This is a genomic window from Patescibacteria group bacterium (genome assembly GCA_041661505.1).
Taxonomy (GTDB): domain Bacteria; phylum Patescibacteriota; class Patescibacteriia; order Patescibacteriales; family JBAZCA01; genus JBAZCA01.
On record JBAZUF010000005.1, the window covers coordinates 1 to 57671 of the forward strand.

50 protein-coding genes and 1 tRNA gene (1 of these 51 running past the window's edge) are annotated in these 57671 nt (G+C 46.1%); 5 read left to right on the forward strand and 46 right to left on the reverse strand.

What is annotated here, in order from left to right:
• The 9 genes from WC715_04910 to WC715_04950 all read right to left on the reverse strand — a co-directional run.
• On the reverse strand, positions 1-2140 hold a 2140-nt coding region (locus WC715_04910; GenBank protein MFA6171756.1), incomplete at its 3' end, for a hypothetical protein.
• Between the two features lie 45 nt (positions 2141-2185).
• A complete protein-coding gene (locus tag WC715_04915) occupies positions 2186-3928 on the reverse strand; it encodes a hypothetical protein (GenBank protein MFA6171757.1) in 1743 nt (580 codons plus the stop codon).
• Positions 3929-3931: 3 nt separating this feature from the next.
• On the reverse strand, positions 3932-4705 hold the full coding sequence (locus WC715_04920) for a hypothetical protein (protein MFA6171758.1): 774 nt from the start codon (positions 4703-4705) through the stop codon (positions 3932-3934).
• A gap of 97 nt (positions 4706-4802) precedes the next feature.
• A complete protein-coding gene (locus WC715_04925) occupies positions 4803-5759 on the reverse strand; it encodes a hypothetical protein (protein ID MFA6171759.1) in 957 nt (318 codons plus the stop codon).
• Between the two features lie 10 nt (positions 5760-5769).
• Positions 5770-6417 carry a hypothetical protein gene (locus WC715_04930; protein MFA6171760.1) on the reverse strand — a complete coding sequence of 216 codons (648 nt, stop codon included), beginning with the start codon at positions 6415-6417 and terminating at the stop codon, positions 5770-5772.
• A 211-nt stretch (positions 6418-6628) separates the two neighbouring features.
• Positions 6629-7978, reverse strand: a complete 1350-nt coding sequence (locus WC715_04935; GenBank protein ID MFA6171761.1) for a hypothetical protein — start codon at positions 7976-7978, stop codon at positions 6629-6631.
• Between the two features lie 344 nt (positions 7979-8322).
• Complete coding sequence (locus tag WC715_04940; GenBank protein MFA6171762.1) at positions 8323-9732, reverse strand: O-antigen ligase family protein; 1410 nt, start codon at positions 9730-9732, stop codon at positions 8323-8325.
• 29 nt (positions 9733-9761) lie between these two features.
• Entirely contained in the window at positions 9762-10739 is a 978-nt protein-coding gene (locus tag WC715_04945) for a hypothetical protein (protein MFA6171763.1), read from the reverse strand.
• 97 nt (positions 10740-10836) lie between these two features.
• A complete protein-coding gene (locus WC715_04950; GenBank protein MFA6171764.1) occupies positions 10837-11952 on the reverse strand; it encodes a DNA recombination protein RmuC in 1116 nt (371 codons plus the stop codon).
• Between the two features lie 127 nt (positions 11953-12079).
• Between WC715_04950 and uvrA the strand changes: the two genes are divergently transcribed.
• Complete coding sequence (gene uvrA, locus WC715_04955; GenBank protein MFA6171765.1) at positions 12080-14941, forward strand: excinuclease ABC subunit UvrA; 2862 nt, start codon at positions 12080-12082, stop codon at positions 14939-14941.
• 91 nt (positions 14942-15032) lie between these two features.
• Here the strand turns inward: uvrA and WC715_04960 are convergent, their stop codons facing one another.
• The 16 genes from WC715_04960 to dapA all read right to left on the reverse strand — a co-directional run bounded on the left by WC715_04960 (position 15033) and on the right by dapA (position 34447).
• Positions 15033-15527, reverse strand: coding sequence for a hypothetical protein (locus WC715_04960; protein MFA6171766.1), 495 nt, complete (start codon positions 15525-15527; stop codon positions 15033-15035).
• Between the two features lie 382 nt (positions 15528-15909).
• Entirely contained in the window at positions 15910-16437 is a 528-nt protein-coding gene (locus WC715_04965) for a metallophosphoesterase family protein (GenBank protein MFA6171767.1), read from the reverse strand.
• Between the two features lie 16 nt (positions 16438-16453).
• On the reverse strand, positions 16454-17593 hold the full coding sequence (locus WC715_04970; protein MFA6171768.1) for an aromatic amino acid transport family protein: 1140 nt from the start codon (positions 17591-17593) through the stop codon (positions 16454-16456).
• 12 nt (positions 17594-17605) lie between these two features.
• Entirely contained in the window at positions 17606-19567 is a 1962-nt protein-coding gene (gene amrB / locus WC715_04975) for an AmmeMemoRadiSam system protein B (GenBank protein MFA6171769.1), read from the reverse strand.
• Between the two features lie 30 nt (positions 19568-19597).
• Positions 19598-22111, reverse strand: a complete 2514-nt coding sequence (locus WC715_04980) for a DUF3160 domain-containing protein (protein ID MFA6171770.1) — start codon at positions 22109-22111, stop codon at positions 19598-19600.
• A 46-nt stretch (positions 22112-22157) separates the two neighbouring features.
• Positions 22158-22730: a hypothetical protein gene (locus WC715_04985; protein ID MFA6171771.1), complete on the reverse strand. Its 573-nt coding sequence runs from the start codon at positions 22728-22730 to the stop codon at positions 22158-22160.
• Positions 22731-22826: 96 nt separating this feature from the next.
• Positions 22827-24554 (reverse strand): GspE/PulE family protein, encoded by a 1728-nt coding sequence (locus tag WC715_04990; GenBank protein ID MFA6171772.1) that lies wholly within the window; start codon positions 24552-24554, stop codon positions 22827-22829.
• Positions 24555-24590: 36 nt separating this feature from the next.
• Positions 24591-25817, reverse strand: a complete 1227-nt coding sequence (locus tag WC715_04995; protein MFA6171773.1) for an acyltransferase family protein — start codon at positions 25815-25817, stop codon at positions 24591-24593.
• Positions 25798-26547, reverse strand: a complete 750-nt coding sequence (locus WC715_05000; protein ID MFA6171774.1) for an SGNH/GDSL hydrolase family protein — start codon at positions 26545-26547, stop codon at positions 25798-25800. Before WC715_05000 ends, WC715_04995 begins: the two co-directional genes overlap by 20 nt.
• Before the next feature lie 58 nt (positions 26548-26605).
• Positions 26606-26676 (reverse strand) — tRNA-Pro (locus tag WC715_05005).
• Positions 26677-26853: 177 nt separating this feature from the next.
• Positions 26854-28008 carry a FliA/WhiG family RNA polymerase sigma factor gene (locus WC715_05010; protein MFA6171775.1) on the reverse strand — a complete coding sequence of 385 codons (1155 nt, stop codon included), beginning with the start codon at positions 28006-28008 and terminating at the stop codon, positions 26854-26856.
• Between the two features lie 134 nt (positions 28009-28142).
• Positions 28143-28541, reverse strand: coding sequence for a ribonuclease HI family protein (locus WC715_05015; GenBank protein MFA6171776.1), 399 nt, complete (start codon positions 28539-28541; stop codon positions 28143-28145).
• 233 nt (positions 28542-28774) lie between these two features.
• Positions 28775-30514, reverse strand: a complete 1740-nt coding sequence (gene recJ, locus WC715_05020) for a single-stranded-DNA-specific exonuclease RecJ (GenBank protein MFA6171777.1) — start codon at positions 30512-30514, stop codon at positions 28775-28777.
• 195 nt (positions 30515-30709) lie between these two features.
• Positions 30710-32641, reverse strand: coding sequence for a translation elongation factor 4 (lepA, locus tag WC715_05025; GenBank protein MFA6171778.1), 1932 nt, complete (start codon positions 32639-32641; stop codon positions 30710-30712).
• Positions 32642-32667: 26 nt separating this feature from the next.
• The gene (gene dapB, locus WC715_05030) at positions 32668-33489 is read right to left on the reverse strand and encodes a 4-hydroxy-tetrahydrodipicolinate reductase (GenBank protein ID MFA6171779.1); all 822 of its coding nucleotides are present in this window, start codon (positions 33487-33489) and stop codon (positions 32668-32670) included.
• A gap of 43 nt (positions 33490-33532) precedes the next feature.
• Positions 33533-34447: a 4-hydroxy-tetrahydrodipicolinate synthase gene (gene dapA, locus WC715_05035; GenBank protein ID MFA6171780.1), complete on the reverse strand. Its 915-nt coding sequence runs from the start codon at positions 34445-34447 to the stop codon at positions 33533-33535.
• A gap of 243 nt (positions 34448-34690) precedes the next feature.
• Here dapA and WC715_05040 point away from each other — a divergent pair, with 243 nt between their 5' ends.
• Both WC715_05040 and WC715_05045 read left to right on the forward strand, forming a co-directional pair.
• Positions 34691-36022 (forward strand): diaminopimelate decarboxylase, encoded by a 1332-nt coding sequence (locus WC715_05040; protein ID MFA6171781.1) that lies wholly within the window; start codon positions 34691-34693, stop codon positions 36020-36022.
• A gap of 11 nt (positions 36023-36033) precedes the next feature.
• A complete protein-coding gene (locus WC715_05045) occupies positions 36034-37257 on the forward strand; it encodes an aminotransferase class I/II-fold pyridoxal phosphate-dependent enzyme (protein ID MFA6171782.1) in 1224 nt (407 codons plus the stop codon).
• Between the two features lie 104 nt (positions 37258-37361).
• Here WC715_05045 and murJ read toward each other — a convergent pair whose 3' ends face one another.
• The 5 genes from murJ to WC715_05070 all read right to left on the reverse strand — a co-directional run bounded on the left by murJ (position 37362) and on the right by WC715_05070 (position 43230).
• Positions 37362-39059: a murein biosynthesis integral membrane protein MurJ gene (gene murJ / locus WC715_05050; GenBank protein MFA6171783.1), complete on the reverse strand. Its 1698-nt coding sequence runs from the start codon at positions 39057-39059 to the stop codon at positions 37362-37364.
• A gap of 83 nt (positions 39060-39142) precedes the next feature.
• Positions 39143-40375 carry a glycosyltransferase family 4 protein gene (locus tag WC715_05055; protein ID MFA6171784.1) on the reverse strand — a complete coding sequence of 411 codons (1233 nt, stop codon included), beginning with the start codon at positions 40373-40375 and terminating at the stop codon, positions 39143-39145.
• A gap of 3 nt (positions 40376-40378) precedes the next feature.
• A complete protein-coding gene (locus WC715_05060) occupies positions 40379-41317 on the reverse strand; it encodes a UDP-glucuronic acid decarboxylase family protein (GenBank protein ID MFA6171785.1) in 939 nt (312 codons plus the stop codon).
• Between the two features lie 51 nt (positions 41318-41368).
• The gene (locus tag WC715_05065) at positions 41369-42268 is read right to left on the reverse strand and encodes an NAD-dependent epimerase/dehydratase family protein (protein ID MFA6171786.1); all 900 of its coding nucleotides are present in this window, start codon (positions 42266-42268) and stop codon (positions 41369-41371) included.
• A gap of 35 nt (positions 42269-42303) precedes the next feature.
• Positions 42304-43230, reverse strand: a complete 927-nt coding sequence (locus WC715_05070; GenBank protein MFA6171787.1) for a hypothetical protein — start codon at positions 43228-43230, stop codon at positions 42304-42306.
• A 232-nt stretch (positions 43231-43462) separates the two neighbouring features.
• Between WC715_05070 and WC715_05075 the strand changes: the two genes are divergently transcribed.
• Positions 43463-44662: a glycosyltransferase gene (locus tag WC715_05075; protein MFA6171788.1), complete on the forward strand. Its 1200-nt coding sequence runs from the start codon at positions 43463-43465 to the stop codon at positions 44660-44662.
• On the opposite strand, the gene WC715_05080 is transcribed toward WC715_05075, so the two are convergent.
• From WC715_05080 to WC715_05135, 12 genes are all read right to left on the reverse strand, one after another.
• Complete coding sequence (locus WC715_05080) at positions 44651-45877, reverse strand: replication-associated recombination protein A (protein ID MFA6171789.1); 1227 nt, start codon at positions 45875-45877, stop codon at positions 44651-44653. The genes WC715_05075 and WC715_05080 overlap by 12 nt on opposite strands.
• A gap of 42 nt (positions 45878-45919) precedes the next feature.
• Complete coding sequence (locus tag WC715_05085; protein MFA6171790.1) at positions 45920-46498, reverse strand: hypothetical protein; 579 nt, start codon at positions 46496-46498, stop codon at positions 45920-45922.
• A gap of 61 nt (positions 46499-46559) precedes the next feature.
• Positions 46560-47237, reverse strand: a complete 678-nt coding sequence (gene uppS / locus WC715_05090; protein ID MFA6171791.1) for a polyprenyl diphosphate synthase — start codon at positions 47235-47237, stop codon at positions 46560-46562.
• A 53-nt stretch (positions 47238-47290) separates the two neighbouring features.
• Positions 47291-47566, reverse strand: coding sequence for a DUF167 domain-containing protein (locus tag WC715_05095; GenBank protein MFA6171792.1), 276 nt, complete (start codon positions 47564-47566; stop codon positions 47291-47293).
• The gene (locus tag WC715_05100; protein MFA6171793.1) at positions 47566-48267 is read right to left on the reverse strand and encodes a polyphenol oxidase family protein; all 702 of its coding nucleotides are present in this window, start codon (positions 48265-48267) and stop codon (positions 47566-47568) included. The genes WC715_05095 and WC715_05100 overlap by 1 nt, the downstream gene beginning before the upstream one ends.
• 9 nt (positions 48268-48276) lie before the next feature.
• The gene (locus WC715_05105) at positions 48277-49623 is read right to left on the reverse strand and encodes a phosphodiester glycosidase family protein (protein ID MFA6171794.1); all 1347 of its coding nucleotides are present in this window, start codon (positions 49621-49623) and stop codon (positions 48277-48279) included.
• A 4-nt stretch (positions 49624-49627) separates the two neighbouring features.
• Positions 49628-50401 (reverse strand): SIMPL domain-containing protein, encoded by a 774-nt coding sequence (locus tag WC715_05110; GenBank protein MFA6171795.1) that lies wholly within the window; start codon positions 50399-50401, stop codon positions 49628-49630.
• Positions 50402-50581: 180 nt separating this feature from the next.
• Positions 50582-50983, reverse strand: coding sequence for a cupin domain-containing protein (locus WC715_05115; GenBank protein ID MFA6171796.1), 402 nt, complete (start codon positions 50981-50983; stop codon positions 50582-50584).
• Between the two features lie 59 nt (positions 50984-51042).
• Positions 51043-51228, reverse strand: a complete 186-nt coding sequence (locus WC715_05120) for a hypothetical protein (GenBank protein ID MFA6171797.1) — start codon at positions 51226-51228, stop codon at positions 51043-51045.
• A gap of 20 nt (positions 51229-51248) precedes the next feature.
• Positions 51249-52142, reverse strand: a complete 894-nt coding sequence (locus WC715_05125; GenBank protein ID MFA6171798.1) for a DMT family transporter — start codon at positions 52140-52142, stop codon at positions 51249-51251.
• 109 nt (positions 52143-52251) lie between these two features.
• Positions 52252-52998 (reverse strand): ABC transporter permease, encoded by a 747-nt coding sequence (locus WC715_05130; protein MFA6171799.1) that lies wholly within the window; start codon positions 52996-52998, stop codon positions 52252-52254.
• 153 nt (positions 52999-53151) lie between these two features.
• Positions 53152-53943, reverse strand: a complete 792-nt coding sequence (locus WC715_05135; protein MFA6171800.1) for an ATP-binding cassette domain-containing protein — start codon at positions 53941-53943, stop codon at positions 53152-53154.
• Positions 53944-54136: 193 nt separating this feature from the next.
• Here WC715_05135 and WC715_05140 point away from each other — a divergent pair, with 193 nt between their 5' ends.
• Positions 54137-54550 carry a cupredoxin domain-containing protein gene (locus WC715_05140; GenBank protein ID MFA6171801.1) on the forward strand — a complete coding sequence of 138 codons (414 nt, stop codon included), beginning with the start codon at positions 54137-54139 and terminating at the stop codon, positions 54548-54550.
• Here the strand turns inward: WC715_05140 and WC715_05145 are convergent, their stop codons facing one another.
• The 4 genes from WC715_05145 to WC715_05160 all read right to left on the reverse strand — a co-directional run.
• Positions 54551-55090, reverse strand: coding sequence for a hypothetical protein (locus tag WC715_05145; protein ID MFA6171802.1), 540 nt, complete (start codon positions 55088-55090; stop codon positions 54551-54553). It abuts the gene before it with no gap.
• 212 nt (positions 55091-55302) lie between these two features.
• On the reverse strand, positions 55303-56529 hold the full coding sequence (locus WC715_05150) for an ABC transporter permease (protein MFA6171803.1): 1227 nt from the start codon (positions 56527-56529) through the stop codon (positions 55303-55305).
• Between the two features lie 5 nt (positions 56530-56534).
• The gene (locus WC715_05155) at positions 56535-57227 is read right to left on the reverse strand and encodes an ABC transporter ATP-binding protein (GenBank protein MFA6171804.1); all 693 of its coding nucleotides are present in this window, start codon (positions 57225-57227) and stop codon (positions 56535-56537) included.
• Positions 57228-57237: 10 nt separating this feature from the next.
• Positions 57238-57671, reverse strand: the end of a protein-coding gene (locus WC715_05160) for a biotin/lipoyl-binding protein (GenBank protein MFA6171805.1). 1585 nt of this gene lie beyond the right edge of the window; 434 of the gene's 2019 nt are visible here — the last part of the coding sequence; the start codon falls outside the window, past its right edge; the stop codon is at positions 57238-57240.

Sequence of the window (57671 nt, forward strand, 5' to 3'; positions counted from 1 at the left end):
TGGTACCATCATAATACATAATGTCGCCGGTGGCGTCTGATCCCAGGGCAATGTCAGTGCCGTCTACTGAATTGTCGGCAATGGTGGCATTCAGGGTGCCGCTCGCTAAATTGGACAGAGTGACATTTCCGGAGAGATCGGTACCTAGCGTGATGACCGGGTCTTTGTCGATGGAAGTAGTAGAGTCAATGGTGCCTCCGGTAATGGTTAGGGCGTTAGCAACCGTTGAATCGGTGTGGGAATGCGAATCGTCAGTAACGGCGATGTTGGACAGGGTGCCGGTCACGTCTCCTCCGACCGGCATGGTGGAAGTCGCTACCCAGGTAGGTATTCCATTGGATGAACCAAGAATATAGCCGCCGGCGCCGATGGCGAGGCGGGTTAAATATGTAGAAGAGTTTCTGTAGTAGAGGTCGCCGGTGGCGTCCGAGCCCAGGCTCATCACATTCGAGGCGCCGGAAATGGTGCCGGCGGCAATGGTTAGGTTGTTAGCAACCGTTGAATCGGTGTGGGAATGCGAATCGTCCGTTACCGCGATGTTGGACAATGTGCCGGTCACGTCTCCGGCTACTGGCATGGTCGAGGTCGCCACCCAGTTCGGGGCTCCGTTGGATGAGGCGAGGATATATCCTGCCGTGCCGAGCGCTCTTCTTACGTAATCTGTGCCATTGTAATACATGATGTCGCCGGTGGCGTCCGAGCCCAGGGCAATCATGGCGCCGGTCACTTTGTTCGCGCCAATGGCCGTCACTCCGGTATTGGAAATGGATATGTCGCCGGTTACGGCTACTGCCGCCGCCAGGTTGGAAGAATTCCCCACCCATATATTGGCGCTCGTCAAGGCCGATCCGACCGGGGAGACGCCGGTAATGGTAGTGTTGCCGGCGGCAGTCAGCCGGCCGTCGGCATCTACCGTGAAAGTAGCGACTTGGGTAGCCGATCCGTAGCTGTTAGCCGAGACGGCCGTGGCGGCCAGTTCTGTGGGGCCGACCGCGTCAGTGCCGATCTGAATATTGGAGAGCGTGCCGGTCACGTCCCCTCCGACCGGCATGGTCGAGGTCGCCACCCAGGCCGGGGCTCCGTTAGCTGAACCCAGAATATATCCGCCGGTGCCCAGGGCTAACCGGGTTAAGTAGCCGCTTGAATTTCGGTAGTAGACATCGCCAGTGGCATCGCTTCCTAGCGACATAGTATTCAAGGCGCCGGAGATAGTGCCGGCGGCAATGGTTAAGTTGTCGGCAACATAAGCGTCAGTTAGGGCGGTTCCGTTCCAGATTCCCTCTATTACTGTACCGACGTTGGAGCGAGTGGCCGAGAGCCAGGGGAAAGTGGAAGTGGCGGCGGTGGAAGTGGCGGTAAAATAGGAGGCGCGGATGTAATCATCAAAATTGGCATTCCCGGCGACCGAAAGTTTCATAAAGGGAGATGTTGTTCCGATGCCTAAATTGCCGGTTGAATTTACAAAAGTCATGGCATCCGAACCAAAGACAACATTCCCGCCGTCTAATATCGAAAAAACCGTATTGGCCCCATCTTTAATATCTAAAATATTTCCGGCTCCGTCCTGGCGCACGGTTAATACTGTAGACACGGAAGATGTGGACATAGTGTCGGCGTCGTCCGACCTCAAAAACGAAGCCGACTCAAGGCCGTCTAATTTATCAGCTTCAAAGGCGGCCAACACCGCGCCCAATTCTTTCCGCGGAGTCATTTCGCCGTCCCAGGTCGGAGTGGTGTCTGAACCGCCGATGTTAACGCCAAGATAAAGGGCTTGATTAAAATCAACCGAAGTTAGGCTGGTAACGCTCCCCAGAAGGACGCTAAACAATCCGGAAGAGATGCTCACTCTTTGGTCAACTCCAACTCCGTCGCAAACCGCTCCGTCCGGCGAGAAGCAATGGTTTTCGACCCAGACCGGATCAGAAGGATCTGAACAATCCGAGGCAGTGCAGAGCCGGAATTGCATGTTATAGCTTCCGTCGGCAACAGCCTGATTGGAGCCGTTCGTTAACTTGCCTTGATAATTTATTTTTTTATTGAAAGCGGCGCGGGCGATTTGATTTCCAGCCAATAAAAAACCCAAAGCCAGGAGGCAGGCTATGCATAGATATAGCTTTTTGTTTTTCTTACAATTACGCATGGGGTTATAATTGCTGAAAAAATGCTTGGATTTTTTCCGGCTTTTTCAAGCGGCCGGCAATCGCCTTTTCTTATTTTTTCTTCTTACCCGGTCAGCGGCTAAGAAGAAGATTATTATGGCAATGACAATTAGCAGGTATTTTTTCGGGTTGGATTTCGGATAATATATTAAATTAATATCTTTATTGACAATATTATTTTTTACTTCGAACGGCAGGCTCTGGTAGGCGTAGTAGTTGTCTTTTCGGGCCTTGATCATATAGGTTCCGTCCGGGGCTAAAAACCCGTACTGGCCTTTTTTATTGGAATAAAGCGGGTTGAATTGGGAATATTTTTCTCCCCGCCATTTTTTAAATTCTCCGTTTTCATACTGGTAAAGGGAAATTTCCGCCGTATAGACCGGGTCGGCTTCTCCGTTTTGCGATTGGGCCAGCGCGGTACTGAAAATTTGGGGCCAGGCGCCTCGGAAAGAACCGGGCAGAAAAGAAATCGCGTCCTGGGCATCTTTCCCGGAAGAAATTACTTGGCCAAAATTTTCGATTTTGAATTCTCCTCCGGTTTCGGCCAGGCGGGAATTGTTATAGTTTAAAAAGTACAAGCGAATGTCATAATCTTTAACTTTCAGGGGCAGGGGAAAATTTGCCTGGTAGTATTTATTTTCGTTATTGATTTTTAGAAGGTAGCTTCGGGCTTCTTTTTTTCTTTCGGCTATTGTCGATGACGCTATACCCGCCTTGGGGATGAACGCCATAATTATGCTTTTCAAAACTTTCGGGTAGCGCTCGCTGGGGGTTTTGACGTCTAAAAGCGTTCCGGGCAGTAAAGTATTAGATTCTTCCAAATTGACTTCAATCGTTTCGTTAGCTACGGAAAAAATAAAATCGCTTAGCGCGATACCGAAGCGCTCTTCGGGCGGCGCGGGCGGCGCGGGCGGCATAGGGACGATCTCACCTTCTTTTCCCGGTACTTCGCCCTCTTCTCCGGCTTCACCTTCTTCGCCGGGGCGGACTATTGGTTCGCCGGGCTTTGGTACTCTAGCCGAGGCAATGGCGCCGGACGAATAATTAAAGTTATTGTCGTAGGCAAAAATCGTATAATAATATCTTTTGCCCGGGATGACATTTCTATCAATCGCGCTTTCACCCGAGTCGTTATAGACATCCGCGCCTTCGTTAATCGCCTGGGGATAGAATTCATCCGAGCGCGTAATTTTTACGGCGCGGAAATCCGGATCCTCGGGATTTTTCCAATTAAGCCTTATAGCACCGCTTTCATAAATAGCGGTAAAATCGCTTGGGTTGGCCGGCGCTTTTTCGTCTTTTAATCCCAAAGTCGTAAAGCCGTAAATTTGGGTGCTTTTTTTCCGGTTAAAGCTGTCCTTGCATTCGATTTGGTAATAGTAATCGGCTCCGGGATTTAAGCCGGACAAAAGGGCGCGATGGGCATTTTTTAGTTCCGGATTTTCGATTACGCCGTTTTTTAATTCCTGGTCGTCTCCCCATTTTAAGGCGCATCTTACCGGCTTGTTGGCGCTCCAATTTATCACCGCTTCATCGGTTCCGGTCCGGACATAAGGCGCGCTTAATTCTATATCGCCAAAAAATTCCGGGAGGATTATCGGCTGGGGAGTTGGCGTCGGTTCTGGTTCTTCCGTCTCTTCATGTTCTTCTACCGTCAAAAATACGCTCGACTCGCCCTGCGACTGGGCCGACAAAGCCACCTCGGCCGGTCCGGCCAATAAAACGGCCAGTAAAATTATAATTGCGATTTTGGCGGTTCTTCTTTGCATACTTTAATTTGTTGCCGCGGTAACAACTACTTTGGCGCTATAAGTTCCGGACGGCTGGAGAGTTTTTATCTCGGCCTTGAAATTAATTTTGGTATCTTCCCCGGCTATATCGGTCATGCTGGTCTTATAGGCGATAGTCTCGGGAGTAAGCGACAGGTTATACCAGCAAGCGCCGTCGGTTATGGTTTGGCCGGCACTGCAGGCCGAGGTATCGTTTTTAAACTTGGCCGCCTGGCTCAAAGCATTGTAGGGCGAATAGCCGAATTCATTTGAAAGGCCAACAACGCTCCAGGCATAATCAGGCTTGTTATCTGCCGCCGGCGTATAGTTGGCAATTGAGGCGGTGGCCGAGTTCATCGCCGGATTGAGATTAGTCTTAACGGTAAGCGTGTAGCCGGAAGCCGAGTCGGTTTTTACTTTCCAGGTTCCGCTGCCGGCCGCTGTTCCGCCGGTTAAACCGCCTAAAGACGGGCTCAAAGAGATGTCGGTGGAAACCGTGAGAGACAAATAAGTCTCATCCATCTGCCTATACCCGGCTTTGATATTAAATTGGGCGCTTTGCGATTCTCCGGTGCCGGCTTCCCCGACCGTATCCATAAGGCCGTAATTATCGGACGAGCTTTGGTCCAATCCGCCGGAATTTATTGAGTCTTTTTCCAGGCGGTAGTTGGAGCTGGACATGACAAAAGCATTGGCCTTAAACGCAAAAAGTATTGGGGTGATTGCCAATACCGCGATTAATAAGCTGGTGCGCTTAACTCCTTTTTTTAATTTCATAGATAATCACTTCCATTTCTAATTTTCTCTTTAAACTTTTTTTCCTCCTCGCTTCTAATGATTTTTCTGGCATTTTTTTACCCTTCTTCCCTCTTGCCTATTTTTTTCTTTTAAGCTCAAACCGGCTGGCAAACCACCAGATAACAAAGGCCAAAAACGCGATGGCTAAAAGGCCGGCGGCTATAACCTTAACCGGAATGACCCAGAAGCTAGTCTTTTGTTCGTCCACTAAATTTCCGTATCCGCGGTTTAAGCTTAAGACGGCGGTATATCTTCCAAAGGCCAAGCCCTTATCCCAGGAAATAACTTTTTCGCGGGTAAAGCCGGGCATAACGAACCAAGGCTGGATTTCGATGGCGTCGACCTTTTTTCCCAAAATGTTTTTTATCTCGATTTGAGCGTAAGGGTTTAGATGGACACTGCCTTTATTTTCGTAAACTACGGAAAAGTTAACCGGCGATTTCTGGTAGATGCTTTTCCCGGCCGTAAAAGATTTCAGGGCGCCTTCTTCTTTTACCGGGCCTTTAATGCGGACAAAAAACAAAGTAGCCAGGCGGGAAACTAGAGAAACGCTTCCCTGGGCTTCGTTCTTTGTTTCATCGGCACCCAGATTTTCCGGCTCAACCCGGAAGATCATAGCGCCGTAGCGGCCGCCCGGCTCCATGTCCGAAGGGACGCTGATTGTAACCGGAAGGGATGCCTTTTCCCCGTGGGCTAAAACGAATTCTTCTTTTTCCGGAACCAAAAGATCTTTAAGGCTATAGGGTCCGGCCTCATCTCCCAAAAGGCGGGTCGAATTTTGCGCGTCGCCGGTAAAGTCTTCCTTCTCAACGATGACTTTTAAAGCTTTTCCGCTTCGGTTGGTAACGTTTAGCGTCCGTATAGCCGTTTCGCCGGGGTCTAAAAACAATTCAACTTTTCCCGGCCCTAAAACAAAGTCGCCTTCAACCGGCATGTTTGCCAGCTGGGTGATTTCCATAGCCTGTACTCCCGCGACCGGACCGGACAAGAACACTGCTCCAAAGATTGCGCCGACAATTAATTTTTTAATCATAATTTTTTTATTACTGTGTGGAGGCAGTGCCGACAATCGTGGCATTATAGGTTCCTGAAGGGGCGGAAACGCTGTCGCCCTGCTCGGCCGCGACGCAAATTTCGGTATTTGATCCGGTCGGCGCGGTCGGGGTGCTTTTTGTAGCGACTCCGGCCACCGGAGTGGTTCCGTTAAACCCCATCCATTTCATGGTGCTGGAAAGCGTATCGGCTCCGGCGGTTCCGCAGGCTCCGGCCGCGCCCCAAGTTCCGGTATTAACGTCATCGCCGTAAGCGGTAAAGCCGAATTCATAAGCGGCCGCGCCCACGCTCCAGCTTTCCGGCGTCCCTTCAACTCCTTCGCCGTAGTCGGCAAAGCTGTCAACGCCGTTCCGCATAGCGGGAGTAGTTGAAGCCTTGAAGGAAAGCGTGTAGCCGTTAGCGTCCGAAGTGTTCACGTTAAAAGTTCCGCTGCCGACGGAAGAATCCTGGGACAAGGTAACGTTCGGGGCCATAGTAATCGTCGCGTCCGGCGTTACGGCGATTTCCGACTCGACTACCAGGGTAACCGTCGTTGTTCCGATGGAGGAAGCGGCGCTGGTTATGCTTGGCTCAAGGCTCAAGTAGGAAGCGAGCGCCAGGGCGGTTAACCCAAAAAATGTTAGTAAAAATATTCTCATATGCGTTTTGCATTTATCTTGCCGAAATCGATCGTATTCCGGCAAAACAGGTTAGTTAATTTTTCTCGACCTTTTTTCTAAAATTTAATATATAAATTATTTATTTTTTATCTTTTCAATTTTCCTCCGCGCGTCCAGTTTCTTCTTTGCATCCTTCCTTCATGCGTGCGTCCGGCATCTGCCGTCTTTGCCTTTCCGCCCTTTTGCCTAATCACTTCTTGGGCTCATCTTCAGCCACCGGAACCATCATGTACAAATAGCTGTCCCTTCCCGGCTCACCGCCAAAAACCGGCTTGATAATGCCTGACCGCCCGGAAGGGTCGGGCGATACTTCGACCGGATCGGAAAACATGGTGTCTACTTTTTGCTTTATCTCGTCCGCCTGCTCTTTGCTTTTATAGGGAACCACTACGGCGCCAGACTCCTCTTTTTTTTCTGATAATTTTTCCGGCGCCAGACTTTCTTTGAACTCAACCGGATTGATTAGTTCGAGAAAAGAAAGATAAATATTCTTTCCGCCGTTAAACGCCCAGCCGGCCAGGCGCCGATATTCGCTCCTGAAATAATCTCCGGCCTGGCAGGCTTCTTCTTCGATTTCATTTTCTTTGGCAATAAAAATTTCCGGATTCCAGAATGATTTTTTTTCGGCGAATATTTTTTCGCCGGCTACCGCTTGGCGGGCTTCTATTCCAACTGGCGGATTTTCCGGCTGGCCGAAGACTCCGTATTTAATAATTTTAGAAATTTTTATATAGGGGTAAAGGTAAGCCGGGGCCATGGCTTTTGCCAGATGGCCGGACAAAACCGGCGCCGAAGTGGCCAGGATGTAAGCCGCGTAAACCGCCAGAACGGACGCAAGGCTTAAGCGGCCGGCAAGGCTCTTAGGTAAAATTTTCAGTAAAACCGATTTTCTTTTTTTCCTGGCTTTAGACTTTACCGCCGCCTGCGCCTCCGCGCCGCCGGTTAAAATTTTTGAGGCGATCTTGTCCGACAAATCATCTAGATCAATCGCTCCGGCCGAAGCTTGTCCCGAGCCGCGAATTCCGGAAACTCCGGGCTGGTTTCCCGGAGCGCTGGCGATAGCGGACGGGACATTAAAACCAGGGGCCAATTCCCCGCCGATTCCGGCTTGAGGAAAAAGAGCTATGGCAGTTGATTTTAATACCCGGTCCTGGGAGTGGTTTTTTAAATATTCGCCAAACCATTCGCGGGTGGAAAAATAATTTCTACCGATCTTTTTAGCCTTCAGTTTTTTCCTTTGAACCAGGTTGGATAAATAAGCCAGGTTATAGGGGCCCTCTTTGGCAAACTGGCGCAAAGGCAGAAGCTCGCGGTTAATCGGTTCGACTTCCGCTTTCTCGGAAGGATCCATTCTTCCGTGCTTTTCCAGGTACTCGGAAAACCACTGGCGCGAAGAAAAATAATTCCGGCCAATCTTCTTGGCTTTGAGCTTCTTTCGCTGAACCAGGTTCGACAAATAGGCGAGCGTATAAGGCCCGTCTTTAGCGAAGCTTCTTAGGGGTAAAAGTTTTCGATTTTCGGACAATTGGCCGGCGTTCATAATCTCTTATTTTGCTGGAGCTAAAATTAAAACCAAGACATAACCATAATCAAACCATTCTATTACCATTTCATATCGGTATTATACCATATTTTTATAAGCTCTAGAATATATTTTATGATTTATTTTTTATTCGCTCCCAGGCTTGTTTAAATCTTTCCAAAACAAACAAAATCCCTTTAAACATAAGGGATTTTATTAACATTTTATTAAGAAGATTTTCTCCAGAGCGGCCAAAAAACAATAACCAGGATTTGTATTAAGGCCGTATATTGAAAGTTATGCACAGTTATGCCCAGCTTATGAACACCATCTCACCAAAATCAAGAGCCAAACCTAAATATTTATGCCTTTGTTTCAGGTAAACTTTCAGCGGCTGAAAGTTTAACCGCGAAGCCCAGGATAACCCAGGTAAAAAACATCCCAAAATGCAGGCTCCATAGCCAATGGTCAAATAGCGTTAATATTAAAAAGCAGGCAAGAATTGCCAGAATTGGTTTGGATTTTCCCCGCGCCAGGTAAAGTAGATATATCCCGATCGCAAGAGCGACAACCAGGCCGATGAGGCCGATTTCCGCCCCTAAAAGTAAAAATGCATTATGGGCCGGCTGCCATTCGGCGCTTATGGCTAGGTCTTTACCCTTTGCCGCGCTTTTTTCGGCCGTTTTAAAGCTATAATTCACGTAATTGCCTATCCCGACTCCCAATACTGGATTATGGCGGATAATGCCCAGAGCCTCCTGATCTGAAGCCATCCGCTCATCGCTAGACATAGCCTCCAGGCGGGTATTTCCTGCGGCCCTGGTTGCCACCAAATCCGGATATAGCCGGTAGAAGCAAAAAACCAGCACGCCCGAGACAAGTAAAATTTTAAGCAATTCCCTTTGGCGGACAAGATTCTTTGACAACACGGCTATTAACAGAAATCCGGCCAGGCCAATGCCAAAACCCAGCCAGGCGGCGCGGGAAAAGCTAAAAAACAGCCCGGAAATTATTACGAGGTATAGGGCGAGAAATATGTTTTTTAAGTACATGCCAGCTTTCTTTTCTGCGTTAGGATGATTGGCCATCCAATAGACGGCCAAAAGCCCCGCGATAGCCAGCGCTCCGCCTAAGATATTGGGGTGGTCCAGTCCGCCATAGGCTCTTAGCCAGCGCTCTGGCAGTTCCCCGGGAATATAAACTTCAATTACCGACGTACCGAGTTCTGAAGCGTTGTGCAGAGCCATTCCCAGCCATTTGCTCTGGAAGCTGGACTGGGTGACAAATTGCCACATTCCTAACCCGGCTTCAAAGGCTAACCCGGTTAAAAAGGCAGCCAAAAACTTCAGCTTATTGTAAGGGAAAAATGCCGTAACCCAAAATAAGGCCAAGCCTCCAAACAGCCAGGCTAATTTAAATAATGCCAGCCCCTTATCTTGGGCAGGAATAACCGACAAAGACGCGAATAAAAGAAGGCCGGCAATCAGGAATAAAAGAAGCTTGTTTATAACTGCCGGACGTTCATTTTTTTGAGTATCATTGCGTTTCAAAAAACCAACAACCGCAAGGAATATGGCGAATAAAATTACTACTGCCAGGACTATATCAGAGGCATACAAAGACACAGTGCCGTATTCGGAATAACCCGTGCCGAGCACTCCCGATTTGATAATATAGCGCGTCTGGAGAGGCAAAATAAGAAGAAAAAAATAAAAAGAAAAATTTAACCCTTTTTCAAGAAAAAAAACAATATTTTTTTTATTGTTAGCCATATATTTAGTATTGTATTATCATCCTATTATCAAATTCTATAGCCATTATTCAGCCTTTCAACCGTCCTTTTCCATTCCATCTGATAAATCCTCCGCCGGTCGTTAACGTGGAGCTTAATAAGGCTGTCGTTAGCCACCACTTCACTCCCCATATTGAGCTTCTCCCTAATTCCTAAAGGAAACATTTTTCTTTGTATTCCCCTTGAGAAGGGCTCTGCCCAAAACAGCATGCCCCCGATCAATTTTCCGATAACCATCCCGGCTAAACCAAGTTCGACTCTCCTTTCTTCGTGGAGCTCAATCGGCTGCCAATTGGGAATAGTTTTTTTTATCCAGCCGTTTGATTTTATTAATTTTAAATACGCGCCGCCCCTTTCGTAGAGCGGAACCAGTCCGGCCATCCAGTAATAAAAATACATATCGTTTTCGATAAAATATTTATTTAAGTCCAGGCAATTTTCAGCGGCGAAAAAGCTTAAGCAAATTTTATCTTTTACGTCCTCTTTTTTCGGCCGGAGATTCAAGGCCATGGTAACGAGGTTTAATAAAAGCCGGGTAGTCCAAATCTTTCCCGGCCGGACGATTACAAAAAAATCTATGTCGCCTTCCAGTTTAAGATTGTGGGATCCGATAATATTCCCCACCCCGGCCATCCTTATCCAGGGAACCAGCTTGAAAATCTTTATTACTTTTTTCGCTTTTTTTATTTTATCGCCGCTATGGCTAAACCGCCTAAGCCTTTCCTCAACTATCGCCTCCCGGCCGGATAGATAATAAAAGCCGTCCTTAAAATCCACGATTTTCCTGCTGTTCAAAATTTTTGTACAATGTAAAATAGCCGATATACTGCTATAAGTCAAAAATTCGCTGCCTGCCCGCTCGGGCCAATAGAGATATTTTTTTATCTCCATTAAAGTCAAAGGGTGGTCGAATATGTCAAAAAAAGCAATCGTTTTTAAGATTGCTCCTTTTAACTCTTCCTGGATGGCTTTTTCGATTAGGTCCATGGGTCTTATTTACGGCATAAGCTTATGCGTAATTTCCGGCTAAGTCAATACCCCCGGCTAAAATTAATCCCCGCCCGAACGCGTCTTGTTTCGCGCTTCATTCGTCCTTGGGTTTTTCAATCTGCACCACCTGGGCCCGGGGCTTGCCTTCGATTATTTTAGCCACGTCTTTATCGATTTTACCGAACTCGCGGTAGGCGCTGTTATAGTGGCTAACAGTTACCTTCATGCTGGCGCCGAGCTTTTTCATAAACTCCTCATAAGACAGGATATGGCGGGATAGCTTCTCAACGTTGTGCCTTATCGTCTTGGCCGACTCTTCAATCTGCAAAGCCCGGAGCCCCTGCAATACAGTCTGCAAATAAGCCAGAAACGAGGTCGGCGATACTATTATTACCTTCTTATCGCAAAACGCGTATTCGATCAAATCCCGGGTATTAATCTTGATCGCCCCGACTTTATTGACCAAAAGGTCGTAAAATATGGCTTCAGACGGTATGAACATGAAAGCGAAGTCGAGCGTTTTCTCTCCCGGCTTTACGTACTTGGAGGTTTCGTCAATCCGGTCTTTTAAATCCTGCTTGAATAATTTTTCGAGCTTTTCCTTTTCTGCCGGATCACTGCAGTTTAATATTCGCTCGTAATTTTCCAAAGAAAATTTCGAATCAACCGGAATAATCTTATCGCCGACAAAAACTACCGCGTCAACAATCGACCCGTCTTTGAATTTATATTGCATTTCGTAGGAGTTGGGCGGAAGGACGTTTTTCAATGTTTCTTCCAGAAAATACTCGCCTAGCACTCCCCGCTGTTTCGGATTCTTTAGTATGTCCTGGAGGCTTTGCAATTGGGCGGAAAAATTAATTACCTGCTTATTGGTCTCATCAAGCTTGGTAAGCTTTTCCGTTACATCGGAAATCAGCTTGGCTGAATGATTGGCCATTGCCTGGGCGGTGCGCATGGTTTGGCCGAGCTGGTCCTGGGTGGAGCGGAATTGGGACTGGGTAACGCGGTGGGTTTCGGCGAGCTTGTCGTCCAAAGCCCGGCGCATATCCTTGTTCTGGTCGTTTAGCATGTTGAGGCGCTCCATCATGGCAATCATCTTCTCGTCCATCAAACCGCCCGCCCTGTCTTTCTTTCTCATTAAAAGAAAAATTACTCCGATGATGCCGAAGCACAATAATGCCAGTAATAAAATTATAATCCCCTCCATAGAAAATAAGTAATAATAACAAAGGTATAATATCACAACTTTCCCGCTCCGCACAACCCTTGCCAGGGGCGTTTTTTTAGGTTATAATTACTTCTATTAGTTTTAGTTTACTATCAGCAAAATTTACATGAAAAACTCCATCACTATAAAAGGCGCGCGCGTCCATAATTTAAAAAACGTCTCGCTGGAAATTCCCCGCGATAAGCTAGTGGTCATAACCGGCCTTTCCGGCTCCGGCAAATCCTCTTTGGCTTTTGATACAATTTACGCCGAGGGCCAGCGCCGGTATGTTGAATCGCTTTCGGCTTACGCCCGGCAGTTTATTGGACTCATGGACAAACCGGACGTTGATCTGATTGAAGGGCTTTCGCCGGCTATTTCCATTGACCAAAAATCCGCCTCCTCCAATCCGCGTTCCACCGTCGGAACAGTAACGGAAATTTACGATTATCTCCGCTTGCTTTACGCCCGGATCGGCGACCCCCATTGCCCCAAATGCGGAAATAAAATAAAGACCTATACGGTTGATGAAATCGTAGAAAATATTTTAAAAAACTATTCGGGCGAAGATGTTTATGTCCTGGCCCCGCTAATTAAAGACAAAAAGGGCGAACATAAAGGCATTCTCATTAACATTAAAAAAGCCGGATTCACCCGGATTAGGTATGACAAAGGCGTAATCAGCCTGGAAGAGGCCGAAGATTTAAGCGTGGATAAAAATAAGCGCCATACGGTAGAAATAGTAATCGACCGGCTGGCGGTCGGCGCAGGAAAGGAAGACCGGGCGCGCCTGGCTGAAGCGGTAGAAAAAGCCCTGGATCTAGCCAATGGACTGATAACTATCTATAAGGTAAAACAAGCTCCGGGCAATGGTTTGGCTGACAAGACTTATTCCCGGCTTTTCGCCTGCCCGGATTGCGGTTTAAGCCTTCCGGAGATTGAACCCCGGCTCTTTTCGTTTAATAACCCGCACGGCGCCTGCCCGGAATGCGGGGGTATCGGGACTAAGCTGGAAGTGGATCCTAGCCTTGTCCTAAACCAAAATTTAACTATTGCCCAGGGCGCCATCCGCCCCTGGTCGCATGGCACCGCCGGCTCCCAATCCTGGCTTTTGCGCATATTAGGCACTGTGGCTCTAAAAAACGGCTTTGACTTGAATACGCCGATAAAAAACCTTTCTCCCAAACAGCTCCATATCGTTTTGTACGGCACCGGCGAAAAAAACTATAATGTCGAATATCAGTCAGACCGCTTTTCCGGCCAGCTTACGACGGAATTCGAAGGCGTCATCCCAAACCTGGAGCGCCGCTACAAGCAAACCGAATCCGATTATATAAGAAAAGAAATTGAAGGCTATATGCGCGTCCTTCCCTGCCCCGCCTGCGAAGGCCGGCGCTTAAAACCCGAAGCTTTGGCCGTAAAAATCGACAGCCAATCGATCCACGAAGTTGCTTCTTTATCGATAGACGAGGTGTTCAAATTTTTTGTACAGCTCGAAGCCGGGGATAAATTAACCGCCAAAAAGAGAAAAATTTCCAATCAGGTTGTCAAGGAAATAAAATCCCGCCTGCAGTTCCTCTTAAACGTCGGCCTTTCTTATCTTACTTTGAGCCGGGCGGCCAATACCTTGTCCGGCGGCGAGGCCCAAAGGATACGCCTCGCTACCCAAATCGGCTCCCAGCTGATGGGGGTTTTGTATATTCTAGACGAGCCGTCAATCGGACTGCACCAAAGGGATAATACCAAGTTAATAAGCACGCTTATGAACCTGCGCGATTTAGGCAATACTGTAATTGTTGTCGAGCATGACGAGCAAACTATCGAAGCGGCCGATTATGTCGTTGATGTCGGACCGGGCGCTGGAGAACACGGCGGGGAAATCGTCGCCGCCGGCACCTTGAAGCAAATTATTAAATCTCCAAAATCCATAACCGGCCATTATCTTTCGGGAAAGAAATCTATTTCCGCGCCGAAAAATTACCGGCCGGGAAACGGCCAATCGATAAAAATATTCGGCGCGTCGGAAAATAACTTAAAAAATCTCGACGTCGAAATTCCTTTGGGAAAATTTACCGCCATTACCGGAGTTTCCGGCTCGGGAAAATCTACCTTAATGGACGACATATTGTCGCGCGCCCTGGCCCAAAAATTTTACCGGGCCAAAGAACAGCCCGGCAAGCACGACCGGATTGAAGGCACCAGCCAGATTAACAAAGTCATTAATATTGACCAATCGCCTATCGGCCGGACTCCCCGCTCCAACGCGGCCACCTATACCGGCGCTTTTACGCCGATACGCGAACTCTTTGCCGCCCTGCCGGAAGCCAAGCTCCGGGGTTATAAAGCCGGCAGGTTTTCTTTTAACGTCGTCGGCGGACGGTGCGAGGCCTGCTCGGGCGACGGTTTGGTTAAAATCGAAATGCAATTTCTTCCTGACATCTATATTGAATGCGAAGTCTGCCACGGCACCCGCTATAATAAGGAGGCTTTGGAAGTCCATTACAAAGAAAAAAATATTTCTGAAATTCTCAACATGACGGTTGAAGAGGCCTCTTCTTTTTTTAAAAATATTCCGATTGTCCGGCAAAAACTGGAAACCTTGAACGAAGTCGGCTTAGGCTATATTAAGCTCGGCCAATCCGCCACTACTCTGTCCGGCGGCGAAGCCCAAAGAATCAAGCTGGCTAGCGAACTGTCCCGGCGCGACACCGGGAGTACTCTTTACATCCTGGACGAGCCGACCACCGGCTTGCATTTTGATGACATAAAAAGGCTTCTTTCCGTCCTGCAAAAATTAGTGGACAAGGGCAATACGGTTTTGATTATTGAGCATAATTTGGATGTTATTAAGTCCGTTGACTGGATTATCGACCTTGGCCCCGAAGGCGGCGACAAAGGCGGACAAATTATCGCCACCGGAACTCCAAGCCAGGTGGCCAAGGTTAAGAAATCCTATACCGGCCAGTATCTGGCCAAGATTATAAAATGAAAACTTATTTTTCCTTTAGATTAAGATTTTACGGCTAAAAGAAACAAGGGCGGGATCTCGAATAGCAAGACCCTGCCCTTTTATAACACAATTACCCGGCGGCCGCGAAGGCGCGAATCGCGCCCTTGGCCGTCTCCAGGAGGCTGGACGGCTTCACATCCAAGCTGTAGCCGATAACGCAAAGAGTGATGGCCGCCGCCCAGTACACTTTGGTGGCACTCACTTCAGCGTTGCCGATGACAGTCTGGAGTACAAAAAATGCTACCAGACTCCCGGCGCCGACGATGGCGCTCACCGTCCTTGGGTCAGTGCCGAGCGAAACGGCCTCGTACTGCGCCGCATTTCCGACGTAGCAGAAAGCTGCGGCCAGGAGAAAAGGTACGATACAGCCGGCAAAATCATAATCAAATACCGGATTCACGAATTTGCCGAAAAAAAATTTCAGAGCCCAAAAGGTTCCCATCATGCCCAGCGTATCGCCCACCGGAATTCCTTTGCGGGTCAAATAGCACATAACTATGCCCATTCCCGCGTAGGAAAGCGCCGAGGCGATGCTTAACCCCTTGCCGATTCCTATGATTTCCACGTTTCCTCTCCCTCCGGATCAAAGCTGGCATTGCACCAGCCAATAAAAAAACACGGCCATTTCCCTCCTGGCCACCTTGGCGGTTTTGTGTTTTTTTTCGGAAAGGACCTACCCGCTTCCAAAAAATTTAAAAGAGCGTTCCCTGGCCATACCAGCCCCTTTCTTTTGGCCAAAGGTTAGAAATTTGAGAATGAATCCCCCGGGACACTGTGAAAATGAGTCTTTCTCATTCTTTTAGGATAATTGTAAGAAATTAAGAGCGCATTAAGCAGTATTTATTTTAATATTAGCTATTTATATTCCTCGCGAAATTACTCTAGAAAGTAAAAAAATAACCTCTCTTTTCAGGGAGGCTTATTCTAAAAAAACCAAGGGTATTATTTTAATTTTCTTTTAAGCTCTCGAGTAAAATTAACTCAATCTTCTCATCTTCTTCGCCCGCCTGCCCAGGCTCCGGCAGATTCCAAACGGCAAAAGTGGCTTTCTGGAACACTCCGCCCAAAGTGCCGGGATTTATAATCGTCACGCCTTTATCCTTTTCCAGCCAGGGCTTATGCGTGTGGCCGTAAAATACGTAATAAAGCATCGGATCAAGGGCCATAACTTCTTTAACAAATTTAGGTTCATGGCAGAGTCCGGCTTTGATTTCCTCGAATTGCGCTAATCCATACCTCCCGAGATAATTGATATTATTATATTTTTTCGCTTCGCTTTCTTCGTAAATTTCCATATTGCCTCTTACAAGATAAATCGGGCCGTTAAAACTTTCCGCCAGCCTTCCTAGTGTTTCCGCGTTCGTAACGTCGCCCAGGCAAAGAAGCTTGCTAATTTTATTTTTTCCGCACCACTCTAAGCATTTGTCCAGATTAACCAGATTATCATGGATATCGGAAATAATCACTATTTTCATATACATTGATGCCAGTTTATGTCCGGCCAAACATTAAAACCTCATATAAAATTCCGGCCGCGAACAAAATAAATACCAGGCTCAAAAAAATCAACCCGGGCTTATGTTTGAAGAACGAAGTCCTTTTTTCTTTTTTCTCCATCTTGCGGAAAATTAAAATCAATGAAATACCGGTAAGCCCGCCGGAGATTGCTCCGGCAAAACTGATGACGTTAATAAAATTATTCAGCCCGGCCAAAAATAAGAGATACGGTAAAACTACGGCAAAAATAAACGCGAGGCCCGGGCGGACTTTGTAATCCCAGGTAAAAATTTCCTTAATGCACTGGGCGACGCCGAAAAAAGAAGTGGCAATTACTAAAAGCCCGAAGACCAGAGAGATTTGGATTATCTTGCCGTCTAAGATATTCCAGAGCCCGACCAGCCCGTCAGGCGTTGTCGCCTTCCCTGTTATTCCGGCCACCACCAAGGCGAAAAAGGTAATCATCGCTATGGAAATGAAAGTGCCCCAGGCCACGGCCGACTTCAATTGTTTTTTATCTTTTTTTACTATTTCCGCTACAATCGGAATCGCCCCGCCGCCGTCAAAGGCAAAAAGGATGGCGCCGTAAGGGAGAAGCGCGTATTTCCAGTCGATCGGGTTGTAATTAGTAAAATCAACATAACCGGCTCCGATTTTCGTAATTATAACTATAATAACGAGTAAGGCCAGGGTAAATATCAATTCAAAGCGGGCAATAGCTTTAATCCCGAACAAAACCACGCCGGCCATAAAAACATACAGCGCGGTAGTATAAAAAAGGAGGCTCCCGCCGAAAATTGGGTTAAAGAGTTCATGGGCAAAAATTCCGCCGACAATTATATAAGCTAAAACGGCGCCGTAATTCCCAATCATCGAAGCAAAGAAGGCGAAATGTTTTCCCTTTTCACCGAGGTAAATTTTCGCGTAGCCCGGCGTGCGGTGATAGCCCGGCGTATCGGCGATTACCGAGGCATATATCAAATGGATGTAATATTGCACCGTCCCGATAACGGCGATTAAAATAAGGCAGGGCCAGAGGCCGGCGCGCATAAATAAAAACGGCAGTCCGAACATGCCGACGCCGATGATATAACCGATTAATGCCGCCAGGGCAAACCAATAACGTTTTGTCATAACTTCACTTTTTCATCTTCCGCTTATTATCAACTGCCCCTCTTTAATAATATTTTCTTTATCCAGGCCGTCCTGGACTGACCAGCCGACAAACTTCTCCAATAACTTTTTCTTTTTCCCGCTTTCCATCAGTTCCGGCTGGCTCAATTTAGAGCTCATAGGCAAAAATTCAATTTGCAGTTTATCCGGCGCCCAGCCGATTGAAAGCGCTAACTCTTCCTGGGTGTCTTCGGAAAAGTACTGGTCAAAGACGAAATTGCCGAGCGAGTAAAAAATCGGCTTTCCTTTATAAATTTCCATTCCCTGCATTACGTGCGGATGGTGTCCGATTATTATATCGGCGCCGGAATCGATTAGCGCCTGGCCGGTATTTTTTTGGCTGGAATTATTATTATGCTGGTATTCTGCTCCCCAATGGATGTTAACAATTACCAGATCAGTTTCTTTTTTCAATTTTTCCACGGCCTCCCGGGCTTTTTCCAGGCTGAAATTTTTATAAACCATGCTAAAGCCCGCCAGGCCGATCTTTTTCCCGCCCTTTTCCACGATTACGCTTGAGCAATCGCCAATTTGGGCGTCTTTACAGCCGGAAAAATCAAACCCGAGAGCTTTCAAATTTTCTCTCGTTTCCATTATACCACGCTCCCCTTGATCGGAAAAATGATTGTTGGCTAAATTGAAAAAATTGAAATTGTATTTTTTCAAGCTCTTGATGAGATCCGGAGAAAAGGCGAAATCATAACTATTGGCGGGCGGATAATGCGCGCCCAAATCGGTTACGGCTCCTTCCAAGTTGGCGGACACCAGGTCTTTTCCGCTAAAAATATTTTCTCCGCCTTCGTCCGGTTTTATGAGTTTTGCAAAAGGATAATCGGCGCCTTTGGATTTAATTTTTTCACCCACGTGCCGGTCAAGCATCAAATCGCCGAAAAATAGAAGCCTTAAACTTTCTTTAACGCCTTTCATACTGCCTTCATCCCCGCGTTCATTTTCTCTTCCGTCCGCATCGCTCGCCCCGCTCTCCCCTTTCCCGCCCGCCGCAAACACTCCGGTTACGTAGCTGGTCGCGTTTTTTATTTCCGGCTTGCCCGACAATAAAGCCGAATTAGAATTATTGAACAAATTAAAATTTATTGCGCCTTTTAATTCCGCGTATCTCGCGAGAGTATAAATCGACCCGGGCGAATCCAGTTTCAGGCTATAGATTTTTTCACAGTCGAGATTTTCCAAAGCCCCGATGCTTTCCCGGTCGTTTTTCATTGCCGTTTCACTGTCGGCGTTATGGGTAAAATCTACGCTCGCGATAATAAGAATTTTTTTCTTTTTGGAAATTTCATAAAGCGCCCGGGCCAGGCTTTCGGCTTCCTCCTTTTTCAATCCCGGCCTTAAAACCAAGGGGAGAAATTTAGCCTTGGGGAAAACTTTTTTTATAAAAGCCGTTTCTCCGTAAATTGCGTGCTCCTTGTCAAAAATCCCTTCGTCCGGCACGGCGATCTTCTTCAAAGCCAATTCTTCTATAATTCCCTGGTCCGCTTCTAAGTCTCCATAAGGCGTCTTCCAGCTGGCTTCCGAGGTTATTATCCTTCCTTCGCCCGCCCCGAAATGATTGGGGCCCAAAAGCACGATTGTCTCGTATTCATCGCCCGAGAAAGCCGAATAAAAATCCGCGATTAAATCCGCGGCTAAAAGATGGTGCGGAATAACCCCGCCGGCAATTTCTTTTTCTAAAAAATCTTTCTTTCGGTCCAGCCGGGAAAAGCTAAATGCCTGATCATAAAATTTTTTATCGCCAGGCTTTGATTCGTGCCAAACTTGATTCTTTTTTTGGGAAATGCCGGCCAGTAGTTTTGACCTTGCGCCCGCCACATCCGCGATAAAGCCAGCCGCTCCCGCGCCTAAAACTAAAATAAATAGGCCTGCAATAAAGAGGCCTATTATTAAATATTTCTTCTTGTCAATTTCGGACGCTTCCATGTTTATGTGATTAATGAAGCTTCATGCGGCTTAATCTACTAAATCCTTGGTCCATTTGTCCGCGGCCGGCAATTTTTCCTTGCCGCCATAAACCTTGGCCTGCCACTCTTCGTCCGACAACCGGCTTTCCAGCTTGTCGGTAAATTCATAATGCGAAAAGGCCGTTCCCCGGGTCAGCCGGGCGCCATTGGCGTCTTTCACGGCAACATACATGATGTAGGGCTTGCCGGTGGCTTCATACAATATTTCTCCCAAGGGCGCATTGGTATGGATATCGGCAATGATTCCCGCCCGTTTTTCCCTTAAGGTAAGTTCCTGTCCCGGAAGCGGCGCGGTAACACTCTCGAAATAGTTCGAATTTACGGTTCTTAATTTTTCAAAATCATCGTCGCTGATTTTCCCATTAGCCAGTTCTTTGGCAACAATGCCGCGCAAGAACTCCGCCCCTTCGATATATGAATCATAGCGTTCGGAGAATTCCGCCGGCATAAGATTCAGTTTTTTTAATCCGCCGCGGGTCATTTTCGATAAGGCCAAAATCCGGTTCCAAAAAACCAAATCCGGCTCTACATAGCCTTTTACCACCGGCGGCAATTCTTCCGGTCCGCCGGCGCCCATCTCGGCGTATGACTGCTTGGCATACAGCAAGGTGTCGTGCTTTAATTCGGTAAACGATCCTAAAACCGCCCCTAAATTTTTTTTCATCCAGGGTTCGCCGGCCATAAAAGCCGGATAGCCGGCGCCGTAAGCCTCTAAAAGGGGTTTTAAGCAGTTTAACCAGCCCCAATAAATATTTTGGTTCCAGGTCTCATTGTCGAACTTGAAAAACTCATCTTTTAAGAGGCCGCTCGCTTTGGCGATAATCTTATCCGACTCCCGGCCTTTTTCACGCTCGATTCTTTTCGGATCTTTTACCCATTCATCCAAATAGGTTTGGACCAGCTTATTTTCCGAAGCTAAAAGATTGACGACCATCAAAGCCGTCGGCGTCGACGGCAATTTCTGGCCGGTTTCCGGATCCGGCGCCTCGTCTCCCTGGGTCAGGCGGTTAATAATATAAGCGTCCGGCGTAAATCTTTGGCCCATGAACCGGAACTGCATAGTGTCTTTTAAAAGCTCTTCTTTAGTTTTTTCATCGGACGCGCTCATCATAATCGCTTCAGACAGGATCTTCGGCGCCGGCAGGTCTTTTTTCGCCTTTTCCTGGAATTTAGCTAACAGTCCGTCATCCTTTAATTGTTCAACCGTCATCTCCGCGCCATAAACTCCTTTTATCGTTTGCGTATATTGATAAGGGGTTAAATCGTCCGCTTCGCCGACAAAAAAGGAAATGGCCGCGCTTATATCGCTCCAGAGCTTAGCTATTTTTTCATCGCCGACTTTCAGATTATTAACTTGGCCGGTTATTATCAAAGCGTCGCGGGTCATATCGGCGCTCTTTATCGGAAAGCCCATCCGGCCGTACCACATCATGGCAATAAAATAACTCTTTAAGACATCGTTTTTCGTATAGTGCGAGCGGGGTTTGAATTGGGAATAATCATTGGTAAATTCAGGCCGGTACGGGGTGAATAGCGGCGAATCAGCAAGGCCTTTGGCTTCGTTTATTAAAGCCAATTCCTTCTGGGCAATATTATATATCTCCTCCGGTATTTCTACGCCGTCATAGGCTTTGCTGGCCAGTGTAAATTGGAAGTTCCCCTCGCTGTTCGCGATTTCTTTTTCGCTTACAGCTTCAAGGTATTTGGCAAAAGTCGGGAAATCTTTGGGGTTAATATCGGCATTGGCCGACTTACTGCCCTGATCTAAAACTACTAAAGGCGCCAGATAATAAGCGGTCAATCTTTTATAGGATTCCTTCAGCCGGGCGTCATCGGCGTTAGCATAGCCATTCAGTGAATCCAAAAAAAGGTTTCGGGTTATGGCCCTGATGGCCGGCTGGAATTTTTCTTCCTCAATTTTTTGAAAACTCCGGTCGATTAAGACGTGGTAAACGTGCAAGGCCAGGTCGCTGGAAACAAAAACCGAATTTTCCGGCTGTCTTTCGTACATGCTTGACGGCCCCTGGATATAATTGTAAGTATCGGTAAAATCATCTTGCGCCGGCTCTTCGCCGACGATATCGTTTTTCGCCAGGAAAAAATTATTCACTTCCAGGGCCGAGAGCTGTTCCTGGGTAAAATTTATTTTAGCGTTTTCTTTAAAGCTCTTGTAATTCTCCAATTCTTTCAGGCTGGCCTTTTCTTCCGGCACTTTCGGCGTTACCAGCCCCTTAATTTCTTCGTATTCGGCAAAAACCGGCTTTCCCAGATCAAAAGAAAAAAGCTTCTCGCCGGCTTTTTCCCCGGTTATTGCGGCCGGCCCTTTTTTCATCCGGCTTTTCGCCAGCCCGAAACCGGCGGCAACTATTAAAATAGCCGCGGCAACTATAAGAATCTGCCATTTATGCCCTGAATTTTTTGGTGCCGGACTCGGAGCTGGGTTAAAAATTTCTTTAACCGCCGGCTTGGCCCGCGGCTTTTCTTTAGCTGGTCTTTTGATCATAAGAATTAAAAATGAAATTAAAATTTTTGAATCCAAAACTCTTTCTCTAGCTCCGCCTGATTTTTATGTCATAATCAATCTGCTCGATTTTTCTTAAATTAGTTTTGGCCTGGTCGTATTTGGTGCGCAGGTAGCCGGTCATGTCAAATAATACCAGCTCGGCCATTATTTCATTAATTACTCCCTTAATTTTGTCCACTTCATCCATCTGCCCCCGGGAAGCCTTATTAATCGCCAGACGCACCATCTCGCCGGTAAGATCGCAAATCCCGCCCAGATAGCTTTCAGTATCGATTTTCACTTTGGCCACTTTATCGATTTTCTTTCCGGACATTACATAGAAAAACATTTTGGCTTCAACGTATTCCTCCATGCCCGCCTTAAAAGACCCTTCTTCGTAGAGCCGGCTATGCCCGAATTTTTTATCAAGATAGGCTAATTTTTCCTCGATTTCTTTTAAGGAAACTTCGGCGATCGATAAATCATTCCGGTGCAAAGAAAAAATGACTCTCTTTGAATCATGCAAAACCTGGTTTGATAAGCTGATAATTTGCCTCCGCTCACCCTCATGCTTGTCATAATCAGCTTTCAGCTGTTTGATAAATTTTTTGTTTAACATGTATTATTTTATCGCTAAATTAATCAATCCGCGTATTTTGTTTTTCAGACTTCCTTAAAAACCCCTAAGCAAACCGATTCTTGCGGGCCGGCCGGACTATTCCGCTACCCGGAATACCTCTAGAACGCTGGTAGAGCCGCGCAAGGCCTTAATTAGTCCGTCCTGCGCCATAGTAAGATAACCCTTCTGGCGGGCGTATTCGCGCATGTCGTATTCGGAAATATTGCCGGATAAAATTATTTTTTCCAGTTCTCCGGACATGACGACAATCTCAAAAATCCCAAGCCGGCCTTTGTAGCCGATTCCCTGGCATTTCTCGCAGCCTTTGCCGTGATGGAATTTTAGCTTAGCTCCGCCCGAGGACAGATCGATGTCTTTCCTATATTCTTCTTTGATATTGGAAAGCACCTCAACTACCCGGGCTAAAATTTTCGGCTCCAGCTTTTCCTCCTCTTTGCAGTTTTCGCAAATTTTCCTTACCAGCCGCTGGCCCATCATAGCGTTAACCGCCGGAGCCAGCAAAAAAGGCTTAACGCCTAAAGACAAGAACCGCGGAATGGCTCCGGCCGCGTCGTTGGTATGAATGGTAGAAAGGACCAGGTGCCCGGTAAGGGCCGCCTGGATGGCCGTATCGGCCGTCTCCAAATCGCGGATTTCTCCAACCATAATAACGTCCGGGTCTTGCCGTACGATTGAGCGCAAAGCCTTGGCAAAAGTATAGATATCAGAAACCTGGGACTGGTTAATCCCCTCCAGCTGATATTCGATCGGATCCTCGACAGTTATGATTTTTACTTCCGGCTGGTTCAGCTTTTTCAAAGCCGCGTAAAGGGTCGTCGTTTTGCCCGAACCGGTCGGGCCGGTGGTAACAACCATCCCGTTCGGCCGTTCAATTTGCCTTTTTAACCGCTCGAAAGCGTCGCCTTCCAAACCCAGCTGCTCGAAGTCCAGACTGATCGAGGAAAATTGTAATATTCTCATTACCACGCTTTCGCCGTAGGAGGTGGGCAAGAATGAAGCACGGATATCCAACCGGTCGTTTTCCATAAAAATGGACATCCGGCCGTCTTGCGGTTTATTGGCAATATTGATTTTCACTCCGGTTAAAAGCTTTAAGCGGGAAATCACTTTTGGCCATTCTTCCTCCCTTAAAACCGCCGCGTCGTGCAAAACTCCATCCACCCGGAAGCGGACTTTGATGTCTTTGGCTTCCCTTTCGACGTGGATATCCGAGGCATTTAACTGGATGGCTGAAGCGATCAGTATGGTGATAATTTCCGTGGTGTTGGATGAATTTATTTTTTCTTCCAAAGCCTTAAAGCTGGAAAATTGGTCCTGGTATTTAACTAGATCCGCTTGGGTAATTTCTACGCCCTTGATTATCTTTTTTACTTTGGGCAGCATCCGGTAAGCCTCCAAAAGATAGTCAAAACTGTGGTCCGACACTATATAAATCCGCGTATCGGTAAAATATTCCTTGGCCAATTCTTCTTTTAATACCAATACCGCGTCCGTCGTTTCGACCGCCGCGATCCGGATATTTTTTCCGTCGTAAAAAAAGCACGAAGCCCGAAGTTCGCGGGCGCGGGCCTCGGGGACGAGCTTTAAGGCTTCCTGGGAAATCGGCGCTCCGATTAAGCTTATATAAGGCAGTCCAAGCGCGGTGGCCTTGTTATTAACCCCCCGCTCAATCTCCTTAAGCTTCATTTCTTCCTGCTTTTCCTTTAGCTTTGAGCCGGCGCTTTCATCGCCGATTTTCCTGCCGCCGCCTTTTCCCGAAGCATCCATTAAATCTTCAATTGAAGTGAGTGAGTCTTTATCCATAATTACTTGATAATTTTTATAATTGCTCTTTTGCCATTATACCAGAATTTTCAGCAAAAAAGTAGATATTTTTTTCAAAACCCAAGCCAGTCCTAAAAATACAATCAGGTAGAAAACAGCCGCCAGCCAGGCCGGTAAATATCTATAAAAAAGGTCATAGCGGCTGGCGAGCGGCCAGTGCAGAAGATAAACTTCATAAGAATACAGGCCGAACAAAGAAAGCAAATTGAATTCAACTCTTATATAAGAAAAAAGAAGGACGATAGCCAGCACGACAATTATGCTAACGAGCTGTTCTTTGTCCGGACTTTGGCCCACGCCGGAATTAAGGGCAAAATAGCCGATAAATATTACCAAAACGGCAATTATTAAATAATATATGGCCGGACCGATTTTTTCTTCTAATTTCAAAACGCCGGGTTTTCCCGCCCAAGCTGATAATTTTTCCAGCCCGAAAAGACGCGAGAATCGGAATCGGCCCAGCCCGGGCGCCCCGTAAGCCAGCCAGCCGAAAAAAATTCCTGCTGGAAAAGCAATTATGTGAATCTCGTACAGATGCCTTACCTCGCTCATCCAAACAGGGTTTTCGCGCAGGATAAAATAAGCGGCCAGATAAATTATGATGGCCGACAGCCAGGGCCTTTTTTTTGATAAAACCCAGGGAAAAATTAAATAGTAGAATAAAATTAAAGTAAAATACCAAAGGGGCGAATTCAAATCCTCAAATACGTCGGCGCGCGGGAAAAATCCGGCCGCGGCCTTAAAGATATACTGCCAAGAGTAAGTGATTTTTAATATTAAAAAGTCTAAGATAAAGTACAGCGCTAATATTATCCATAAAGGCATAAATAACTTCGGCAGGCGCCGGCGGTAGAATTTCCAAATCGCCAATCCGTCCCGCTCTTTTTTTATCGCCCCGCCTTGCCCGTCCAAAGCGGCTAAACCTTTTGCCTCTTTTAATTCGTTAGAATCCTTTTTTAAGGCGCTTTGGGTGAGGCCGAAGCCGGATAAAAATAAAAACAGATCTACCCCGACTCCGGCAAGGATTGAAAGCGGAAACAGGAAGCGGTGATCGGCAATCAAAAAATAGCCGAAATGGGAAAAAATTATAGTTAAAATCGCTAAGCCTTTAAGCTCTTGGGTGAGTGATTTAGGAAGGAAGCGGGTGGATTTTTTCATCCGGGCGGAAACTAAAACAGCCGCCAAAAAAATAGCGGCAAAGATCCAGGTAGCCTGAACCGGATTATTTATCGAAATAGCCATAAATTATCTTCGCCCAGATCGCGTACCCTTCGGCTGAAGGATGGAATAAGTCCGGCGAGTAATGGGCGCCATTCGTTTTGAATTGGGCCGCGGTCGGAGAATATAAATCAATGTATTGGGCTTTGTAAGTTTCGGCCAAAGCCTTGATAACCGAGTTAAACTTTTTGGTTTGCCAATCAATATATAAATTGTATGGCGGCATCATCAAGCTCGGGGCGCCGATAAAGGGAATGCTGACCAGGTAAATTTTAGCATCAGTTTCTTCGGTAAGGCGCTTTAATATCGCCCCGTAGCTATTTTTGAATTCAGCCAGGGAAACTTTGCCATGCACGTCGTTAACGCCGGCCAGGATTGTAATGATATCCGGGTTATCAGCTATGGCCGCCGAAACTAATTTATCTTTTAAATCACCGACTTTGGCACCGGGGATTGAATGATCTTTCAAGGTTACCTTTTTGCCGTCCTGCGCCATTTTCCCGGCTATGAGATAAGGAAAGGATTCCTCGTAATTTAAAACCCCGACTCCGGCAGTCAAGCTGTCGCCCAAGGCGGCGTACACTATATTTTTTTGAAAATCCATATCAGCGCCGATTAGAAAGGTTTGGTTTTTATCAGGTGATTTCAGGTTTGCCTTGCTGATTTCCTGGTAGATGCGGGCATGAAAATAATATAAATAAATTCCAGCCGCAAGAATGGCCAATAAACTAGCCAGTAAGTACTTCTTTTTCATACCCATGATTAAACAAAAATTTCGCCAAAGTGCGCCAGAGCGCACATGTCCATCAATGTCGGGGTGCCGGGAATTGAACCCGGATTACACGAACCCGAATCGTGCGTAATACCGTTATACCACACCCCGATATAAAATAAGGCAGGCCGGAAATTTGCCTACTCATATATTTAAGCACGCGAAAGCCAAGCTGGCAAGGCTAGCTTCTCCCGCCCCCCCCAAAGAAAAAAGCCCTTATCGCTTGAAGTGCGGTAAGGGCCGGTGTTTTAATTAATGGTGTTATATCTCCTTTGTCTTTCGGCGTGATCAATAATAACTCACGCCGGCCAGTTCGTAAAAATCGCTCTTGGCTTCGCGTGTCAGTCGGAACACTTTAGCTAGACGCCTCACAGTGTTCGGGGGAGGAACTCGTTTTTCTAGCTCAGCCCTATAGACGCAAAACCGGGTGCATTCGGCCCGCTTGGCCAGTTCGAGTTGCGACCAGCCTTTTTCGAGGCGGAGCTCTTTTAGTCTTCGGCCGAAAGTCATAGGTTGCGCCGAGCGGGGGGTGGTGTTGCCGTTTTGAGGAGACGTGGGGGGAAGGATGATGAGCAGAGGAGAAATCTGCGGGGACGTTTTTACCGGCTTGCCATTCTGAAAACTAGAGGCGATTTTTTTCGCCTCACCCACTGACGCTACGTATTTACCTAAGTAATCTTTATTGCAAGCGTCAGGCAAGTCTTCGGGTTTCATTTGTTGGCGTAGATATTTCCTCGCACGAAGGACTGCCTTAGTGTGGATCAGCGAGATCATGGATTCGGAATAGCCAAGAACAACGCCAATTTCCTTCATGGTCAGTTCTTCGTAATAGTAAAGAGTAAGTACGGTTTGCTCTTTTTCCGGGAGTCGGCCAATGGCCTCGGTAAGATGATAAGCAATCTCTTTCCTAAAAACCGCGTTAAAATGCTCCTCCTCTCCAACCGCAAGCATATATATTTCGCGATTTCCCCGGATTACTTCACTGATATTTTCCGGGAGGAAAGAGATCCCCTTAATTTCATCCATCAGCTTGAAAAAATCCTCCTCGCTGATCTGGAGTTCCTCTGCAATCTCCTCCTCCGTGGGGTCGCGCCCAAACCTTTGTTCCAAGGAAGCGCATGCTCTTTCCAGCATGCCGCTTTTTCTTCTAAGCGAGCGGGGCACCCAATCCATAGCGCGGATTTCGTCGAGCATCGCCCCCCGGATCCGGATTTTAGCGTAAAAGTTAAAAGGAACGCCCTCGCTGGAATCATATTTATTGAGAGCGTCCATGAGCCCCAGCACTCCAGCGCTAATAAGGTCGCCGACCGAGATGTGGTCAGGCAGTCGGGAGATGAGCCGCAGGGCGATGAATTTCACCATGTCAGCGTGTTTCAGCATCATCTCGTTCCGTTCGTTAAGATTTGAATACATTCTTTCTTTACCGTTGCCATTACCGTCCATGCGCCACCTCCTTTCCGAAGGCCTGATATTGCGTTAGCGGAAAATTCTTCCGTGATTTTTAAAAGATCGTATATAAAAAATTTCCAAAGAATGGAAATTTGATGCCCTTATAAAAAGCGCCCGCGCGTGCCAGACTATCTTCTATCAATTGCCTCATTCACCAGCCGGTCAGCTTCCTTATTCTTTTCTCTTGGCACATGCGTAAACTTAACCTTTTTAAAGCCCAAAGTCAAGTTGTTGATTTTCAAAAATAGCGGCGCCAAATCGGAGTTTTTTACTTTATATTCGCGTTTTATTTGCTTTACTACGAGTTCAGAATCAAGATAAAAATCCAGTTCTTCTGCCTTGCAGGTCTTAGCTTTTTCCAAAGCGGCGATTACTGCTTTGTATTCCGCCTGATTATTAGTCGCTTCGCCGATATATTCGGACACGGTGAACACCACCTTAGCATCTTCATCATAAGCGATCGCCCCAATCCCCGCCGGCCCCGGATTCCCCCTTGCCCCTCCGTCGGTAAATATTTTTAGCTTCATAATTTTATATTGTTTTGTCATTTTATTTATGTGCGAGCCATTGAGAAAATTTAGTATTATTTTTTGTACAATTGAGGCAATAAATTTTCACTGTTTGATCCGCCCCGTGTCAACGGGGCGGAGAGTTTGAAAATTTGTCCGTAAATTGTGCAAAAAATCTAAATTTTTTCGCAGGCGAGTGAATAAATAAAATGACAAAATTTTTCAGCGACGAGCAATCAAATTTCTTTAATTCATTTAACCTTAATATCAATAATCTTTAACTGCACATCCCTCCGTCCGTTATACTCATTAATCTCCGGGTAATAAACCATGTCAATTTTATCCCCGATCTTTAAAGCCTTCCACTGTTCGGACTGCCCGAAACCGATAGCGTAAATCAGGCTAGACTCTTCACTTTTCACTCTTAATTTTATATGCTGATTTTGCGCCCCCATGCGCATGATGTCCATAACCAATATCTTTTTCGAAACAAACTTCGGCTTCTCGTTTCCGGCCCCGAAAGGCGCGAATTTTTCCAGCTCCAAAATCAAATTTTCGCTTATTTCTGACAGGTCTAATTCTATGTCAATTTTTACTTTCGGCTTTAATACCAATTTTCCCAGCTCCCGTCCGGCAATTTCTTGGATTTTTTTCATAAAACCGTTTAAATTCTTTTCTTCCAGGCTGAATCCGCAGGCGGCCGGATGCCCGCCGTACTTGTACAAAAATTTTGAACACTCCTCCAGCGCTTTTATTAAATTAAATTCTTCAATGCTCCGGCCCGAACCCTTAAATTCTCCATTTGAACCGACAGTAATTACCAGGGCCGGCAGATAAAATTTCTCCGCTACCCGCCCGGCAATAAGCCCTACGACGCCTTCGTTCCAAGCTTTTTTTTCCAAACCTTTATCAGTAACAGCGATTATTATTTTATTGTCTTTGCATTTTGGGTCGTCTTCAAGCATTTTTACGATCTCTTCAGATATCTTTTCCGTTATCATCTGGCGCTCAAAGTTTCTTTGGTTTAGGGCCTGGGCCAGTTCCTTCGCCCGGCTCCGGTCGCGGGTGATTAAAAGCTCGTAAGCCGTATTAGCGTGATCAAGCCGGCCGGCGGCGTTAAGCCTCGGTCCGAGCTGGAACCCGATATTCCAGGAATCGAGCTTTTTCCCGTTATTTAACTGGGAAACTTCAATCAATTCACGCAGGCCGATGCGTTTGGTTTTATTCAATATTTCCAGGCCTTTTTTAACTAAAATCCGGTTCTCATCCCTTAATGGCACCATGTCGGCAACAGTCCCGACCGCCACCAAGTCCAAAATCCTGTCTTCTAATTTCTTTTTGTCATCACCCGAAAGCTTAGACCGGCGGGTTATGGCCGTAGCAAATTTAAAAGCCACCCCGACGCCGGCTAAAAATCTAAAGGGATATTTTTCGCCGGGGAGGTTGGGATTAATAACCAAACATTTTGGCCAGTCTTTCTTTTCTTCGGGCGCCGAATGGTGGTCGGTGATAATTATTTCCAGCCCGAGGCTTTTCGCGAACTCGGCTTCAGGCGCGTTTCTAATTCCGGTATCAACGGTAATAATCAATTTGACGCCCTTGTCTTTAGCTTCTTCCAGCGCGTTCATATTCATGCCGTAGCCTTCGGTTGTCCGAAAAGGGATGTAAACGCCGACGTCCGCTTTCAGCGTCTTCAGGGTTTCGACCATAACTACCGAAGCGGTTACCCCGTCCGCGTCATAATCCCCGTAAACCAATATCTTATTTTTTTTCTTTACATGATTAATTACCGAATCTACCGCCGCGGCCATATCCTTAAAATCATCGGGGTCGTGCGCGTCCTCGTAAGTCCCTTTTAAAAACCGCTCTATATCTTTCTTGTCCCGAAACCCCCGGTTAATGAGCAATTGCAAAATAACCCGATTGTATTCGGGATATTTTTTTAGAATTTTATCAGAAACTTTTGGCGCAATCTGCCAATCCTTTGTCATATTCCTGCCTTTTATCCGTTTTTTATCTACTTCCAGATTAACACATTTTGGGCCTACATCAAAGCCATCCCAAAAGTCCATATTACCATTGAGATAATCACCATAACGCTGATGATAATCCACATTACCCTTACGAATTTCTTCTGTTTAGCCATAAGAATAAGTTTTTAAATTTTAACCCGCGGACAATAAAAATTATCTCTTTAAAATTTTAATAAAAGTGTCGGACGGTATTTCGACGCTTCCCTTGCCATGCTCCATCATCTTCTTCTTTCCCTTCTTCTGTTTTTCGAGGAGTTTCCGTTTGCGGGTCACGTCTCCGCCATATAATTTGGCCGTTACGTCCTTGCGCATAGCTGATAATCTTTCGGCGGCGATGACTTTTCCGCCGACGGCCGCCTGTAATTTAATCATGAACATCTGCCGCGGCAATGTTTCTTTTAAAGTTTCTACCACTTCCTTGCCCCGATGAAAAGCTTCGTCCCGATAAACGATCATGGATAAAGACTCTACCGGTTCTTCAGCGACCAGGATATCCATTTTCACCACTTCGGCTCCCCGGTAGCCTAAAAATTCATAATTTACCGAAGCGTAGCCCGAGCTGACACTTTTTATTTTATCATAAAAATCAGTTAAGATCGTCGCCATCGGCGCTTCGTAATGCAAAATCGCGCGGGTAACGTCAATAAATTCGGTATTTTTGTAAATGCCGTGCTTTTCCTGGATTAAGTTCATGGCCGCGCCCATGTAATCTTTGGGGATAATTACGTCCAAGGCCACCCACGGCTCTTCGATTTTTTCAATCTGCGACGGGTCCGGCAGTTCGTGCGGGCTATGGATTATCAATGCTCCTTCCGCGTCCACGTGCTTAAGCCGGTTAGCGTCCAGCGATTTGGTTGATTTTAAAAATACTTTGTAGGCGACGCTTGGGGTGGTTACTACGATATCTAAATTATATTCCCGGCTTAACCTTTCCTGAAATATCTCTAAATGCAGTAAGCCCAAAAATCCGCACCTAAAGCCAAAGCCTAAAGCGTCCGAATGCTCGGGCTCGTAGGACAAAGCCGCGTCATTTAATTTCAATTTTTCCATAGCTTCGCGGAGTTGTTGGTATTCGTTTCCTTCTTGGGGAAAAATTCCGGCAAAAACCATGGGCTTAACTTCTTTATAGCCTTTTAGCGGTTCCACATTTACCTTGTCCCCTGTCCCGCCTTGAGCGTTAATATTGGTAACGGTATCACCAACCCGGCACTCATTTACGTTTTTAAAGCCAGTGGCGATATAACCGATTTCCCCCGCCTTTAATTCGCCGGTTGATTTATAATCCGGCTTAAATATTCCTACGTCAACGGCTTCGCTCCTAGCCTTGGTGGCAATCAAGTAAATCTTTTCCCCTTTTTTTATTTTGCCTTCCATCACCCGGACAAAGGCGAGCACTCCCCGGTATTCGTCATAAGTTGAATCAAAAATCAAAGCCCGCAAGGGTTTGCCGCTTGGACCATCACTTCCCGCTCCTTCAGTTTTAACGTTTGGCTGGCTAGCCGCATTCTTTTCGCCATCTATGACTTTGGCAAAAGTAGGCGCCGGCACCCGATCCACCACGGCCTGCAAAATTTCCGCCACACCTTCGCCGGTTTTTCCCGAAGCGCTGATAATCTCCTCTTCTTTACAACCGATCAGGCTCATAATTTCGTGCTTGGTTTTTAGCGCGTTCGCCGCCGGCAAATCAATTTTATTTACCACCGGAATAATTTCCAGCCCTTCTTCCAAAGCCAAATACAAATTAGCCAGAGTCTGGGCCTGGATGCCTTGCGTCGAGTCCACTAAAAGGATTGCGCCTTCCACCGCGGCCAAAGAGCGCGACACTTCGTAGGTAAAATCCACGTGTCCGGGGGTATCGATGAGATTTAATAAATATTCTTTTCCGTCTTGAGCTTTGAAGTTCATGGACACGGGCTGGAGTTTAATAGTAATTCCCCGCTCGCGCTCCAAATCCATCCGGTCCAAAAATTGCTCTTTCATTTTTCTCTTTTCAATCGTCCCGGTAATCTCCAGCATCCGGTCAGCCAGGGTTGATTTGCCGTGGTCAATGTGCGCGATGATGCAGTAATTTCTGATGTTTTTCATTAAAATATAGGTCTAGCCGAATTATTCTACTTAATTCCCAAAACATCCTGCATTGAATAGAGTCCGGGTTTTTGACTGACAATCCATATTGCCGCCCGGATGGCGCCGCGGGCAAAAGTATCCCGGCTCGCGGCCCGATGGGTTATTTCAATCCGTTCGCCAAGACCGCCGAACAATACGGTATGATCGCCGGCTATATCTCCGGCCCGGATTGCCTGGATGCCGATTTCTTTTTTAGGGCGTTCGCCAATCAGACCGTGTCGTTCATATTTGCCAACTGCATTTAAATCGCGGCCCAATGCCTGGGCTACAACTTCGGCCAATTTCATCGCCGTTCCTGACGGCGCGTCTTTTTTAAACCGGTGATGGGCTTCTATAATTTCCACATCATAATCATCGCCTAACAGTTTAGCGGCTTCGGCCGCCAGTTTAAACATGACATTTACGCCAAGGCTCATGTTCGGCGCTAGAACCACCGGAATTTTCTTTGCTAACTCACCCGCCTTTTCCAGTTGTTCCCTGGTAAAACCGGTTGAACCGATTACTATGGGTTTACCGGCTTGGCTTGCCGCTTCCAGATGCTTTATCGAACTCTCGGCATTGGTAAAATCAATAATCACATCGCATTCAGCCAAAACATCTTTTACGCTAGGGGCCGTTTTTATTCCAGTCAAAGCTCCGCCGATAATTTCCGATAAATCTTTTTTTGTTTTGGCATGGCCGGGCGATTCAAAACCGGCCGAAAGCGAAACGCCTTCAGTCTCACCGATTAGCTGGGCAATCCGGGATCCCATCCGTCCTCCGATACCGGCAACGGCAACTTTTATATTGTCTTTTTTGTTTGGCATAATTTATCTGGCATCCATCCGATGCCTTTACCTGCTTATAGATTTAAATCAACCCGTAATCCTTCAGCGCATCTTCCAGCCTTTTCCGGTTAACTTCGGACATTTGAACGAGGGGCAAGCGCAGTTCATCCGACGCTATCTTTCCCATCATCGCCAAAGCCGCTTTGACCGGCGCCGGATTGGTTTCATAAAATAGCGCGTTGCATAAAGGCATTAATTTATAAAACATCTTCCTGGCCTCTTCAATTTTTCCGTCAAAATAAGTTTGGCAAAGCGCCGCCATGTCGCGCGGCGCGGCGTTGGATACGACCGATATTACCCCCTGCCCGCCGATACAAAGCATGGGGTAGGTTAAATAATCTTCTCCTGACACAACAATGAATTCTTCCGGGCATTGGCTTATAATGTCGGCCGCCTGTTTTAAATTACCCGAAGCCTCTTTAATGCCGATTATATTGGGAAGCTCTGACAGCCGAACGACGGTCGCCGGCTCCATATTGATCCCGGTCCGGCCCTGAATGTTATAAAGAAATATGGGAATATCAACGGTTTCCGCCACTTTTTTAAAATGCTGATGCAGCCCTTCCTGGGTCGGCTTGTTATAGTAAGGGCAAATTAAGAGGGCGGCGTCAGCTCCGTCGGCTTTGGCTTTTTCGGTCAAGCGAATCGCCTCGGCCGTATCATTAGAGCCGGTGCCGGCAATTACCGGTATCCGTCCTTTTACCTGTTCAACGGTTAGGGCAATTACCCTGTTATGCTCTTCGTGGGTTAAGGTAGCCGATTCGCCGGTAGTGCCGCAGGGAATAATCGCCTTGGTTCCGTTTACAATCTGGAATTCAATCAACTGCCGTAATTTTTCCTCGTCAATAGATCCGTTATTAAACGGAGTGATAATGGCAACCATTGCTCCGCGCAATTTTCTCCTTAATTCGGAATAAGATGGCTCTGGGCCTGGCATAAATTTATTTGCCGCAAGTTAGAGGGCGTATTTAAATTTAAATGATGTATCCAATTATATTTTTAACATAAAGACTGTTAAATATCAAGTAAAATTCCGGCGGAAAGCCGAAGATTGATTTTATTTCAATATAACGATATATTGTAAACATCATTCAATCATCAATGTCCGTTTTTATTTAACCCTGAACATCATGCCGGTTCTATTGATAATTGTTAATTTCTAATTGCAAATTGATTCATTATGCCAATGTCAAAAGATTTTAAAGAGCGGGCTTTTCCCTTATTGCCGAAGATATTGAAAGATTTCCGGCCAAAGCTCTACGGAAAAAATTCGGCCGGATTAGACGCCGCCCTTTCTCCGGGATTCCATTTGTATGACGAAAAAGGCATCCGCGAACGGATCGCATTAATGAAAAAGCTTTTCTTCACCGAGCACCCGGGAATGGAATTTTTCGCGGTCAAAGCCAATTCCAATAATGCCATTTTGAAAATCATGCTTGACGAAGGATTTGGAGTAGACTGCTCTTCCCCGACTGAAATTATCCGGGCCCAGGCGCTCGGGTTTCCAAAGGAATTAATCATGTGCACCGGAAATAATACTAATCCGGAATTCTACGAAGCTTTCATGGACGCGGGGTGCATACTAAATTTAGACGACATAGGCTATATCGACAAACTGCCTTACATGCCCGAACGGATTTGTTTTCGCTATAATCCGGGACCGAGAAAAACCAAAGGCAGCACCGAATTTATTGGCGATCCTGTCAATCAAAAATACGGAGTGCGGTTTGATCAAATTGCTGAAGCTTACCAAAGAGCCAAGGCTAAAGGCGCAAAAATTTTCGGATTACATACCATGTTTGCTTCAAATTGCCTGGATGCTGAAGCTCTCGGGGAAATCGCGGGCATGCAGCTGGAAATTGCCGAGGAATTACAGAAAAAATTGGGAATAAAATTCGAGTTCGTCAATATCGGCGGCGGCATCGGCATCGAATACCGGCCGGATGAAAAACCGCTGGATGTAGAATTGGTGGCCCGAATGACCAACAAGGCGTTTTCCGCTTTTAAAGCCAAGCACGGTTACGCGCCCAAGCTTTATATGGAAGCGGGACGATTCGTAACCGGGCCTTTTGGTATTTTAGCCGGCCGGGCAATTAATAGGATGAATAAATACAAAAATTTTGTCGGCGTGGATTTTTGCGACGCCGCTGACATTTTACGGGCCGGCATATACCCGGCTTATCACGAGGTAAGCGTCTTAACGCCTGAAGGCAAGGAAAAAACCGAAGGGGAAAAAGAAACTGTTTCCATCGTCGGTCCGCTTTGTGAAAATATCCACATGATTTCCGACAGATTACTGCCGAAAGTCGAAGAGGGCGATATTATCGTAATCCACGACACCGGCGCCCATGGAATCGGCATGGGTATGAACTATAACGGCTGGGCTAAAAGCCAGGAATTAATGCTCCATTCCGATAATTCAGTGTCGCGCGTAAGCCGGGCCGAAACTATAGGCGATTTGTTGGTTAAAGAGCTGGATATGAAAGGCCAGGAATTGACCGTTAAATATTAAAAATCCATACTATGCTAAATTCATGGCTGCCTAAAGGCGGGGAAAATATCTTCCAAAAGGTTAAGCGCGAAAGAGCCGAAGCCGAAGCGGCAGGCATTAAGCTATGGCCTTTGTCTTTTGGCCAGCCGACTGGTCCAGCTTTGCTTGCCGCCAGGAAAAAGGCGGCCGAAGCCGTCATGTCGGAAGACGAGTCCTTGCATGAATACCAGGACAACGGCTCGCCCGGCGTTGGCGATTTTGCCCGGCGTTTTATCGCCGCCCATTTCGATAAAGAAACGGCTAAAAGGATTACAGGCCAAGCCAATTTTGATTTTCTTCCGACCCCCGGAACTAAATCCATGCTGGGCCTTGTTCCGATGGCCTGCGGATTTATCCGGGACAAGAAAACCCGGCAGGCTATCAACCCGGAATTACAGGTAGCAACTATGACCGAGCCCGGCTACCCTACGCCGGCGGTTTGGTGCGACTATCTGGGAGCTAAAAATTATTCTTTAAAAACCACGCCGGAAAATCAATTCATTTTTTCTTTAGACGGCATCCAGCCCGGCACGAAGTTAATCATGGCCAATTATCCCCATAATCCGACCGGACAGGTAGCCGACAAAAACTTTTGGCGCTCGCTTTGCGCTTATTGCGCCGAACATGGCATCAGGCTGTTTAACGACGCGGCTTATGCCATTCTTACATTCACTGACGCGGCCGCCACCCTAGCGGAAATAGCGATAGAGTTCCCCGAACTGTCCTGGGCCGAGGCTTATTCTTCTTCCAAAGTAATCGCCAACGGAACCGGCTGGCGCATTGGAGCCATTACCGGCTCTAAAGATTTTATTGAAGACATCCGAACCATTAAAGGCAATACTGACTCGGGATTTTTCGCGCCGGCAGCGGCCGGGGTGCTTTCTTGCATGGAAGAAGATATGCCAGCCATAACAGCCAACCGGGATACTTATGCCCGCCGGCTGGAACTTTTATGCGGTTTGTTAACCGAACGCGGGATGAAACTGGCGGTAAGGCCCAAAGCCACTTTTTTTACCACCTGGCTTGCTCCTAAAACCGCTTTTGGCCGGAAAATCGGGAACGCCGGAGAATTCAATAAACTGATGATCGAAAATACCGGCATTGTCGGTATCCCCTTTGAACCTTATCTCCGCTACACGGTCACCAATCCGATCGAAAAAAAAGAATGGACCGAGGCCATAAAAAAAGCTTTTGATCAGGCCAAAGTTTCTTACTAGCACAAATAAAACTGCCACCGGCTTCTCAATTAAAAAAACTGCTCGATCATGCGAGTGGTTTTTTTAATAATATTGAAAATTGTCAATTGGTAATTACGGATTGATTAAATCCCCCGCGCTTCGCTTGAATCGTCGGTTTCCACCTTGCCCCAGTTAACCCGGCGCCGGAATGAATTCCAAAAAGAAAAAAATTCTTCGCTTCTTAAAATATAACATAAAATTAAAAACGCGATTATCCCGCCTAAGCCGGCCACCGCGCCCTGGATCAAGACGCCTAAAAAAGTGCTCATGCTGATATACGGCCAGACTAGAGATTTAACCGCCTGAATGCTCGCGCCGGAACCGGCGGCGGCCAATGAGAGCTTCGCGGTTGATATGAAGATTCTTTTTCCATCCAGGCTTCCTACCTCCATCCTTAATAAAATCCAGAGAAGAATAAAATTAATGATGCTGGAAATGGAAAAGGCCAAAGCCAGCCCGGCAACGCCCAAAGGCAGGCAGGCCGAGACCCCGCCAAAGGGGCTTAATAGCACTTTGCAAATTATTATTTTCGGCAGCCAAAGAGACAAGCCGATATTAATAAACACGGAAAAAAGTCCGATATAAAACGGCGTCCGGCTGTCGTGGCGCGCGTAAAACACCCGGATTAAAAGCGGAATCAGCGCCTGGGCCCATAAACCAATGGTAAAGAAGGCCAGCGTATCAATAGTCATGATCGTATCTTCCCAATCAAAATGCCCGGAGCCTAAAATTACGCGGACAATTTGCGCGCGCAGGGCTAAAAGCAAGACGGTTGAAGGGATAATAAAAAACAAAATTTGCCTAAGCGCTGAAGAAAAGCTGGCCTTTAATTTTTCCCGGTCAAAGGCGTTTAGGGCCAGGGTCGGAAAAGCGGCGACCGCGTAAGAGATGCCGAAAATTCCAATAGGAAAAGACTGCAAATTATTAGCCAGGTTGAATACCGAAAGCGAGCCGCTTTTTAAGGTTGAGGCGATTATGGTCAAAACGACTAAATTTATCTGGGCAATCGCCAAAGACATGGTTCTTGGGCCCATCATGCGGATAATTTTTTTAAACCCCGCGTCCTTCCAGTCGAGCAGACGCTGATAACGATAACCCAGGTTAAAGACCGACGGCAGCTGGACCAGCATATGCATAAGCGCCCCCAAAACTACGCCTATAGCCAGGCCGTAAACTCCGAATCGCGGAGTCAAAAATAACGCGCCTAAAATAATTCCGACATTGTAAAAAATCGGCGCCAGCGAATATACGAAGAAGCGCTTGAACGATTGGAGAATCCCGCCCAAGACGCTGGAGATCCCTAAAAAAAGCGGGGACAAGAACATAATTTGGGTCAAGCCGACGGTAAGCTTTAATTTTTCCTGGCTAAATCCGGGGGTAATAACTTTCATGATCCAAGGCGCGGCGATTATTCCTATCGCCGTTAAAGCCAGCAAGCTTAATACAATAAAATTTAAAATATTATTGGAAAGCTCCCAGGCCTCCTTGTATTTTTTATACCGGTCATTTTCTTCTTTGGCTTTCTTTTTTATAAGTCCGGTGAAGACAGGGATGAATCCGGCTGACAGTGCGCCTAAAACAAGCAGGTTAAATATCAGGTCGGGAATCCGAAAGGCGGCATAGTAAATATCCAGGGTATCGCCGGCGCCGAATTCTCCGGCCAAAATCCGGTCGCGGAAAATTCCCAAAAGCCGGCTTACCAAAGAAAAAAAAGCGACCAGGGCGGCGGCCATGGCGATTGAATCTATTTTTCCGTTAATAATTTTTTGGATGCGCCTCATGGAATAATGCTATAAAACCGGCAAATTTAAAATGGCCGGATTTTTCACCTCGCTTTATTTAGCCGGCCGCCTGGGTTTAGGCCTTATACTCTATTATTATATACGAGATTGGAAAAAATATCATCCATTTTCGAGGCAATTATATCCCAATCATATTTTTCTCTGACCAATTTTTTACCGTTTGCGGCCAGCTTTTGCTTTAAAGTTTCATCATTTAAGATCCTAACCAGGCTTTCCTTAATGCTTTGAGGATCGCCAGGACGGCAAAAAACTCCGGTTTCGCCGTCTTTTAAGAAATCCACTATTCCTCCGACCGGAGTGGCGACGACCGGCAAACCGGCGGCCATAGCCTCCAAAAATACATTTCCCAGCCCTTCTGTGAGCGAAGGCCTGATGAAAATATCGCTTATCCAGAGATATTTCGGCACTTCATCATTAGGGACCTTGCCGATAAAAATTACTTTGTTTTCTAATCCGGATTCGCGCACCATCGATTTTAAGATCTTTTCCAGTTCGCCGGTTCCGATGATTAACAGTTTAAAGCTAGAGTTTTCCCCGGCCTCCGAATCCGCTAACAATTTGATTCCCCTGATCAAGTCCTCCAAGCCGTTTTTTTTAACCAGCCGGGATACGGTGGTTATAATTTTTTCATCTTTCAATATTCCCAGCGAGGCTTTCAGATTATATATAATTTCCAATTCTTCTGAAAGGGGCGGCGGATTTTTCCTTTCGAATTTATTAATATCTACCCCATTCGGGACGATTTTTATATCGCATCCCGCGCCGCTGTTTTTTGCCCGCTTCCCCAGGTCGTTGGATATCGCTGTTATAGAGTCTGCCTTTTTAATTACTAGCCGGTGAAAAGGCTGTACAAAAATTTTGAACAGTGTATCGCTTCCCAAAGAGTAGCGCCTTAAGTGCTCTTCAGAATCCCCTTCCTGCATATTTAGAAGCATTATCTTTTTGGGAAAAATCAGCTTAAAAAAAGAAGCGGTAATTCCGCCCTGGCTAGCCATAACCGCCCAAATGATTTCGTAGCTATTTTTGCGGTTTAGTCTTACTGCTTTGATAAGTCCTAAAAAAGGCAGAAGAAATTTATCGAACCGATTGCCAAAACCTACCCGGAAAACGCTAACATTTTCTATCCTTTCCCGGCGCCGGCATTTTCTATCCAGCCGGGAGGTTATGAGGTCAAACCCATACTTAGGCTGGCCGTTTTTAACTTTAGCCGCGAGATGATTAGTAATTTCCCTTACCGCTAATTCCGCCCCTCCAATAAACGGCAAATAGGCAGTGGAAAAAATTAATATTCTCATGGTTTATTTTTTTACTATCGGCTTAAAATATTCGATAGTCTTTATGAGGCCTTGTTCTAAAGCGACTTTGGGCTCCCAGCCGAGCTCTTTTTTTGCGAGGCTGATGTCGGGTTGCCTTTGCTTCGGGTCGTCTTCGGGCAATTCCTTGTAGATGATTTTGCTTTTTCCGCCTGTTAATCTTATAACTTCTTCCGCCAGCTTTTTTATTGAAAATTCGCCAGGATTACCGATATTTACCGGCCCAATCAAACCTTTTTTGTTATTCATCATCTTGATTATTCCGTCAATTAAATCGTCCACGTACTGGAAAGAACGGGTTTGAGAGCCATCGCCATAAACCGTCAAATCTTCACCGCGCAAAGCCTGGACAATAAAATTGGAAACTACCCGCCCGTCATTCGGGTGCATATTCGGCCCGTAAGTGTTAAAAATCCTTACGACCCGAATATCCAGCTTGTGCTGGCGCCAGTAATCGAAAAACAAAGTTTCGGCGCAGCGCTTGCCTTCATCGTAGCAGGAGCGGGGCCCGACCGGGTTGACGTTCCCCCAATAGGCTTCGGTTTGGGGGTGGACAATCGGATCGCCGTAAACTTCCGAGGTTGAGGCCTGAAGGATCTTCGCGGAGAGCCTTTTAGCCAGGCCGAGCATATTAATTGAGCCGTGGACTGACGTCTTGGTTGTTTGGACGGGATCGAGCTGGTATTGGACCGGCGAAGCCGGGCAGGCCAGATTATAGATTTCGTCCACCTCCAGGTACAAGGGAAAAGTAATGTCATGCCTTACCAGCTCAAAATATTTATTATCCATTAAGTCGGCAATATTTTCCTTGCAGCCGGTATAAAAATTATCAACGCAGATTACTTCATTCCCGTCTTGAAGCAGCCGGCGGCATAAATGCGAACCGATAAACCCTGCTCCTCCAGTGACTAAAATGCGTTTCATAATGCTTAACTTTATAACTTCAACTCTGCCACAGGCAGATTTTTTATTTATCTAAATCCCCATCTCTTTCTTATAAATCTCCAGCCACTCGGGCAAATCCATAGTCGGTTCCCATCCCAAAAGTTTTTTAGCTTTAGTGTTGGAGCATAAATTTCTAACCGGTTCTATCCTTTCCGGGAGATTGATTGTCGGGCCCCCGAACATCTTGGCAATGTCATTTACGTTATACTCTGTGCTTTGTCCGGTGTTCATGGCTTGCCCGTCGCAGATATCGCTTTCGGCAGCCAGCAAGTTGCCTCTGACTATGTCTTTAACATAAGTATAAGTTCTGAAGTGCGTTCCGTCGCCGGCGACGGTCATCGCTTCCCCCTTCTGACGCTGCTGGCCGAAAATACTAATCACGGAAGCGTAAGCCCCTTCAGTAGCCATGCGCGGACCGTATACGTTAAAATACCTCAAACATACTGTCGGCAATTTATACACAAAGCTAAACAAACGGCAATATTCTTCACCGATCCATTTTTGGAGCGCGTAAGGCGATATGGGGATAGCCGGCATATCTTCGGTTAAAGGCATTTTTTCCTGGTCTCCGTATATGGAAGACGAAGATGCGTAAACCACCTTTTTCACTCCCGCCTGCCTAGCCGCCTCCAAGACGTTAACCACGGCATTGACGTTGTAATCATGGTATTTTAGCGGCTCTTCAATTGATGGCTGAACTCTCGCTAACGCCGCTTCATGAAAAACATAATCGACTCCATGAAACAGAGGTTTTATTTTCTCATAATCCCTTAAATCCAATTCGAAAAACTCGGCTTTGGAATTAATATTCTCTTTTTTGCCGGTAGCCAAATTATCAACTACAATTACCTCGTCCCCCCGATCGATTAAAGCGTCGACTAAGTTAGATCCGATAAATCCGGCGCCGCCGGTAACTAAACATTTTGCCATATTATTAATCTTAATTATGCAGTTTTTATGTCCGCTTATTTCTTATTTACCGCGTCTTCTCCGTATACTCCTTTTACCAAGTCTAAATCTTTGCAGGTTTTGATAAGTAAATCCAAATTTTTTTCTTCCAGGCTTTTAATAACTTCCATCCCAAGCGGATCGCCCACCATCTTAGAGTACATTTCCCGGAAAGCGGCAAAATCTTTAATAAAGCAGTGGCCGCCGGCTCCGCGTCCGGCTTTATGGACCGGCACCATATGCACGTCGTTATAAGCCAGTCCCGGCCGGGCTTCACCGCCTGATTCCCCGCTTTTATGGATTGGATTCAAATGGTTAGAACCGATGCGCGGATCCGCCGCCATCGCGTCCCTTACCGCTTCCCAGCGGCAACCCAGCTTTTCGGCTAAATCGTAAAGCAGGTTGATATAAATCACCTTAAAATAAAACCAGCAATTGCCTCCGTACTTTATAAGCTCGGCTTCTTTGGCCGTGCAAACCAACTCGTAAGGGGCTTTAGGCAGGACGGCCAAAGCTTCTTTGGCTTTTTCTGTATATTCGTCATTTTGGACCGGCGAACCGATAATATTCCTGAACGGATGGGCGGCGTCGTAGGCGGCCGTGGACTCGGTTAAAAATTCCGGCGAATGAAAAATGAACTTGCCCGGATTTTCTTCCTGGATAGATTCGGTCGTCCCGGGTAAAAGGGTAGATTTTATCACTACCGACTTCCCTTCACCCGCCAGCTTAACCACACTCCTTAAGATACTTGAATCAAAGCCTTGGGGCGTAGTCGGGGTCGGGACGGCAATGAAAACGATATCGCAATCTTTGATCTTTTCCTTGTTTTGGACATAAGGTTCTTCCATAGCGTAGCGCACGACTTGAAAACCGCGCTTTTCAAAATCATCGGCATAATTCTTGCCGATCCACCCTTGTCCGATAAATCCGATTAGTTTTCCCATATTTTTACTTTGTTAAATAAGCTTGGACAATATATGCGATTCCATTATGATTTTTAGCGCAAATTATCCGTTAAAAATAGCCGCTGTTTGACCCGCCCTTCAGGGCGGGGAGTTCGGCTATTTTAGGATAATTTGCGCGTGACAAAGGCAAAAATCATCCATGGATGAGCGTATATTGTCCAAGCTGATAAAATTGCAATTTTAAACACTATACCTTATTATTAAATAAAGTATGGCAAAAGTCAAAAAATCCGCCTCCCCGGCGGGTAAAATCCTCTACCTTATTACCCAATCCGAGCTGGGCGGCGCGCAAAGCTATATTTTTGATTTGGCTAAAAACCTTAAGGAAGAGTACGAAATTAGCGTGGCTTTTGGCCTGTCCCGCAATCGGCGGGGCGAGCCGGGCGAGGCTGGGGAGCTGGCTAAAGCCTTAAAAAGCGAAGAAATTAGCGCTTTTTTCCTACCCCATCTTAAGCGCCGTATTTGCCCTCGAAATGACCTTTGGGCCTACTTTGAAATCAAGGCTTTAATCAAAAAATTAGAGCCGGATATAATCCATTTGAATAGCTCTAAGATCTCCATTCTTGGCTCTTTAGCGGCAAGGGCAGTAAAATCCAAAAAGACCCAGATAATCTATACTGCCCACGGCTGGGTCTTTAACGAGCCTATGTCGGGGATTAAAAAAGCCTTTTACAAATGGGCGGAAAAATTTACGGCCCGTTATAAAGATAAAATAATCTGCGTTTCCGAATTCGACCGGCAAGCCGCGCTAAAGGAAGAAATCGCTCCAGCGGAAAAGCTAGTCACTATCCATAACGGCATCGGCGAAATTAATTTCTTAACTAAAGAAGATGCCCGCCAAAAATTAAATCTTCCGCCAGACAGCTTGGTAATCGGCTCCATCGGTAATTTATATAAGACTAAAGGCTTTGAATATTTTATTGAAGCGGCCGCGAGTCTATTAAAAAGCCAGCTCTCCGGCCAAACCAAAGCCCAGGCTGGACAGACTGCGCGTTCTCCGCTCGCCTTTATCATCATCGGCGAAGGCGGAGAAAGAAAAAATCTTGAGGCTTTGATAAATAAACATCATCTGGAAAAACAGTTTATTCTGGCTGGCCGCATTTCGGACGCCTCGCGCCTTTTAAAAGCTTTTGATGTTTATGTTTCTTCTTCAGTTAAAGAAGGCTTGTCTTACACCTTGATCGAAGCAGTTCAGGCAGGACTGCCTATAGTCGCTACCGAGGTCGGCGGCAATCCGGAGGTTTTAGCCGGTTATAGCGCTGACCTTGTTGAACCCGGCGATTCTCAAGCCCTCGCCGAAAAAATCAGCCGCCATCTTGGGCGTCCTTTTCCAATAAAAAAAATACCCCAAGGTTTTACTCTTCGGGAAATGCTTGAGAAGACAAAAAAAATCTACGCTTCATCCTTTTAAATACTTTTTTCCTTTGAGCTTGTCAGGAAAATACTCCTGCTCTTCTTTGTAATCGAATTTAGGCGAATATTTATAGTCTTTGCCGTACCCCAAGTCTTTCATCAGTTTAGTCGGGGCGTTTCGGATATGCAAAGGCGTAGGCAGGTTGCCATGCTCATGCACGTCGCTAGTAGCCTGGCCATAAGCAATATAGAGTTCGTTCGATTTCTTGCACTTAGCCAGGTAAACCACTACCTGCGCTAGAACCACGCCGCATTCCGGCATGCCGATAAAATGGCAAGCCTGGTAAGCCGCTACCGCTTGTTCTAAAGCCCGGGAATTGGCGAGGCCAATGTCTTCCGAAGCGAAACGCACCAGGCGCCGGGCGATATACAAGGGATCTTCTCCGCCTTCCAGCATCCGCGCGAGATAATACAATCCAGCATCCGCGTCTGATCCGCGCAGGGACTTATGGAGAGCCGAAATAATATTATAGTGCTCTTCCCCGTCTTTGTCGTAAAGAAGATGGGATTTTTGAAAAGCTTCTTCAATTTCTTTTTCGCAAATTTCGTTAGTGATATTGCTCGCGTATTCCAAAACATTTAATGCCGTACGCGCGTCGCCGTTCGACATCTTGGCGATCATTTTAATATTATCATCGCTTATTTTTATCTTTTTTGCTCCCAGCCCGCGTTCAGTATCAGCCAAGGCCCGCTTAATAATTACTTCCAGTTCAGATTCACTTAATTGCTCTAAAACAAAAACCCGGCATCTTGATAATAACGCCGGTCTGACTTCAAAACTCGGGTTTTCAGTTGTAGTGCCGATAAAGACGATCGTGCCATTTTCCACGTGGGGTAAAAGCGCGTCCTGTTGGGCTTTATTCCAGCGGTGAATTTCGTCGATAAACAGGATGGTTTTTTTGTCGTATAGCAAATTCTCCCGGGCCCGGTCGATAATCTTTCTTAAGTCCCTCACGCCGCTCGTTACGGCCGAAAACTGGATAAATTCGGCTTTTAAATATCCGGCAATCAGACGGGCTAAAGTCGTTTTTCCCGAACCCGGCGGCCCCCACAAAATCATGGACGGCACCTCGCCGGCTTCAATGGCGCGCCGAAGCATAGCTTCCTTGCCGGCCACTTTGACCTGTCCCACCATTTCTTCCAAATCGACCGGCCGCATCCGGTCGGCTAAGGGTGAAATATTCGTACGATTTGTTTCTTTTCTCGTTTCCATGCCCCCATAGTAGCAAAATTCAAATTTAAATTCAATTAGGAATTATTCAAGCTTCAGCCTGCAAGACCCGCCCTTGACGTCGATGCCGCACAAAGGCATATAGGGAGAGGCGAGAAGCATGCATATTTTTTGACCTGTACTCCCCTCGCATACACCCTTTTTCTTGACTGAAAATATTTTGACGCATTTATTTTTGCCGTCAGTATCATAGATGAAGAATTCATTATTGTTTTTCGATATTTTTTTGCCGACTCGCAGAGTTGTCAAAACATACGCATTGCCGGTACAGTTATTTGTTTCATAATTCAAAGCTATCTCTGGCGCGCTTGCAATATGCGCGCTAGCGCAATCAAAACTGTTAAGCATTCTTATAAAACCATCTTTATCAAAGTAGATCATGCCCTCGCAGGTGCTTTTTTCCGGCAAACTTAAATAAGTGCCCAACCGAAGAGATAAGTCGTTACTATAAACGCCGATAGACTGATAAGGATGGACTCCATCATATTGCGATTGATCAGCCCTTGCCCCCTTCCAAACTCTTTGTTGCACTAATAAACCGCCAGCAAGAATTAGTAATATTATTAAGAAAAAAAATTTAAGATTAAAATTTTTTTTGAGCATAATTTAACGCTTATATTAATTAATATTTAAACCCATTAAATTCTTATGAGTAATTAGCTTCTTAATTTCGCCTCCTATTAAATTCATTAAGAATATAATCCGCGTCAGCGGGTTCGAATTCGGGCCAGTTCTTTTTTAAAAACAGTATCTCGGAATTAGCGCCTTCCCAAAGCAGAAACCCGGAAACTTTTTCTACGCCTGAAGTACGGACAACTATATCCGGATCCGGGAGCTCTCCATTATACAAATATTTCTTTATTATCCCTTCGTGCACCTGGTCTTCCAAAACATTGTTTTTAATCATTTTTTTTATAGCGTCAACCAGCTCTGCCCGGCCGCCGTAATTTAGGCAAATGTTGATAGTCCCGGCTTTGCCGTCTTTAGTCTTGTCGGCCGCAACTTGCACCGCTTGCGGTAAATCTCCGGGCAGTTCGCCGACCCGCCCGCTAAAGATAAGGCGATATTCCTTTTCCACCGCCTGCTCGGCTTCTTTTTCTATGGCCTGCCGCAAAATTTTCATCAGACAATTTACCTCTTCGGCCGGACGGTCCCAGCTCTCGGCGGAAAAAGCGAAAAACGAAAGCGCCTTTACTCCCCGCGAAAAAAACCATTGGGAAGACAAGCCCATTTTTTCATAGCATTTGATATGCCCTTCCTGGTATGGCAAATTCCGTTCGGCCGCCCAGCGCCGGTTTCCGTCCATGATTATTCCGATATGGTTGGGGATATTTTTTTCCATATATGCCAGCTGGCGATTAGCGGCCAGCCTCGCTGATTTTTAATGCCCGTCTTTTAGGCCGCCCTTGAAACTTTTAATAACTTTATCTTCTCGCCGGCTCCGCTTATAATCTTGACGTTTACGGCTAAAAATTCTTTTCTTAAATATTTCACCAGTGCTTCGTTTGCCCGGCCTTTTACCGGCTGGGCGGCCACGTCAATCTTTATTGTTTTTCCTTCTTCGCCTTCCAAAACTTCGCGGACCGCGGTTTTCCCGGCTCCGGTTCTCACTTTTACCCTTAAGTATACTTCTCCTTTTTCCTTAAATTGTTTCTTAAATGGCTCTAGCATTATTTTATTCCGATATAGGCAATCATCGCTTTTAAAGGCTTCGCTTTTTCGCGGCGAAAAGAAAAATATTTACTATCCAGGCAATGGGTGCATTTGCCGCTTATCCTGATATTCTTTTCCGGAACGCCCGCGGTTTTTAGCTGGGTTTTTAAAACTGCCGGCATGTCTAAAAAATATTTGCCGCCGCGCCTTATAACCCCGCTGCCGTAATGTTTAAATTCTTCCATTAAATCTTCCTTAATTTCAAAGTGGCAATTTTTCAGATGCGGTCCGACAAAGAAATATAAATCCTTTTCCCGGGAGCCGAATTCTTCCTTTATCCTTTTTACGGCTTCTTTGCCGATTCCCCTGGCGAGGCCGCGCCAGCCTGCATGGACGATGCCGGCCGCTTTCTTTTCCGGATCAAAGATAAAAATTGCCATGCAGTCCGCTATGGTAACGCTTAATATTGCCTTATCGCGGGTCAACAGCCCGTCAACATTATCAATCATACGGCCGCCTTCCAATACTGATACCCGGCTGATATTTATTCCGTGGGTATTTTCCGCCGAGATTACCCGGGAATTTTCAATTTGGCGGAGCCTGAAAAAATTCTCCCGGTTTAAAATATTTTCTTCCGGCTCCTGATCCTTAAAAAGCTTCATTGACCCGTCTTTTTTCTCCGAGACGCCCCAAATTATATTTGAAAAATTAAAAAGCATAGTCGCTGGCTACTCTTCTTTGAAAACAATGGCGTTGGGGACATTCCGGCCCGGTCCGACAATGTATTCATCATTATACCATAAGGCAGTAGAACCGCCTCCGTCAAGGTTTAAGGCGTATTCCAGGCCAAGAGACTGCATCACCTCGGCGGCTTCCGGAAAGGTGGAATTATAGACGACTGCCAGATAAATTTTATTTTCTTTATAACCCAGAGCGTTATGGACCGAACGCTGGGTCAGCTGCTTTTTGTCCAGCTCCCATTCAATTAGATAATTCATGTAGTCCTGAATCATCCTCGGCTTGTTGCCGATGGCCGCCTGCAATTTTACTCCGTAGTTTTTTTCGAAGCCAGCGACGCTCCCAAATTCCCGGCTGTCTTTAAAATAATAGAATTTGTTGTTCTGGTCAAAGACGAACATCGGCCCGGTCGTCCAGTATTTCAGCTGGTCCTCGTTAATCATGACTCCGAGCCGCGTATTGAAAGTCGGGTAAAAAGTGGAATTATATCCGCATCCGCCGGAATCGCAAAAGTATGATCCGTTTATTCCGGCAAAGGCGCTGGACGAGAGCGCGTATTTAGCCAATGATTTTACCGGGCAATTGGTTTTGCAGTTGGCTTCGTTGGCCGTATCAGTAATTATTTTTAATTTAGGATTGGTTAAATCTATGGTAATAAGGTCCAGCGTAAATATCTTACTGCCAGCCGTCACTTTTTTATGCTCGTATTGGCTGTAATTATTTATCGATTCAGCTGTGCCCGGCTTGTGGATCTTCGCCAAATTTTCACTGGTTATTCCCAAAGAAAGCTCGCGCATAATCCGGAAAGCGTCTGTCGGCCGGCCTAAATAATATTTTTTCAGATCTGTCGGGTTGATATACCAGGCCTCTCCATTTCCTTCTACTTGAAGTAAAATTTTTCCCGCAAGGCTCTGGGTTAGCTGGCGGTCATAACTTTTTGCCGGATCGTTTGTTTGCGCCGAAGCTGGCGCAGAGGCTAATGGCTCGACCGGGCTTGCACTTACAGCCGTTTTGGGAGTCGAGGTAGCCGCTTCTTTTACTCCGGCCACCTTCTTTTCTCCGGGTATGAAAATATTTTTATCCCTTTCCGAAGGTTCAATTTTCGCCAGGCGTTCATTGGTTATTCCCAAAGAAAGCTCGCGCATAATCCGGAAGGCGTCTGTCGGCCGGCCTAAATAATATCTGTTATTGTTGCATGGATTTACGTACCAGGCTTCCCCGTTTTTCTCCACGTTCAAAAGAATCCGTCCGGACAATTCTTTTCCCAGCGGCCCCGCGTTTAATTTAAGCGGGAGTATCAAAAGCGCCGCGGATAAAAATAACCAAAAGCATTTCATAATTCTATCGCACTTTATAATTCAAATTAATTTCAATTATAATTTCCTGGGTGCCGGACGGTACTGACGGTGCGGAAACTTCGCCGCCGCCCATTCCGCCTTTCCCATAATCCTGACTGGCATACTGGCTTGTGTTAGGCGCCTGTATGATATTTTCCCACCAGCCGATTACCTTGCCCAGCCTTACTCCGGCCGCTTCCGCGATACTGCCAGCCTTGGCGCGGGCATCCGCAATAGCTATAATCCTGGCTTCCTGCTTCAAATCCTCCAGCCTTGAAGAGTCAAAACTTATCCCGGCTACCTGATTTGCTCCGGCTTTGGAAGCTTCGGAAATTGCTTTGGAAACCTGATCCGATCCGGATTTGAAATTTTTCACCTTAATTACTAACTGCTGGTTAGCACTATAGCCGGTAACCGTCGAAATGCCGTTGACTGTATCATACTGGGGATTTAATGAATAATTCTGGGTCTGGATATCTTCGGCTTTGACGCCGGCTTTCTTGACGGCTTCAATAATCTTATTAATTGATCCGTTCAGCTGATTTAAAGCGTCTTCGGCCTTTTTTACCTTATCAACCTGGACGCCCAAAGTAATATTCGCGATGTCCGGCTGGTAGTAAACTTTCCCTTGGCCGATCACCGCTACCTGGTTTTGGTCCGGATTCGTAATATAGTCGCGTAAAATCGATACAACCACGATTGCGCCCACCACCAATACCCCTAAAAGGACTAGGGGGCGTTTTGATTTTAACCAGCTTTCGCTTGATGAGTTAAGCATAAATTTTTGGCGCATCAGATTATGCCCAATGCGCGATGAAGAATAAATTCGTATCTAAATCATATAAAAATAGCCCGCACTTGGCAAGGCTATTTTTAAGCGCTTTCTTATATCAAATTTTTTCAAACCAATCTTCAGGGCCGTTTTCTTCGCCTCCACCTCTTAATCCTGCCGCTATTTTTATTCGTACTCTGTCGTTTTGCCGTCGAAATGCTCGTCGTCAGCCATAGCTTCTCCTTTTGTCACGTGCATCACCTTATCGCGGTGCTCGGGAGGAGAATAAACCGTATAAAGCTTCATTGGCTTATCGTTTGAGGTATTTAAAATATTATGCTTTACTCCGGCCGGAACGACAATCGCCGAACCGTCTTCAATCGGGTATTCGGCGTCGTTTAAAATTGCTTTGCCAATACCGGATTCGACCCGTAAAAATTGATCAAGATGATGGACTTCTTCGCCGATATCCTGGCCTGGATCCAAGCTCATCAATACCAGCTGGGAATTTTTCGCGGTATAGAGTACTTGGCGAAAATTCTCATTTTTTAAAGTTAGTTTCTCGATGTTGGAAACATAGCCTTTCATAAATTTTTGCTTTAAGTAAGATTTAAATATTAAACCAAATTAATTTTGCCATCTCTTTATTAATAATTCATTAAGGTTATTATATCAAAGCTTTTGTTTGTTCCACAGCTCGTAAAACCGGAGGAGTGACGCGAAAAAAACCGCCAGCGGTAAGGCTTTAAGTAGCTGCCGATATCGCGGATAAGCTGCCAGTTTGAGTAGCTTAACAGCTTTTCAGAATCAATTTTCTCCCCTTTCATTTCCATGGCTTATTGATATTTATTTTTTAGTTTGCCGTTGCCGCCCCAGATTTCTTATTAATTCCTAATAAAATTACCCCGGCGCACATTGGAATGATTGATAATAACTGAAAACCGGTAGGAGCATCATGAAGAATCAGCCAGACGAAAAACAGGGTCAGAAGAGGCGAAGTGCTGGATAAGGCCGTTGCTTTAGTTACGCTAATACGGTGGATTCCTTCAATCCATAAAATCTTTGAAAAGCCGAGAAGAATAAACCCATTTAACAATAAATAAAATATGACGCTCTTTATGCCGGATGAATAAAAATTGGAGTTAAAAAAAACGGCTAAAGTTAAAATAATAGGAAAACTAACCATAGCCCGGATAAAAAGAATTGATTGGCTGCTAACGCTCTTCCTGGCTCTCTGCTGGAAAAAATTCCCTAGCGGCGCTATAAAGGCGGCGATTAAAACCAGAAAATCACCGATTTGCGGCTTATGAAAATTTGGATATAAAACAATCAAGGCTCCAGCCAAAACCAAGAAAGCGCCGAAAATATGCGTCCTGGGAATATAATGCTTGTGCCATAAATGGAAAAAAACAAAACTAAAAAATACTTCAGTCAAAGCGATAATGGCCGCGTTGCCTGGAGTAGTGTAGCGGAGGCCGAAATAATAAAAAAGATAATAAACCACCCCCAAGATTATTGAGGCCCATAAGATATCGCCGAACGCTTCCCGTCTTTTTAATTCCGGCCATCTCCTTTTAAGAGTTAAAGCCAAAGCGAAAAAAACCGCGGAGAAGAAAGTACTAATACCTAACGACACCAGCGGAGGAATTGCTCTTAAGGATAACGCGGTGATGATAGGAAAAAAACTCCAGAGCATGGTGCCGGACAATATTGACGCTTCCCCTTGTCTTTCTTTACTGATAGCCATATCTATTATTATATTTCAATATTATAACTAAAACATTAAAAAAGCCAACAATAAAAATACGCCCATGCCGGGGCGTATGATTTTAGCCTTACTGGCTTTATTTAAATTTTTAGACCTGAATCTTAGAAAAGAAATAACTGCCTAAGAGAAGAAAAAACATAGTTACTAGCGACAATACGGTTAAATCTAAAGCCAGGCTGAAATGCGAAGTGCCGATTAAAAAGCCGCGCAGGGCGTCGATGCCGTAAGTTAAGGGATCAAGCTTAGCGACAATATCAATGGCTTTAGGCAGGCCTTGCAAGGGAAACAGGGCGCCGGACAAGAAGAATAAAGGCATAACCAGGAAGTTAATAATCAGCTGGAAGCCCTGCATGTCTTCCAGAAACGACGCGATAGCCGTTCCCAGGGCAGTAAAAAGTAAAGCCACGAGCGCCATAACAAGTATTGCCATAGGCACCAAGCTCCAGCTAACCGGCCGGAAGCCAGCCAGCATGGAAATTAAAAACACTATAATCCCCTGAATAGTTGCCACTGTGGCTCCGCCTAAAGTCCGTCCGATCATAATATTGACCCGCGGCATAGGCGCGACTAAAGTTTCTTTTAAAAAACCAAACTGCCGGTCCCAGATAATTTCCATTCCGGAAAAAATCGAAGTGAAAATTATCGACATGCCGATAATTCCGGGCGCTAAAAATTCAATATAGTTCCCGGCTCCGGCCTTTTGAAATACCGCCCCAAAGCCATAGCCCAAAGCCAAAAGAAAAAGCAGAGGCTGGGCTAAGGAGCCGATAATCCGCGACTTTGACCGCGTATATCTTTTAATTTGGCGTAACCAGAGTATGTATATTTTTTTCATATCTAATATTTATCTAAGTAAATCCAATATCTTCTGAAGGGGTTCTTTTGGCTAAAATTGCTTGGTTCGCCCGGGGCGAAATTTTGGCCAAAAGCAGAGTAAAAATTTTCGCTGGAAAAATTTTTATGTCCCTGAAGAAGATATTGGATTTCCTTATCGCTTTCTCGTCCACATGCGCCTCCCCATCCTCAATTTATCCATAGAGGTGCTTTCTTCTTCGCGGATTATTTTCCCGGTCAAAGCTAAAAATGCCTCTTCCAAAGATTCGGTCTTGGTTTGTTTCTTTAAATCATCAGCCGTTCCAGTGGCGATAATTTTCCCGTGGTCGATAATCGCGATCCGCTCCGCCATCTTTTCCGCTTCTTCCATGTAGTGGGTAGTAAAAAACACGGTGGTTTTCTCTTTTTTATTCAGTTCTTTCAGATAGTTCCACATGTGATTCCGGGTTTGCGGATCCAGGCCTAAGGTCGGCTCGTCTAAAAATATAATTTTCGGGTGGTGCAGAAGCCCGCGGGCGATTTCCAGGCGCCTTTTCATTCCGCCGGAGAACTCCTTAACAAAACTGTTGCGCCGATCGTCCAGTTCTACGAATTTCAAAAGCTCGTCAATTTTTTTCCGCCTTTCAATCTTCGGCACGTCGTAAAGAATTCCGTGGAATTCAAGATTTTCAAAAGCCGTCAGCTCGTCGTCCAGGCTTGGGTCCTGAAAAATAATACCAATATTCCTTCGGACATTACTTGAGTCCTTGGCCACGTTAAATCCCGCCACATCCATTTCCCCTTTAGTGGGATTTAAAAGCGTCGTAAGCATCTTGATGGTCGTTGATTTGCCGGCGCCGTTCGGGCCTAAAAAGGCGAACACTTCCCCCTCTTTGACTGAAAAGGAAATATTATCGACAGCCGTAAAATCGTCAAATTTTTTGGTTAAATTTTCTACTTTTATCATAATATTAGTGTATAAAAAAACACCCTGAAACCGGATTGAATAATCCTATTATAACTTATACGCATAATAATGCAAAAGCTTTAAGCTGCCATTAAGGCAAGCGGCTCTTAACTTGAACTTAACATCATTGTAAGAAAATGGTATTAACAGCATCTATATAATAAACCCAGCATTAACTTATTAATTAATCACTATGAACAACAAAATTTTAATTTCCGCGGTTATTATCGTGATAATTATTGTTGGCGGGCTGGCCTATATCTATAGCCAGCCGACAAATGACGCCGCGAATAACCCGCCCTCTAATTCGACGGATAACACCGGTGGAAATGTCCAAAAAGTAACAGTGTCAGGAACTGACTTTAGATTCTCGCCCAGTGAAATCAGGGTTAAGAACGGCCAGCAGGTAAAGATAACCTTTACCAACAACGGACAATTTCCGCACGACTGGAAAGTTGATGAGTTCAGCGCAGTTACCCCGACGGCCCAGCCGGGAGAAACAACGGAAGTAACTTTCACGCCTAACCAAACCGGAACCTTCCAGTATTATTGCGCCGTTCCCGGCCATAAAGATAGGGGCATGGTCGGAAATTTTATAGTAGAATAATTATTTAGCCGGATTATCTTGCGTTGGCGCGGGGTTGCCCTGGACTTCGACTGAGCCTGTTGCCGCGTTTTCCGGGCGGATTTGCACTAGCTGGGCGATAATACTGCCGTCCGAGTTGGCGGTTCCCGTAATCATCACATTTTTTCCGACGGCCATGTCATCTTTAGTGCCGTCAACTGATTTGGAAACCGTAGTAGTGTCGGAATAATAGATTGTTTTTGATCCCGTAGCGTTGGATGACCCATTTGCACCGCTGTTCGCGTTTCCGCCATTGCCGCCTAACTGGATAGTAATACTCTTATCATCTTTTTTTATAATCTCGCCGGCCACAAATCCGCCGCTATTTCTCATAATCCGGTTGGCGCCGCCAGTCCCCGAGCCAGAACCGGCGCCTTGGCCAAACGTGGCAAAACCGCCGCCATTCCTTTGAAAATTGGCAAACGGGCTTTTACTGGCCTGGTATTTCATTCCGCCGTAAAAACCTGCACCGGCAAACACTATTGCCGCGACAATAGTGATAATAATTGATTTTTTGTCCATAGAATTTATATTTCTAATTATATTATGAGTGAAGCATTGAAAAATTATGGTTTGTAACGGCGTAAAAATTTTGCTACAAAATTTTACTGTTTGACCCCGCATTTGCGGGGGAGTTTAAAATTTTGTTAAAAATTTTTGCGCTGTTTCCTTAATTTTTCACCTGCAAACGAATAATATAATTAGAAATTTAGCTTAACATATTAATTACACTCTTACTCATATCTCAAGGCCTCAATCGGATTCAGTTTGGCGGCGCGCCGGGCCGGATAATAGCCGAAAATAATCCCGATGGCAGCCGAAACGCCGAAAGCCAAAAGAACGGAAGACAGAGAAATCGACGTGGCGATGCTCGCGAATTTAGAAACGATCGCGGCTAAAAGCCAGCCTAAAATAATCCCAAAAGCCCCGCCGATAAAAGTAAGCATAATAGCTTCGGCTAAAAATTGATTGGAAATATCGTTCCTTTTGGCGCCAATGGCTTTGCGCAGTCCTATTTCCCGGGTTCGCTCGGTAACGTTAGTAAGCATCATGTTCATAATGCCGATTCCGCCCACAATCAAGGAAATTCCGGCAATAGCGGCTAAAAGCATAGTAAAAGTTCCGGTTACCGAGGATGCCGTTGCCACGATGTCGGCCTGGTTTAAAATCTGGAAATCAGCATTAGCCGCGTTAGATATTTTATGGCGCTGGAGCAAGAGATCATTAACCTGATTTTGCACTGCGGTTAAACCGGACTGATCCTGGGATTGGATATAAATTGTACTAATGTACTCGCTTCCGGATAAATAGCCTTTGGCGGTCGTTAATGGCACAAAAATCATGTCGTCCTGCGAACCGAACCCTGATCCGCCCTTGGACTTAGAAACGCCGATAACTTTAAAATTAACTTGTTTAATGGCAACAGTTTTGCCAAGGGCGTCAGCTCCGGTGCCGAATAAGTCGTCTCTCGCTGTCGGTCCTAAAATCGCCACTTTGCTATTAGACCTTAAGTCAGTTTCGGTAAAAAATTGTCCCTGGTCTATCTCGAGATTCCTGACCGCCGGATATTCAGCTACAGTGCCCACCACCTGGGTATTGGTGTTAGTGCCCTTGGCGGTTATCTGATAGCGGCCAGTCACTTCCGGCTCAACGGCTTTGACGCCGGTAACTTCAGTCTTGATGGCCTCCGCGTCTTCGGTAGTTAGGGTAGTGGCCGAACCCCGGCCGGCCGATACCCCGCCGCCGCCGACAGAACGCTGGAAGCCCGGCATAACGATTAAAAGATTGGAGCCGATGGATTCTATGCTGGCTTCAATCGATTTCTGGGCCCCCTGGCCGATCGCGACCATGGCGATTACCGAACCAATGCCGATAATTATCCCTAAAATCGTTAAGCCTGACCGGGCTTTGTTGGCGCGGATAGCGAAAAATGTCTCCTGGAATAAATCATTTACTAGCATAATTCCTATTGGGCGTTATGAGATTTTTTATCTTCGACGATCACTCCGTCCCGGATGGAAATTATCCGGTTGGCGTGCGCCGCCACTTCCCGCTCATGGGTAATTAAAATAATAGTGTGGCCTTCCCTTTCATTTAGTTCCCGGAAAGTTTTTAATACTATTTCGCCGGTCTTGGTGTCAAGATTTCCGGTCGGCTCATCGGCTAAAATTATGGATGGGTTATTGACTAGCGCTCGGGCAATGGCTACCCTTTGCATTTGCCCGCCGGATAACTGGTTGGTTAAATGCGACCAGCGGTTTTCTTCGAGGCCGGCCGAAAGCAAAGCCTTTTTTGCCATCTCTTCCCTTTTATCGCCGGGCACTTCGGCGTAGACTAATGGCAGTATGACGTTCCGCAGAACGGTTGATCGCGCGAGCAAATTAAACGCTTGGAAAACAAAGCCGATTTTATTTTTCCTAATCTCCGCCAGTTCCTCGTCAGTGAGTTTTGATACATCCTGGCCTTCTAAAAGATATTGGCCGTTGGTTGGGGTATCCAAAGCGCCGATAATATGCATGATTGTGGATTTTCCCGAACCCGAAGGGCCGGTAATGGCAATGAATTCACCTTTGTCAATCTTAAACGACACATCTTTTAATACGTGCGTCTCCACATCGCCGGTATTGTATATTTTATTGATTTTTACGCATTCCAGCATATTAGATCTATTATCTCGTCATCCGAACATTGCTGCCGCCTCCGCCCAATATTCCGAATCCGCTCTGCTGGCCGGAAGTGGTAGTTTTAGCCGCCGTACCGGTAATAGTTTTGGTAATAATTAAATCCCCTTCCGAAAGCCCTTCGGTAATTTCCGTATTAGCATCATTCGATAAGCCGGCCTGAACGTATTTTATTTCCGGCGTGTCGCTTGTTGTAATTCCACTGCTCCCGGAAACTTCTGTCGCACCTTTTAAAATTTCCACGTAGCTTAATCCGTTCGTGTCGGTTTTAATTGCCGTGTTCGGCACTAATAAAGCGTCCAATTTTTGGTCAGTGGTTATGGAGGCCGAAACGCTCATCTCCGGCTTGATCCGCGCGTCCTGGGTATCCAGGGCAATTTGGACTGAATAATTAACCACTCCCGAAGTTACGGTCCCCACCC

Bases quoted from the DNA above. Each gene is read 5' to 3' on its own strand.
- WC715_04915 (MFA6171757.1), bottom strand. From the start codon at position 3,928: ATGCAAAGAAGAACCGCCAAAATCGCAATTATAATTTTACTGGCCGTT.
- WC715_04920 (MFA6171758.1), bottom strand. From the start codon at position 4,705: ATGAAATTAAAAAAAGGAGTTAAGCGCACCAGCTTATTAATCGCGGTA.
- WC715_04925 (MFA6171759.1), bottom strand. From the start codon at position 5,759: ATGATTAAAAAATTAATTGTCGGCGCAATCTTTGGAGCAGTGTTCTTG.
- WC715_04930 (MFA6171760.1), bottom strand. From the start codon at position 6,417: ATGAGAATATTTTTACTAACATTTTTTGGGTTAACCGCCCTGGCGCTC.
- WC715_04935 (MFA6171761.1), bottom strand. From the start codon at position 7,978: ATGAACGCCGGCCAATTGTCCGAAAATCGAAAACTTTTACCCCTAAGA.
- WC715_04940 (MFA6171762.1), bottom strand. From the start codon at position 9,732: ATGGCTAACAATAAAAAAAATATTGTTTTTTTTCTTGAAAAAGGGTTA.
- WC715_04945 (MFA6171763.1), bottom strand. From the start codon at position 10,739: ATGGACCTAATCGAAAAAGCCATCCAGGAAGAGTTAAAAGGAGCAATC.
- WC715_04950 (MFA6171764.1), bottom strand. From the start codon at position 11,952: ATGGAGGGGATTATAATTTTATTACTGGCATTATTGTGCTTCGGCATC.
- uvrA (MFA6171765.1), top strand. From the start codon at position 12,080: ATGAAAAACTCCATCACTATAAAAGGCGCGCGCGTCCATAATTTAAAA.
- WC715_04965 (MFA6171767.1), bottom strand. From the start codon at position 16,437: ATGAAAATAGTGATTATTTCCGATATCCATGATAATCTGGTTAATCTG.
- WC715_04970 (MFA6171768.1), bottom strand. From the start codon at position 17,593: ATGACAAAACGTTATTGGTTTGCCCTGGCGGCATTAATCGGTTATATC.
- amrB (MFA6171769.1), bottom strand. From the start codon at position 19,567: ATGGAAGCGTCCGAAATTGACAAGAAGAAATATTTAATAATAGGCCTC.
- WC715_04980 (MFA6171770.1), bottom strand. From the start codon at position 22,111: ATGATCAAAAGACCAGCTAAAGAAAAGCCGCGGGCCAAGCCGGCGGTT.
- WC715_04985 (MFA6171771.1), bottom strand. From the start codon at position 22,730: ATGTTAAACAAAAAATTTATCAAACAGCTGAAAGCTGATTATGACAAG.
- WC715_04990 (MFA6171772.1), bottom strand. From the start codon at position 24,554: ATGGATAAAGACTCACTCACTTCAATTGAAGATTTAATGGATGCTTCG.
- WC715_04995 (MFA6171773.1), bottom strand. From the start codon at position 25,817: ATGGCTATTTCGATAAATAATCCGGTTCAGGCTACCTGGATCTTTGCC.
- WC715_05000 (MFA6171774.1), bottom strand. From the start codon at position 26,547: ATGAAAAAGAAGTACTTACTGGCTAGTTTATTGGCCATTCTTGCGGCT.
- WC715_05010 (MFA6171775.1), bottom strand. From the start codon at position 28,008: ATGGACGGTAATGGCAACGGTAAAGAAAGAATGTATTCAAATCTTAAC.
- WC715_05015 (MFA6171776.1), bottom strand. From the start codon at position 28,541: ATGAAGCTAAAAATATTTACCGACGGAGGGGCAAGGGGGAATCCGGGG.
- recJ (MFA6171777.1), bottom strand. From the start codon at position 30,514: ATGACAAAGGATTGGCAGATTGCGCCAAAAGTTTCTGATAAAATTCTA.
- lepA (MFA6171778.1), bottom strand. From the start codon at position 32,641: ATGAAAAACATCAGAAATTACTGCATCATCGCGCACATTGACCACGGC.
- dapB (MFA6171779.1), bottom strand. From the start codon at position 33,489: ATGCCAAACAAAAAAGACAATATAAAAGTTGCCGTTGCCGGTATCGGA.
- dapA (MFA6171780.1), bottom strand. From the start codon at position 34,447: ATGCCAGGCCCAGAGCCATCTTATTCCGAATTAAGGAGAAAATTGCGC.
- WC715_05040 (MFA6171781.1), top strand. From the start codon at position 34,691: ATGCCAATGTCAAAAGATTTTAAAGAGCGGGCTTTTCCCTTATTGCCG.
- WC715_05045 (MFA6171782.1), top strand. From the start codon at position 36,034: ATGCTAAATTCATGGCTGCCTAAAGGCGGGGAAAATATCTTCCAAAAG.
- murJ (MFA6171783.1), bottom strand. From the start codon at position 39,059: ATGAGGCGCATCCAAAAAATTATTAACGGAAAAATAGATTCAATCGCC.
- WC715_05055 (MFA6171784.1), bottom strand. From the start codon at position 40,375: ATGAGAATATTAATTTTTTCCACTGCCTATTTGCCGTTTATTGGAGGG.
- WC715_05060 (MFA6171785.1), bottom strand. From the start codon at position 41,317: ATGAAACGCATTTTAGTCACTGGAGGAGCAGGGTTTATCGGTTCGCAT.
- WC715_05065 (MFA6171786.1), bottom strand. From the start codon at position 42,268: ATGGCAAAATGTTTAGTTACCGGCGGCGCCGGATTTATCGGATCTAAC.
- WC715_05070 (MFA6171787.1), bottom strand. From the start codon at position 43,230: ATGGGAAAACTAATCGGATTTATCGGACAAGGGTGGATCGGCAAGAAT.
- WC715_05075 (MFA6171788.1), top strand. From the start codon at position 43,463: ATGGCAAAAGTCAAAAAATCCGCCTCCCCGGCGGGTAAAATCCTCTAC.
- WC715_05080 (MFA6171789.1), bottom strand. From the start codon at position 45,877: ATGGAAACGAGAAAAGAAACAAATCGTACGAATATTTCACCCTTAGCC.
- WC715_05085 (MFA6171790.1), bottom strand. From the start codon at position 46,498: ATGCTCAAAAAAAATTTTAATCTTAAATTTTTTTTCTTAATAATATTA.
- uppS (MFA6171791.1), bottom strand. From the start codon at position 47,237: ATGGAAAAAAATATCCCCAACCATATCGGAATAATCATGGACGGAAAC.
- WC715_05095 (MFA6171792.1), bottom strand. From the start codon at position 47,566: ATGCTAGAGCCATTTAAGAAACAATTTAAGGAAAAAGGAGAAGTATAC.
- WC715_05100 (MFA6171793.1), bottom strand. From the start codon at position 48,267: ATGCTTTTTAATTTTTCAAATATAATTTGGGGCGTCTCGGAGAAAAAA.
- WC715_05105 (MFA6171794.1), bottom strand. From the start codon at position 49,623: ATGAAATGCTTTTGGTTATTTTTATCCGCGGCGCTTTTGATACTCCCG.
- WC715_05110 (MFA6171795.1), bottom strand. From the start codon at position 50,401: ATGCTTAACTCATCAAGCGAAAGCTGGTTAAAATCAAAACGCCCCCTA.
- WC715_05115 (MFA6171796.1), bottom strand. From the start codon at position 50,983: ATGAAAGGCTATGTTTCCAACATCGAGAAACTAACTTTAAAAAATGAG.
- WC715_05120 (MFA6171797.1), bottom strand. From the start codon at position 51,228: ATGGAAATGAAAGGGGAGAAAATTGATTCTGAAAAGCTGTTAAGCTAC.
- WC715_05125 (MFA6171798.1), bottom strand. From the start codon at position 52,142: ATGGCTATCAGTAAAGAAAGACAAGGGGAAGCGTCAATATTGTCCGGC.
- WC715_05130 (MFA6171799.1), bottom strand. From the start codon at position 52,998: ATGAAAAAAATATACATACTCTGGTTACGCCAAATTAAAAGATATACG.
- WC715_05135 (MFA6171800.1), bottom strand. From the start codon at position 53,943: ATGATAAAAGTAGAAAATTTAACCAAAAAATTTGACGATTTTACGGCT.
- WC715_05140 (MFA6171801.1), top strand. From the start codon at position 54,137: ATGAACAACAAAATTTTAATTTCCGCGGTTATTATCGTGATAATTATT.
- WC715_05145 (MFA6171802.1), bottom strand. From the start codon at position 55,090: ATGGACAAAAAATCAATTATTATCACTATTGTCGCGGCAATAGTGTTT.
- WC715_05150 (MFA6171803.1), bottom strand. From the start codon at position 56,529: ATGCTAGTAAATGATTTATTCCAGGAGACATTTTTCGCTATCCGCGCC.
- WC715_05155 (MFA6171804.1), bottom strand. From the start codon at position 57,227: ATGCTGGAATGCGTAAAAATCAATAAAATATACAATACCGGCGATGTG.